Raw genomic sequence first — 57,671 nt, 5'->3', positions numbered from 1 at the left:
TTGTTGCAACATTGTGGATTCTTGTTGCAACATTGTGGATTCTTGTTGCAACATTGTGGATTCTTGTTGCAACATTGTGGATTCTTGTTGCAACATTGTGGATTCTTGTTGCAACATTGTGGATTCTTGTTGCAACATACTGTTGCAACAGCTGTTTAGATAAGTTGAATAAAAATATAAAGCTATTCTAGCTTTTTTCAAAAAAGAACCACACAACAGTCTATAAATTATTGTATGATTTAGGTTAGAAAAATAGTAGCATATGTTCTTAGTTAGTGAATAAACTGTTTATTTTATGCCTGAGTTCTTCTTAAGTTAGCAATTTAATAAAAGGGTTAAATTTAAGACATATAAATCAGAAAGAATAAAAGAGAGAATTAAGGTTAATTTATACGGTGAAGCATTAGAAGACTTCGACAACATTGGTAATTGGCTCTCTTTTCTACTAAAATCACGTTCAGTTCTGTGAGACCTAGATCTCGATTTCAAGTTGTTGTGAGTCAAGTAGTTTATTCTTTCATAAATCAGTTCTTATGAATAAATATAAGGAAATTTTTGGAGTTGACATTAGCAAAGACGTATTTGATGTTCATGGAAGTAAAAGTGGCCATGATCAATTTAAAAACAATGCATCTGGTTTTAAGTCCTTTCTAAAAAGGCTTCCTAAAGAATCATTAGTTGTAATGGAAGCAACAGGGTATTATCATTATCGATTAGCTCAGTTTTTATACAAACAAAACATTATTGTTTCAGTAGTAAATCCTTTATCGGTAAAGCGATTTATTCAAATGAAATTAGCGAAAATAAAAACAGATAAAAGTGATGCTAAAGCCATTTGTGAATATGGACAAATAAATGAAGTGCCTTTATATACAGCACTCACAAATGTTCAAAGTGAATGTTTGCAATTGTTTAGATTGATGGATAGTTGTATCAAGAAACGTACAGCTACAAAGAATAAAATCCATGGTGAGGAAGTTTTAGGTATTCCATCTAAATATGTATATCGTAGTTTAAAACGAATAAAAAAGTATTTAAATAAAGAGATTTTAGGGATAGAAAAAAAGCTATTATCATTAGTAAAACAAGAACAGCAAGTACAATTAACTTTATTGACAAGTATTCCAGGAATAGGACTTAAAACAGCCTTATTTATGATTGTAATAACCGATGGCTTTACCAAGTTTGAAAACTCAAAACAACGCTGTAGTTATGTTGGTATAACTCCAACAATACGAGAGTCAGGAAGTAGTGTAAGAGGACGAAGTAGGATAAGTAAAGTAGGTAATCGAAAATTACGGAATCTCTTGTTTTTATGTTCCTTTAATGCATGTAAGCATAATAAAGCATGTAGAGATATTTATGAGCGTATTGTAAACAAAGGAAAGAGTAAAAAGCTAGCTTTAATAGCCGTTTCAAATAAGTTAATCAAACAAAGTTTTGCTATTGCAAAATCTGGTTTGCCTTATGATGAAAAGTATGTTTCCGTTTTGTCAAAATAAAGTAGTGTTTATCTAAAAAAGAAAAGCTCAAAATACCAAGTAATAGTATTTTGAGCCTAGAATAATATTGTATAAATTTAATGAAGAAAAGATTTGTTTTCTACCTCAGTTCTTTGTTATAGGCTGTTTTTATATATAGTATTAATTGAAGTATTGAAAATGTTTATCTTTTTGTCATTTGTATCATTAAGCTCTTCAATTAATATTCTGTAATGGTCTTTAAATAAACGCAATTTACCAATAGATAAAGCATAAAGAAATTCAATTATAGCTTCTCCTTGATATTCATTTCTATGCTTTATGAATGTTTTTAAAAGTGTAAGCATGTTTTCAGAGCTTTTATAGCTTATAGAGTAATTTAGTTCTTCATTTTTGGAAGCTCTTAGAATAGATGCTTGTATAATTCCATCATTGAAACGGTTAAATATAAGTGGGTCAAGTAAGTTTTTTACAAAATTTGTTTGAAATAATCCATCTATTTTATTATTTCTCATGTTAGTTAATACACAAGATATAGTGAAGTAGACATCAGATTGTGTAACATTTTCAAAATAATTATTATCATTAAAGAAAGCAGAGTTTTTTCTTATTTTAAGTTCATTTTCATTTATGTCTCCATAGAAAATTTCTGTAGTTCCTCCTTTATTTTTGATATTTGAAAACTCATTTATTATAATGATTCTTTTTTCAATAAACGTGGAAGACTTGTCTAAGCTTGATTGAATATCTTTTAAATGTTCTAGCTCATTTTCCCAAGGAGTAGAAATATTTAAATTGTCACAAAATATATTTTCGATTTCTATAAACGAGCTATTTTCAGCACCATATAAGCCATATTTTATGTTACTCTTAAGTTCTCTTTGCTTTGTCGAATCACTAATTCTATTTATTCCAATAAAATAAATCAATCTTATATTATCATGGTTTCTAAAGAACCTACTTAAATAAAGTAAGTTCTTACCATTGGTAATACAAGAACCTACAATTAATACAGAACCTGGAGTGTCTTTAGTAATTGAATTCTCGTTTAAATCAGATTGATTAATTATTTGAATAGAATTATTTGAATATTTTTTTATTCTTTCATGAATATATTCAGATAACAATAAAGAACCTTTGTCGTTAAGGTAAATTATATATTTTAATGATGCTGGAACGAACTGGTCAACATATGCATCTATTTTTTCTCTATGTGTTTTATACTGTTCTTCTGAAATATTTTCAATGATATTTTCATAGTCAATATAAAGATTGTATTTTTTCCTAATAGTAGATTCTTCACTATAGGAAACTTTAAGTGATGTTCCTGTCTTATTATTGAATTTGAAAGTTTCAACAAAGTCTTTTATTGGTTTAGTAATGTATTTTTTTGCAATAATATTCCTTGTATTAATTATTGGTTCATCTAAACTAAAAGAGTCTCCAATAATCTTGATAGGACTAGAATTGTTCTCACAAAAAACACATTTTTGATTTACCTTAAATTGGGCGTAAATTTCTATTCCGTATTTTAGCTTATCATGTAATAATAGATTACAAATAACACTTTCTAAAGCTAAATGTGAATTTTTATCGATAGGTAAATAGTAAAGAATGCAAATGTTTTTAGAATCTATTTCTGGATGTTTATCTTTTAAATAATAGATTATTCCTCCTGAGGTTGATGCCGAAATAAGAAAAATTGAATCTTCATAGAAAATTGAATTTTCGTTATATATACCGTTATAGGATTTAAAAGATTCTATATTTATAGATTTTGAATTTCCAAACCTATCTAAGTAATGAGTGATGGAATAGGCTATGACGTTAATTGATAATGTGTCACAATAAATGTTATTAAAATCTATTCCTTTAAACTGGTGTAACGTATTTAATGCTATAAAATCTATTTCACTTTTATTTGTTAAAACATTAGCAGTCCTTAAAAACTTAGAAGAATGTTTTCCTGATGGAAAAACATAATGATGAGAGATACCATTGCTTTCAACAAGACCTCCGTTTTTGATGAAAATATTAGCTAATCCTTGGTTAATAATTTCTTTAAAATGTCTTTTTATAAATTTGTCTTTAGATGAAAATTGATAAGAATCTTTATAATAGGAAACATGAAAAATATTCTCCGAAAGAGATATTTCTTCAGCTTTTGGAATACTTTTGAATATTTTATTAAAATTGGCTGCTATTAGTAAATCGACTTTATTTATAGTACTACAATGAAGAAATATTATAGCGCTAGTTTGGTGATGATTACTGAAATAATCAGAAAGCTCATTTTGTAATGCATTGAAATCAAATGTTATATTTGGATTGAATATAACGGTAGCATTCTTGTAATCTCGATTATCAATATTTGAATTGTAGATGTAAAACTTTCCCATTATGATATGCTTTTAAAAGGGTAAAGAATGCTAATATGCGAACCGGTCGCATTAATCATGTTTGTTGTTTTGAAATCATTTTTATTCCAATCTTCTAAAACTAAAGAGTCCAAGTCTTGTATATTTGTAGGTTTGTGATTATCTTTTATCAAATTTCTGAAAACAGAATATTTATTAGTTGTTATCCTAACAAAACCTTTTTGATTTAGAATATTTAATATTCTATCTAATCCTAAACCTTTTTTTGATTTTAGGTTAGTAATTGATGATGTTTGATTTTTTATAAGACATTTTTTTATTATCTCTAAATCAGTCAAGGAATCTTTTTGATGAAATTTATCTATAAATCCTACTCCAGAATCAAAAACTAAAATTTCCAGAAAATAAACTTGATTTAGTTCATTAGTACATTCATTTAAAATATATTTTTGTTTAAAATACGAGTCTAATGGTGTGTCTTTAAATTCTTGACTTATTTTTTCCTTGTTGTTTTTATGAAATCTAAAGTAAACACCTCTAATACTTGAAGATATCTCAATGTTTTGGGAGTCAGTTCTTCCCCATTCATAAGTGTTTTTTGCTAATTCATATATTATAGCTCCTATATCATCAACAATACTGTCTATTTCAATTAGATTATTCTTATTAAATGTTAAAACATAGTCATTTAATATTTTTTTTACACTTTTAGTGATTTGTTCTTCATTATCATTAAAACCATTCGAATTTTCAAATAACTTTACTAATCCATTGTTTTTTGAGAGATGGTCTGTATTAGTTAATATATATTTATTGCCCTTAAACCTTGATAAACCATTCATTTTTATGAAATAGTCATTTTGTAATTTTCTGAGTTTAGGTTTGATTTCATTTCCGTTTCTATCAACAAAACTTGATGTATTCCATAATAATGAAACTATAGGGTAAGAATATTCTTGGTCATAAAAATTTTCTAAATTTTCATGGTCAATATCAATTTTTAATATTTTGATATTTGACTTTTTATTTAATGTTATAACTAGTTTTAGTAGATTAGCTAATAAGCCAAAAGTGTATTTGTTAATAGAATCGGGTATTGATAATGTGATATTGCTTAAGTTTTTTCTTATTAAATAATCTTCAAAGAGTTTATTTAATTTTTTTGGAGTTATATTTTTAGGTATTTTTATTTCAGTCATGTAAATACTATATATCTTTAGTTGTTTTTAAATTGCCTATAACGGTCTTGTGTATGAAACGTAGCGTGTAAATAAATGCTAACTTTTCGGATTTAGCACGAGCCGAATTTTTATTTTTCTAATATAACCAAATTAAAAATTTGGCGTACTTTGTAAATATATAAAAACCTCTCGAAAAGCCTGTAATATCTGTGTTTTATACACGTTGTTAGCCACTGGTTTTATTCCGAAAACTTGCTAGCGTTGACGTGAAAGCTCTTTTAAATTTGTGAGGCACGAGCAAACTTTAAATGTGCTTGAACTTGCGTTGGCTTATACATCATCAAATTCTTCAATTATGTTATTCGCAGTTACAGGATTACCAAACCCAATAATACTTTCTATGATTGTCGACAAACTTAATCGGTCTTTTGTTTTGTACGCTAACAAATAGAGTAGTGCTTCTGATGATAAAAGAATAAATCGTTTAACGTCTGTATTCCACGTAACATCATTTATAAAACTATCGAAATTTGATTTAAATGAATTACTCACAATTATAAAACCGATTTTTTTGTATCCTTCTTTCTGAAGCTTTGGCGAATAGTGATTTATATATTCTTTAATTGCTCTATCATCAACACCTAAGCTGTAACCATTACTGTATGCTTTTGCGTCAACAAGAAAAGCTGTACTTTCTTCTCGTAATCGTATTATTGCATCTGGATTTCTTCCAGTTCCTTGTCCTAACACTTCAACTTCAAAGTCTAGTTGTTTAAAAATCTCAGCTACTAATTTTTCGTATTCACTTCCTTTTAAAGCAGATGATTTTTCAGTTTCGTTCCCTAAGTCGATTAATTTAGCAACTTTAGGAATTAAATAGTCAGAAAGCTCAAAACTAGAATTAATAACAATACTAGTTTCTAGCTCTGTTTTTATTTCTTTAGTTTCTGTTTTCTTTTTTACTAATTCTTTATTCGGGTTTCCTTTAAAATTCCAAAAAGCGTGTTCCGCATCCCAATTTGAAATACTTTTTTTTGAATGAGATTCTAAAACTTGTTTTATTTCTTGATTTAGATTGTAAAAAAAACTATAAGTTTCCTTTTGTGAAGGCTTATCCTCCCATAAATTAAGTTCTTTATAAGAATTAATCTGAGAAGTATATAAAATTGGCCATTGAGAATTATCGTGAATTTGCCAAAAGTAGGAAAGGTAATAACCTACAGAACCAGGATTCGGAGCCTTTCGCCTGTCTTTCGCCTTATTGAAAATTGGTAAGCAATATTTTTCTAGTTTTTCAATTTTAATAAGAGCATCTTTCAAATCTTTTGGTTTTGAAATTACATCTTTCAATAGAACACTTAGAGCATCAATTTTTGTTTCGCTGTATTTAACCAATTGGTTGAAAAACATTTGACCTTTTGTTGCTGTAAAACCCCAAAAATTGTTACGTTTATTAAAACTATCTATGTTTGTTTTAAACTCATAAATATTAGATTCACTAATGTTGAATTGCTCAATAAGTTCTTTTAATTGAACAATAGCTTCATATCTAGTTTTATCAATATTAGAAATTTCTTGTCCTTTAGTGTCTAAAACTTGCTTGTTTGATTTAATATAATTGTCCCAAATAAGCTGAATTTTTTTTATTTGTTGGCTATTCATTCGTTTCTCTTTTTATAAATTCCAATGCGTTTTCTTCATTCACCTCAATATCAATTTCAACTACTTTTTTATGTTGGCTATTCCGTTTGTATAGCTTTTTCAATTATTGCACTTATTTCGGCTTGTTTTTTCGTTATTTGTTTGTCAATTTCTTTTTGTGCGTCTATTTGTGTTTTTATTTTATCAACTAATTCTGTTTGTTTTGTTTCTTCCCAATCTGGAATTGGAAATTCTTGAACTTGGCTTGGAAAAATATTTGTATTGTTTCCTAAACCTTTCTTGTGTGTGTAAACTAAATATTGAAATAAATCAGAACGCATATAATAATACGCCAATCTTGCATTGTAGTTTGTAAGCCTAATTCTTTGCGTAAAATCTGCGTGAATTGCATCTATTTCTTCATCTTCTATTAATGCAACTTTTCCGATTGTTCCTTCTCCTGAACGAGCTAAAATAATATCGTCTTTTTGTACTGATTTATTTTTATTAGCTTTAGAATATGTATTACTAACAGTTTTACAGCCTTCTGGATCAAAAGCCCAAGTTTTTATACTAGACATTGCTATGTAATAATAATCTCCATCATTATCGTAATCTTTTGGAGAAACACTTTTACCTAAAACAATTGGTTCTGATATAAAATCCTTAATTCTTTTATTGGTTTTTGAAAATAAAAAATCCCAAACAAACTGACCTGCTTTATTATGAAACTTAAAGCTAAATCTACAATCTATATTATTACTAAATTCTTTAAGATTTGATCCAAATTTATTTTCAGTTTTTAATTTTTCAAATTTGTCTATGTCTAAATTAAGTTCTTCACCAAGAACTCTATTTATAATATTTACATCTTCATCTTGTCTAGTTTTTAATTTCTTAATAGACTTTTCAATAGGTTTTATTTGATTTACAATTTCTTTTTGTAAATCAATATCAGATGGTAAAATAATAGGAAGTCTATGGATATAAGTTTTAGATAAGTTTTTTAATGTTTTACCTGTTTCAGTACATCTGAAATATTCTTGAATTAATTTTGAATTTAAATAATGTACAAGTAAGTTTTTGTTTATTTTATTTTCGTCAACTCTAATTCTAGCAATGTAATGAGATAGTGTTAGATTGATATCATAATTTTGGTCTATAATACAACTTGAACCTACGTTTGAAGAAATAGCAATTAAAATATCATCTTTTTTAAGACGAAAAGGAGCCAAATCTTCTCCTTTGTCTTCATTTAAATAAACTAAATTTGATAGTTTTAGCTCTCCATTTTTTATATTCCTTACAACAATATGAGCATATTCAGAAGGAGCATTATTATAATCTTCTTTAGTAATAGATTTACCTGTTTCTATAAATGTTATAAAATCATTTAAATACTTTTTTTGTTTTAAATTGAAAAATGATTTATATAAGTCTAAATAATCCACATCAAATCTTGCATATGGATCATTTTTGAATTCCGAGAGTTTAGATTTAAATATTTTTATGCCCATACTACATCTTTTCTAATTGAATCTAAAATTTTGTGGGTTTCTGTTTTTCTTAATAAAATATCATTACTCTTGTATTTTACTAAAAGTCCTTTATCAAAATGTTCTATTAAAGTTTTTTCTGTTCTTTCGTAGAATTCAGATTTTAAAATATCTTTCTTGTAATAAGTTTCTAGAATTTCTTTAACAGTTTCTTTTTCTGTTTCTAGGTTTTCTATTTTGATCTTTATAATTTCAATTTCTGAATCCAGCTTTTCAATTGATTTCTTTGATTTTGCTGTTTCGTCTTTTGCTTTTAAAGCTTTTACTTTTGTTTCTGCATCTTTTTGTTCAACTTGTGAATTTTTAATATTTTCATCATAATCTGAAATGATTTTAGTACAATCTAAAGTATTAGGTGCGTATTCAATATCAAATAAATCGTTTGGTCTTGGGTTTTCACTTCTTTTTGTTCGTTTGTATCCAACATTTTCTGCTTCTGCCATAAAAATATCATAATCAATATCCATTTCTTGAGCAACTTCTCCAAAAACCCACCAAGCGTTATAGAAACCAAAAACTTCAGTTTCTTTTTCATATTTTGATAAAGCTATTATTTCAGCATTGTATTTAGTTAAAATGTCATTAACTTTTAAAGATTTATCTTCTTCTGTTAAGTAATCTTTCAAAAATCTGTGAATATTTTTGATTATGTTTTTATTATTCTTTTTTTCAATATCAGAAACGACATCTTTTGCCCATTTTTTATTTAGTTTTTTCTTGTCAATAAAAAATTGAACGTAACTGTTCATTCTTGTTTTTAACAAACTCCATTCATTCCCAAATTTATCCCATTGAGTATTCCATTTTTCAATTTCTGCAACTTTCTTTTTTTGAGCAAAAAGAATACTTGTTTTTGTTGAAGTAAAAGGCTCAAAAGTTATTTGAGGTAAACTTACAACAGCTTTAATTTTGAAATATTTATATAAAAACAAACGAATGTATTTGTTTTCTGTAGTATCAAAAACACTTTCAGGTAAAACAACACCAAGTCTTCCGCCTTCTTTTAAAAGTTGGTAATAACGCTCTAAAAACAAGTTTTCAGAATTCTTTTTCTTTCCAAATAAGAAATATTTATCTACTTCTTCTTTAGAGTCGTTTATGTTTACACTAAATGGAGGATTTGAAATTATTACATCAAATTGTTCATTAACCCCAATGTTGCCTTTTGCTTTGTTGTAAACCTTATGTCCAGTTTCGTAATTCGCTAATTTAGAATTAGTGTATTTAGAATAAGTTTGTAAACTTTTTAAGCCATCATCTTTAAACGTATTACTACTACCGTCTCCGTGTAAAATCATATTTACTTTAGTAGAAACGGTTAAACTGTAAGAATTATCTATTCCATAAATATATTCTTCTGCCCAATCGTTAGGTTTTTCGTCTGGAAATAGTTTTTTAAGCTTTGCTTTTTTAGTGTTTGTTAATTTAAAATTGTGCTTAGAAAATTCTTTGGTAATAATTTTCATTGCTTCAATTAAAAACGTCCCACTTCCTGTACTAGGATCAATTATGTATGGTAAAGAGTAATTTTCTTCAAAACGCTCAATTGCTAACTCATCAACTTTCATTGCATAAACTAGAAAATCAACAACGTTTGTTGTTGTAAAAAATTGACCTTTCGATTGTTTAAATTTTTCTCTGTTTGTTTCTTCAAAAAAGTGTCCTAAAATATCTTTTTTCTGTGTTCTAATACTTTTAGAAAAAGAATAGTTTTGAAGTTCTTTTACTAGAAAGTACAGACTTTGTAAAGATATTTTTTCTGTAGTTAAAATGTTACCTACATTTTTTAAATCTTCTTCTGAATAATTTAGTTTGTTTTGTAATGCATCTTTATAACATTGGTTTATACGATCAAAGAATTTATTTTGATCATCATAATCTTTATCGTAAATCTGACATCTGTATTTTTCGCCCTCAATAGTTTCGTCTTCATCATAGATTTTAGTCAATAAAAACTGAACTAAAAAGATATAAGCTTCATTATCCTCAACACCAGAACTCCAAAGTGTATTGTGAATATTTCTTCTAATTTCAGACATTTTTAATTCTGAAATAGAAAGTAAATCTGTGTCCTTTTCGTCTTTTACACGTTCTTTAAGTTTTGGCTTTCCATAATTGAAAGGAATCTCTAATCCAAAAGTTTTGTCTTTTTCTTCTAGCCAATCATCATATTCTTTGTATTCATCTTTTTCAATTAAATACATTCTATCTGCGAGTTCTTCACTTGTATCTAAAGAATAATAAATTAGATATTTTACTTTCGTTTTATTCTGTTTTTCTTCTAAATCAGAAAGTTCAAAAAGTTGACCTTTTATATCTTTTTCTCCATTGTCAAACATTTCAGGAGCCTTGACTTCAATATATAAAAAGGGATTGCCGTGTTGATCTTTAACAATTACATCAACTCTAGCAGAATCATCTTTGTTTTTTTGTTTCTCTCGACCAATACTTCCTCTTACATAATATTTTTCGAGTTCAATATTTTTTTCCGAGTACCCAAGTTCATTTACAAGTTTGTCAACTAAAAAAGCTCTTACAACTTCTTCTGGTCCAAGTTTTTCAATTTTGGGTTTTGTAATACCCTTTGAATATTCAACCGTTTCTTTTTCAAGGTCGATTTTTGCAACCTTATTCTTGCTTTTTGCAAGTTTTTCTTTTGTTAATTTTTTCCAGTCGCTCATTATATTTTGTTTCTTTTTTCTAGTAATTCGGCTACTTCTATGTTTAAGATTCCTGCAATTTTATACAAGTCTTCTAAACTCGGTTGTCTCTTGTTTTGAGCATATGAGTGAACCATATTGTAACTCTTTCCAAGTTGTTCAGACAACCAGATTTGTTTTATTCCTTTTTTTTCTAAAACCTCTTTTATTCGGTTCATTTTTGAATTTTTTTAATTCAGTCTACTAATGTAAAGAACATTTTCAATATACTCACTAAATGAGTATTAAAATTATCATTCCGTAAGAGTGAGAAGTGTGAAAGGCAAGCTCTTTTTATTTTTTGAGCCACGAAAAAAATAAAATGTGCTTGACTGCGAGTTGGCTTTTCAGAGCTTGTGACTAACTTTAAATATATGGCAAGTTGGGCAGATGATAAGCGATTAATTTCGGTTTTGTACTAAGTTAAACTTTTCTCTTTTGATTTATCTTTTTTGTTTAAAGCCAAATCAAAATATTTGGCGACCTCGTAAAAAAACAACACCTTTTCGAGCTAGCTATATATATATATAGTGTTAGAAAGTTGGTTTTTATCGTTTTTTATGTTTCTCTTTTTCAATTATACAACCACAATCAATTTCCGAAATCGGTTTTATTGAGTTCTTTTTTATTTTCCATTCCGTTAAAATTAAATCGGGATATATTGGCATTCCGATTCCTATAAAAGTAGAGTCAGATTTAATCAGAGAATCTCTTTCAGATTTTAAATATTTATCGGTAAATTCAATGTCGTTTTTAAATTTAATTTTCTTGTTTTCAACAGAGTAAATTCCAGTTACTTCCACTTGACAGGCACTCAATCCATATTTATATTTAAAAATACCGTTTTCTCGTAATTCCATAATTGACCATTTTTCCAATCCTTTTATTCGCCCCAAATTTGGTAAACACTCATCTCCATTCCATTTTCGCTTAAAAGTATAAATCCGTTTTCGGTTGTTGAATCATCAGTTCCAGAGTCAAATATCAATCGGTTTGTTTTAAATCGGTAAAGTTTAGAATCTGTATTTATCCAACGAGGAAGTGGTTGACTTTTGTAATCCGCATTTTTTGCATTCGGCTCGAAATTTTTAAGCGGAACACGGATAATCGATTTATTCAGTTCCGACATATTTTTCAATTCATTTTCATTCAGTGATTTGCTGTCAATCAGTTTCCAGTCATTTTCTTCCGCAATCTTTTTCAGTTCCGATATTTTAAAACTTGCGTTCGGTTTTGCTTTCCAGTTTATTGCTAAAGTTCCGCCCCAAGGTCCTTGGTCATTTTTTTGTTCGGTTATTTGGTCAGATTTGTATCGTAACCAAAATCCTGAATGTGTCAATCGGCTACACGAAATAAAATTTAGTCCAATCAACAAAATCAAAAGTTTTTTCATTTAGCGCAAATTTTTTCTCGTATTGGTGGCAACGTTCAGTATAAGAAATCGTAGGGCAGGTGATAAGCACTATCGTTTCGGTTTATTACTTAGCTAAATATAAATATTTTGCTTTTATCTTTTCTACTATAAATGCCAAATTTTATATTTAGCGGACTTTGTTAATATTCACAGACTTTTCGATTTAGCACAAACGCCCTATGTTTTTCATACATTGTTATGGGCTTTTTATATTGGGATAACAACTTCTTCTTCAATGAATAATAAGTCAATAGCATTAAAAATCTTTTCAAATTCGGAAAAATGAACAGAATCTAAACCATTTATTAATTCTGAGAAGTCATTCTTTTTGTCTTTTATTCTTGAAACTTCCGTATTCATAACATAACTTTTAATCATATTATTTTGTTCTAGAATTTCATTCGAAAAAAAATGTTCAATTACAAGAAACCTATCTTGCATTTCAGTATTTGAAACAAAAAGTTCTCTTCCATCGGGAATAGGAAGAAGTAATCCATGAATGTCTTTTTCTAGATGTTTACGACTATTATTTTCAAAAGAATAATTATCAAAAACATTTTTTTTGAGTCCTTTAAATTTGTTGTTCCCTTCTTGGTCATTATCAAATAAGCCTACAATTTTCAACGAATCAATTAGATTTGAGACAAACTCTAGAGTTTGTTGGACAGAATCAGCACTTCCAGTTCGTTTTTCTACATCAATCTCTCTACCTGTAGGAATTATTAAATAAGGGATTTCAGTATCAGGATTCAGTTTTTCCCAAGCAGATTCTAGTATTTTTTTATCAGATTTGCCTTCTGTTAAAACTATTATTTTATCAGAATTAGATTTTTCAAGAGAATACAAGTCTTTAGCTAAATCAACTCCGACGCTTGAATAAGAATCAATAGGTAAACTTCTTACAACACCTTGTTCTATAGATTTTTGATTAAAATAAAACAACTGTCCATCTTCTGCTTTATTAATTAGTCGGTCATTGTGTGAAATTAGGAATATTTGATATTCCGTATTTTTTCTTAACTCGTCAATTAAGCTTGTTTGAAGATTTGTATGGATATGTGAATCTGGTTCATCTATCAGTAATATGTTTACACAATGCTCGTGTTTCTTTATGAAATCAAGTGTTGAGAAGATTTCAAGCACTTGTAAAATTCCACTTCCCATTAATGAAATTTCTACTTCTGACTTACCTTCTTCCTGAATTGTTAGTCTTACATGTTCATCATCCTGTTTATTTTTGTTTTTAGAACGAATAGTAAAATTTGTTTTAAAAACATTTTTTAATTTTTCTTCAAGTTCTTGAAATTTAATATCTGCCTTTTCCGATTTTAGAATTTTATTCCTAATCACTTCATATGATTTACCAAGGGATATCTTTTTAATTAATTGAGCATTATTATAAAATGGCTCATTTTTAATTGAATTGAATAATGGTCGAGTTTGGTATATGAATATTGTGTTTCTTAGATTTAGACCTAAATCAATTATTTTATCTCTAAAGTTATTGAACGATATGGAGTCATATTTTATTCTAAAATACGAATTTGGAATATTTGGTTTTTCTATAGTTATTTTTAAAGGGTAGTCAACTTCTTCATGAGAGAATGTTAACGTCACTGAAAGCTTTTTTTTTGATGATTTCTTAAAAATATCTTTATCAGATGTAATGCGTAAGAAAAATAAAGATTCAAAGGTTAAATAACAAGGTGTAGAACTTCCATAAAAACTTTTACCATTGTTTTGGATGAGTCTGTCATATGCACATTTCCATAGTTGGACAGCTTCTAGTACAGTAGATTTTCTAATATTATTTTCTCCAACAACAAAATTAAATTCATCATTACATTGAAACTTTAACTTATCATAAGTTTTAAAATTATCTATATAAATTTCTTTTATTCTCATAATAATTTAGGTGCTGTTTTTTAATTGCCCATAACTTATATATATATATATGAACACTAAAGGTGTCGTTATGCCACTAAATTGTCATATAATCGATACTTTTAGGTGTTTTTATACAACTCAATTATTCAATTAATAGTTGAGTATTCGAATATAATTTAAAATAAAAACTTAGCTATATAAAATGGCTTATTAAAAGCAAGGATGTAAAACATTAATTGGTAAAACTATAGATTAAAGAATAGGGGAGAGCTAAAAATTTAAAGTATAATCATCTGAATAATCTTTAGGTAAAGACGCTCCTATGTCCCTAAGATAATTTTCTAAACCACTAATAGATTTATGTCTAGTAATAGTCATTAATCTATGTTTATTTTCTAAATCGGTTAAACCTTGGTTTTTAAAAGAATTAAATAAATCCAAAGCGGTTGTGTGTCGCCCTGAATAAATATTATGATTTTTATTTAGATTATTTTTTTTCCCAATAGCTTTTCTCATTTTTTCAAATCGCCTACTAAAAAAATTAACTTTTGATCTTTCCTTTTCAACTACCCAAGTACCAGGAGTTTTATTTTTAGTAAATAAAAAGTCAGTTGGACTGTATTTATCAAGCTCCATCTTAAGTAAAACCTTTTTTAATTTAGGTATTATTAAAATAGTTGCAGAATCTTCAGTTTTTGTCTTAACTTTAATAATGTTGTTATCTAAATCGATATCTTTAACTTGTAGCCTGCAAATTTCAACATTACGCATTAAGGCATACATAACAAATTTCATAAATGTATATAAATACAAATCATTTTCAATTAAATACTCTTTTATTGCGTTTAGTTGCTTTAGTGTAAAAGGCTGGTTTTTTTGAGCAACTGATTTTAGTTTAGGTATAGCCAACACAAAATTAAAGTCTAGAATATCGTCATGTACCATTTGAGATACTAAAGAAGATATTAGGCGTCTATAATTATTTCGGGTGGTATTACTATTGGCTCTACCATTTTGATCTGTTAATTCATTTAAAAATATTACAATATGCCTTTTTGTAAGCTCTTTAATACTTATTGTGAATAGATTATTAGATTTTAACCACTTTATAAATACATTGTATTGAGTATTATTAACATCTTTAGAAGTTTGTCCCCATACTTTACATTTTTCTTTAAAAGCAATATCAAATGCTTCAGAAACAGAAAATGTTTCTTTATTAATTAAATCTTCTTTAAATTTCTTTATTTCCCAAGGGTTTCCTCCATCTTGTAAAAATCGAAGTGTGGCTTTTCTTAAGTTATTACCAGCTTCAGTGCGTTGAGAAATAGTTTTTAAACGGTTTATACCTTGTTTTTCTCTGTATTTTTCTAATAAATTTGAAGTAGGATTACGGAACCAGTAATAAACATACCAATATTCATTAATATCAGGCCTACTAGTTCCTTTGATTTTAGGTATGTAAAGTTTAGGGTTTGTGAACAATTTTTGTAAGTATTTTACAGGCACTTTTACAGGCACTTTTACTCTTTTGTCATAAAATAAAGCTTTCATTTTAATTAGTGTTTTTAGACAACTAGTTAAAAAAGAAAGATTTATGCTTTGTACACATAGCGGGAGTCGAACCCGCACGTTCTTACGAACACAAGCCCCTCAAGCCTGCACGTCTACCAATTCCGCCATATGTGCTTAAATTAAAAAAGTTAAGCAAACGAATGCTTAACTTTTTTGTGACCGGGCTGGGGCTCGAACCCAGGACCCTCTCCTTAAAAGGGAGATGCTCTACCAACTGAGCTACCAGGTCATTTGCTTCTTTATTAAAGCGGTTGCAAATATACAACTATTCTTTAATTCAAAAAAACTTTTTTGTAATATTTTTTACTCATATTTGTAACCACTTAATTATTAGATTATGAAAATTGTTTTAATAGGATATATGGCTAGTGGAAAATCTACAATTGGTAGATTATTATCACAAAAAATGAACTTTTCTTTTATTGATTTAGATAATTATATTGAAGAAAAGGAAAAAATGACGGTATCTGAAATCTTTGAGAAGAAAGGTGAAATATATTTTAGAAAAGCAGAACACTTATATTTAAAAGAATTAATGGTCTTAAATAAGGATATTGTCTTATCATTAGGAGGAGGTACTCCTTGCTATGCTGGTAACATGGATATAATTACTGAATCTAAAAATACGAATGCTATATATTTAAAAACAAGTATTGATACAATTGTTAAAAGATTGACCAATGAAAAAAATCAAAGACCTTTAGTAGCTCGATTAAAAGAAGATGAATTAGCGGAGTTTGTGGCTAAACATTTATTTGAACGAAGCTACTTTTATAACAAGTCGAAATATAAATTACCTGTAGATAATAAAAATACACAGGAAATTGTAGAAGAGGTATACCAATTATTAAGTTAGATAAACAAGGGTTTCGTTATTTTTAAACTCTACTACTACATGTTCCTTTGTTGATGTAGATAAAGAAATTCCTTTAAAATCAGCTTTAACAGGGTATTTCTTATGATTTCTATTAACTAAAACAGCTGTTTTAAATCTTTTTAAAGGTACATCAAGAAAATGCTTTACAGCATATATTAATGTTGTACCCGAATTTAAAACATCATCAACTAATACCAAAGATTTGTTTTGGTATTGATTGCTATCTATAGAAGTTGTAATAGGCGTAATAGGATTTTTTTTATCTATTATAACCTTACATAATTCAATTTTTAAGGGTGATATTTCAGCTAATACAGCCTGAATCTTCTCAGCAAATAAATAACCATTATTAGCGATACCAGCAATTATAATATCAGTTTCATTGCTGTTACTTTCATATATTTGAAAGGCTATTCTTCTAATTTTTTGCGCGACTTGGCTATCCGTTAAAATAATATTGTCAGCTATAATCATATTTGTTAATTTATTATTGAATAAAAGATATTACAAATTAATATCATTTTCTTCAGAATCATCGTAATAATCGTCAATATCTCGTCTATCTTTTTTTGTAGGCCTTCCAGCACCTTTTTTTCGATAGTAATCTTTTGAATATTTTAATAGCGCTGTTTTTTCAAACTCCTCCTTTGGTGTTATATCTTTTCTGTATAAATCTACCAATTTAGCTCCAACTCGGCTATCTGGTATGTCTATTACTTTTATTTTATAGTTAATTTGATTCTTTCGAATGATTATTTCTTCATTACCGAATATATCTTTAGAAGGTTTTAAATTTACTCCATCAATTTTAATATGCCCTTTTTTACACGCTTCAGTAGCGATACTGCGTGTTTTAAATAAGCGAATGCACCATAAATATTTGTCAATTCTCATATGAAAAGTTAAAATTTATCTTTTAGTTTTTTACAAAGGTATAAAAATGGTAAATTGCGCGTTAAAATTTCAATATTAAATGATAAAATTTAAACATCTTTTTTGCACTGTGTTTTTAAGTGCTTTGTTATATTCTTGTGGAAGTGATAGTAACACTATTGTAAAATTTGATCATGAAGCGCAAGCTTTAAAAGACAAAGATTCTATAGCTAATTTTTTAGATAACTATTATTTTGATGATACTATAGACTCTATAAAACCTTTAGTTTCTGGAAAAACACCTTTATCAGGAGATGCTAGATTGATTAAAAAGACTCATATTGAAAATGATATATCATATGATTTGTATCATATTATTACTAAAGAAGGTGAGTCTACAAAGCAAGGTAAATCTAGTAGTAAAATTACTACATCTATAGGGAGGCCTACATCTTTAGATTCTGTTTTTACTAAATACCAAGTTTGGTATACATCTAAGACGAGTGAGTTTGTCTTAAATCAGACAGGAAGTACGCCTATATGGTGGAATTTGACTGCAAGTAATAGTCCTATTGCTGCCCGTAACCCTATTAGAGGATGGTCTTTAGGGATACCTAATTTTAGAGCAGGATTGAACAATACAAGTGATGGTCCTATATCTTATGAGAAATTTGGAAAGGGGATACTTATTATTCCTTCAGGTTTAGCTTATGCTGAGTTACCTAGTGGAAATATACCAGCTAACTCACAACTTGTATTTTATATAGATTTGTTAGATTTTGTTGAAAATACGGATCATGATCAAGATGGAGTTTTCTCAATTTTAGAAGACGCAGATGAAGATGGTAATTCAAGAAATGATGATACTGATAAAGATAGAATAGTAAATTACCTTGATGTAGATGATGATGGAGATGGTATACTAACAAAAAATGAAGATCCAAATGGTGATGGTGATCCTAGTAATGATTTTAGTGATCCAAATAAACCTACTGTTCCTGATTATTTAAATAGAGATATTAGAAAATAAGACATAAAAAAAACCGAACTTAATGTTCGGTTTTTTTTATGTCTTATTTTTAGTAAAATTAAAATCGATATGATAAACCAACAATTATTTGGTTTACTCGAGTATCAAAATCAATATCAGGATCTGTATTATTACTTATTAATTTTGATTCAGTATCAGAAAAACCTCTTTCCCAACGTATATCTAACCCTATTTTACCTAATTCCACACCAGCACCTAGTTGAAGCCCAACAGTGAATCCACTAGCATCTGTTTTTAAGTCAGAGATACTTTTTAAATCAAAGTCACCGTCAATTATATATTGAAAAGAGGGACCAGCAAATATATGTGCAATTTTAAAAATTTTCTTACCCAACAATACTGGTATATCAATTTTTTGAAAATCATACGAGGCTAATTCGTTAGAATTTTTAAAAGATAATTCACTTTTTAAGGAAGTGTAGACTAATTCAGGACGAATATATAAGCCAATAACAGGGATTTTAATTCGGGTCCATATACCAGCATGGAAACCTGTTTTACTTTTAGCTCCACTAAGAACATCAGTTTTTACTTCTAGAAAAGAATCCGAATTATAATTTACCCCTCCTTTAATACCAAATTGTATTTGACTTTGACTTAATTGGGTTCCTCCTATGAAAAGGAGTGCTAATAAAAATATTTTTTTCATCGTTTATTATTTTAGTATACTATTAAAACTTATTTTATCTTAATTTATTGAGTGTTGAAAAAAAAAGCATCATTTTTTAATTTAAAAAATGATGCTTTTTTTTAGTATTAAGTAAAACTACTTTCTTGAGATTACTTTTTCTACGGCTTTAACTATAGCTTCATCATTTAAGCCATATTTTTCCATTAATTGAGCTGGAGTAGCAGATTCTCCAAAACTATCATTAACAGCTACGAATTCTTGTGGAGTAGGAGTGTTCGTTGCTAAACAACGAGCAACGCTTTCACCTAATCCTCCAAATTTATTATGCTCTTCAGCAGTAACAATACAACCTGTTTTTGCAATAGACTTTAATATAATATCTTCATCTAAAGGTTTAATAGTGTGTATATTTATTACTTCTGCAGAAATTCCTTTTTCTTCTAATTGTTCAGCAGCCTGTAAAGCTTCCCAAACTAAGTGTCCTGTTGCTACAATTGTAACATCATTTCCTTCTGTAAGTTTTATTCCTTTACCAATTTCAAAAGGTTGTTCTGTCATAAAAACAGGTACTTTTGGTCTACCAAAACGTAAATACACAGGTCCCTCATATGCTGCAATAGCAATTGTTGCTGCTTTAGTTTGGCTATAATCACAAGTATTAATAACTGTCATACCTGGTAACATTTTCATTAACCCGATATCTTCTAGTATTTGATGTGTAGCCCCGTCTTCACCAAGTGTTAAACCTGCATGTGAAGCACATATTTTTACATTTTTATCTGAATAAGCTACAGATTGACGAATTTGATCGTATACACGACCTGTAGAGAAGTTTGCAAAAGTTCCTGTAAATGGAATTTTTCCTCCAATAGTTAAACCAGCAGCAATACCAATCATATTTGCTTCAGCAATTCCTATTTGAAAGAAACGTTCTGGATGATTGTTTTTAAAGTCCCCCATTTTTAAAGAGCCTGTTAAATCTGCACATAATGCTACTACATTAGGATTTGTTTTTCCTAATTCGGTTAAACCATCTCCAAACCCAGATCGGGTATCTTTTTTTTCGGTGTAAGTATATTTTTTCATTAGTTGTGTTGTGTAAATACGTGTCAAAAATAATCTTTTATAAAAATGTAGAACTACAAATTTATTAATTCTTTATAAAGTTTATGAACAGGAAAGCCCATAACATTAAAATAACTACCTTTTATTTCAGTTATTCCTATCTTTCCAATCCATTCTTGAATACCATAAGCACCTGCTTTGTCATAAGGTTTATAATTTTTTATATAATATTCAATTTCAATATCAGTAAGCTTTTTAAAAGTAACAGTAGTAGTATCATTAATTATATGCTTAAAGTTTTTATTTAAAATACAGATTGATGTAATTACTTGGTGTGTATTATTAGATAACTCTTTTAGCATTTTAAAAGCTTCATTGTAATCTTTAGGCTTGCCTAGTGCTTTGTTGTTAGACCAAACAATAGTATCTGAAGTAATTAAGATATCTTTTTCATTTAATTCATCACTAAAAGGTTTTGATTTTAGATCAGAAAGATAATCTGTTATTTCAGAAGCGACTAAATGTTCAGGATAAATCTCTTCAACTTCTTTTGTTTTTATAGTGAAATCTATATCTAAGTCTTTTAAAAGTTGTTGCCTCCTTGGTGATTTAGAAGCAAGAATTATAGTGTAATTTAATAATTTAGTTGATAGCATGTTTAATGTAATAAGATATTATAGGAATACTTAAAACAGCTAAAAAGTAACCAATGTTTGATAGTTTGTATAAAAAAATATAATCATTAGAACTTGAAGCTGTCATTAATTTATAGATTATGAATAATTGAGGAATTGTACCTAATAATATGATTGTGGTAAATAAGTATGTGTTTTCAACGTATATAATGGCAATAAAAAAAACAAATAAACAGACTAAAATACAAATAGCTAATGCAATTTTAGTTGCTCTATTTCTACCTAATAAAATAGGTAATGTTTTGTGTTTGAAATTATTGTCGGAGTTTATATTGTTAATATCAATTATTATTTCTCTAATAATATTACTTAAAAAAGAAATAACTACATATATTAATATTATAATCTGTAATTTAAAAAAGAGATCCCATTGAGATGATGATAAATTAGAAGGGAGGTCAAACCAACAAACAATTAGAATAGTAAAGGATTTAATAAAAGATAAAAGGAGATTACTAAAAAATGTTTTTTTTCTAACTTTTTTAGCGTAAAAAAAAGTATAAATTACTCCAAAAATAAAAAGAAAACTGTAATTAGGTTTATGAATTTTAAAAGCTAATAGAAAGCCTAGTACTAAGCTCAAAAAAGCAAAAATAATAGCATACTCTTTTGCTTTTTTTACTGGGAATTTAACATTCCTTTTTTGTTTTCTATAAAAATAATTAAATAAATAACCTGATGCAATTATTAAAACACCAGAACTTACTAAAATACCTAAATCAAAAAAAGAAAGAGTTGTTTCGAACCCAAAACCATTTATAAGGCAGTATTTTAATAAAAATAGAATAAAATAAAAGTATAAGAGTCTTTTCCAGTGAATAATATGAAAAAAAATAGAAAGCATTAATTAAAATCTTTTTTAATTCTTGCTAAATCTTTTTTATTATCTCTGTCTTTCATTGTTTGACGCTTATCATGCGTTTTTTTACCTTTAGCTAAAGCAATATCAAGTTTTGCCCAACCATTTTCATTAATAAATAGTTTAAGAGGCACAACAGTATTTCCTTTAGCTTCAACTTCTCTCTCTAATTTTTTAAGTTCCTTTTTATTTAATAGTAAACGGCGCTCACTTGTTGTTTTGTGATTAAAATGGTTACCAAAGGCATACTCTTCAATATACATATTAATAACAAAAAGTTCTCCTTGATCATTAAACTCACAAAAACTTTCTGTTATTCGAGCTTTACTTAATCGAATTGATTTTATTTCTGTACCAGTAAGTTGAATTCCGGCAGTATATTTATCTAATATCTCGTATTCGAAACGAGCTTTTTTATTTTGTATGTTAATTTTTTTTTGCATAGTAATTGCAAATATAACTAATAATTTAAGTGTCTAAAGAAAATTATTAAACTATGATTTTAATCATTATTTAGAGCTCTTTCTGAAACTATTTTTGTTATAGAAATTAAAGTTTATAATTATGAAAAAAGTTTTTTTAAGTATCGTTTTTGGGGTTTTATTTTTTACAAATATTAATGCTCAAGAAAATTCTAAAAATGAGAAGAAATGGCAAGCTCGTTTTAGATGGGTAAGTGTATTAGCTAATGAATCTGCAACTATAAGAACTATTGGTGGTGATGTTGAAATTAGTAATAATTTTATTCCTGAATTAGATTTTACATATTTCTTTACAGAAAATATTGCTGCAGAACTAGTTTTAGGAACAACTAAGCATAACGTTAATGCTGTAAACACAGCTTTAGGTAATGTAGATTTAGGGCATGTTTGGTTATTGCCTCCAACATTAATGGCGCAGTATCATTTTAATTTAAGTGATTTTAGGCCTTATGTAGGTGCAGGTGTAAACTACACGTTTTTCTACAATTCAGATCCAGGAGCAGTAGTTGATGTTGATTATGATAACTCTTTTGGTTATGCGCTTCAACTTGGATTTGATTATGATTTAGATGATACATGGTTTTTAAATATTGATGCTAAATATATTGATTTAAGTACTGACGTTACTGTAGATGCTGGAATAGCAGTGTTGCCAGCTGCAGTTAAAATAAACCCTCTTTTAATAGGTTTTGGTGTTGGTATGAGATTTTAGAAGTACAACAAATATTAACGAAAAGAGCTGCTAATTTTTAGTAGCTTTTTTTTATTAACATAAATTTATAATTTTGATATTGTTAAACCTGTAATTTTGAGTTTTAAATGAGACCAAAGTAAACAAAGTTTTATGCGATATATTTTTTTAGTAGTTATTATTTTAACAATAGCTTGTAAGCCAAAGTTTACAGCCCAAGAAATTGTAGATAAATCAGTAAGTAATTCGAACTTAGAAAAAATTTCTAATTCAGAAATTTCTTTTAAGTTTAGGAGTAATCATTATATAGCTAAGAGAAATAAAGGTGATTATGAATTATTTAGGTTTATTACTAAAGATTTAGTCAACTATAAAGATGTCTTATCTAACAATGGTTTTAAACGATATGTTAGTGATAGTTTAGTTTCTTTATCTAAAAAAGATCAAGATGCATATGGTAATTCTGTAAATTCAGTACACTACTTTTCTATTTTACCATATGGATTAAATGATCCTGCAGCAAAAAAGAAGGTATTAGAAAATGTATTTATTAAAGGTAAAGAGTATTATAAAATTCAAGTAACTTTTAATGAAGATGGAGGAGGGGATGATTTTGATGATATATTTATTTACTGGTTTTCAAAAGAAAGCTTCAAGTTAGATTATTTAGCATATAAATACCATACAAATGGTGGAGGTATTCGTTTTAGAGATGTTAAAAAAGAAAATATTGTAAACGGAATTCGTTTTGCTGATTATAATAATTACAAGCCCATAGATAAGAGTATAGACTTTTATGCTATTGATAAATTATATGAGGAAGGAAAATTAAAAAAACTATCTGAGATTGTTTTAGATAATATTGAAATTAAGTACTAAAATTAATTATTAACTTTTAAATGAATACTTGTAGCTCCGTTTTTTGTAACAGTAATAATGTATAAATTACTGTTACTATCAAGAGCACTCTCATTTATTTGTTTGAATAAATCTTTACCCAGTATTTTATTAGCAAAAGAAGGTGTTGTATTGCTATGACCAACAATTAAAACATTTTTACCTTTTGTTTTTAATTTAAAATCATCATCATACAATTTACTAGGATTATATAGTAGTACACTTAATTTGTTTTTTAAAGCTGTAGGTGTTGCTGTTTCTTTAGTTCTATTATATTTTGTACTATAAACCATACTTATGTTTGCAGAAGATAAAACTTCTGACCAAAAAGCAGCACGTTTAACACCTTTATTAGTTAAATGTGGATTTCTATCCGTTTTATCTGTTTTGTTTTTTTCTGCATGACGAATTAGATAATAAGTTGTAATATCATCTTGAGAAAAAATAGATAATGAGCTTAAAATAAAAGTAATAAGGAAGAAATATTTTTTCATAAGTGTTTATTTATTAAGCAATATAGTTAAAATAAAAAAAGTGATGCTTTTTTAAGCATCACTTTTAATCAGCTATATAAACTAACTTCTAGTTTTCTGTTAAATCAGATTGATTTCTGAAAACTAGTTTATTATCAAAAGCATCTAATAATATGATACTATCTGTACTTATTTTTCCTGCTAAAATTTCTTTAGATAATTGATTTAACACTTCTTTTTGAATTACCCGTTTAACCGGGCGAGCTCCAAATTCAGGTTGATAGCCTTTAACAGCTAAATAATCAATAGCTTCATCTGTAGCGTCAAATGTTATGTTCTGTTCAGCAATCATCTTTTTAACATTATTCAACTGTATTTTTACAATTTTTTTAATATCATCTGTAGATAACGGAGTAAACAATGTAATATCATCAATTCTATTAATAAATTCTGGTCTAACAGTTTGTTTTAGTAAACCTAAAACTTCAACTTTAGCTAGTTCCATTGTTGTATGAATATCACCTTTCATATTCTCAAATTTTTCTTGAATAATATGACTTCCCATATTAGATGTCATAATAATAATGGTGTTTTTAAAATCAGCAACACGACCTTTATTATCTGTTAATCTACCTTCATCTAATACTTGTAATAATACATTAAACGTATCTGGATGTGCTTTTTCAATTTCATCTAATAATATAACAGAATAAGGTTTTCGACGAACAGCTTCTGTTAATTGTCCCCCTTCATCATAACCAACATAACCAGGAGGTGCACCAACTAAACGACTTACAGAATGACGTTCTTGATATTCACTCATGTCAATTCTAGTCATTGCATTTTCATCATCAAATAAATAACCTGCTAACGCTTTTGCTAACTCTGTTTTACCAACACCTGTTGTACCTAGAAATAAGAAAGAACCAATAGGTTTGTTAGGGTTTTGCAGTCCTGCTCTAGATCGTCGAACAGCATCAGAAACAGCTTCAATAGCTTCTTCTTGACCTACAACACGTTTGTGTAATTCATTTTCTAATTGTAATAATTTTTCACGTTCAGATTGTATCATCTTTGTCACAGGAACTCCTGTCCATTTAGCAACAACCTCTGCAATATCATCGTAGGTAACCTCTTCTTTTATTAATGCATTTTCGCTTTGGTTAGCTAAGATTTCTTGTTGTTTTTCAAGTGCCTCTTGAGCTTCTTTTATCTTACCATAGCGCAACTCTGCAACTTTACCGTAATCTCCATTACGTTCAGCTTTATCAGCTTCAATTTTGTAATTTTCAATATCCGTTTTTAATTGCTGAACAGCATCTACAATAGCTTTTTCAGATAACCATTTGGCGCTAATTTCATTACGCTCTTCTTTAAGGTTAGCTACATCTGCATTTAAAGACTTTAGTTTTGTTTCATCATTTTCGCGTTTAATAGCTTCAATTTCAATTTCTAATTGCATTATTTTACGATCTAAAACATCTAATTCTTCTGGTTTAGAATTAATTTCCATTCGTAATTTAGCAGCTGCTTCATCCATTAAGTCAATCGCTTTGTCTGGTAAAAAGCGATTGGTAATATAACGTTGTGATAACTCAACAGCACCAATAATAGCTTCATCTTTAATACGTACTTTATGATGTGTTTCGTATTTATCTTTAATTCCGCGAAGAATAGAAATAGCACTTTCGGTATCAGGTTCATCAACAATAACTTTCTGAAAACGACGCTCTAAAGCTTTGTCTTTTTCAAAATATTTTTGATATTCATCTAAAGTTGTAGCACCAATTGCACGTAATTCTCCACGAGCTAATGCGGGTTTTAAAATATTTGCAGCATCCATTGCTCCTTGACCGCCACCTGCACCAACTAAGGTGTGAATTTCATCAATAAATAAAACAACATCTCCTTCAGATGTTGTTACTTCTTTAACAACCGATTTTAAACGCTCTTCAAACTCCCCCTTAAATTTAGCTCCTGCAATTAAGGCTCCCATATCTAAAGAAAAAATAATTTTATCTTTTAAGTTTTCAGGAACATCTCCTCTAATAATTCTATGCGCTAAACCTTCAGCAATAGCAGTTTTACCAGTACCAGGTTCACCAACTAAAATAGGGTTATTTTTAGTTCTACGTGATAAAATTTGTAATAAACGACGAATTTCTTCATCACGTCCAATTACAGGATCTAGTTTTCCGTCTTGCGCTAATTTATTTAAGTTATTCGCATATTTATTTAAAGAATTATACGTTTCTTCAGCATTTTGAGAAGTAACTCTTTCGCCTTTTCGTAATTCTTCAATAGTAGCTTTTAAGCTTTTTTCAGTAACTCCTTGATCTTTTAATACCTGTGCTATTTGACTTTTCGATTTAAAAATAGCAATGATTAAATGTTCTATAGAAACATATTCATCATTCATTTTTTTAGCAATAATAGCAGCTTCAGTTAATGTTTTATTTGCTTCACGAGAAAGCATTAACTCTGCACCAGAAACTTTAGGAAATCCTTCTAGTTGTTTATCTAAAATTTGTTGGACAACATTAATATTAATGTTGAGTTTTTTTAATGTAAAAGGCAACACATTTTCATCAATAATTAATAATGCTTTAAATATGTGCTCATTTTCTATTTGTTGATTACCATAACTTTGCGCTAACTGTTGTGCTTGTTGTATGGTTTCTTGTGATTTTGTTGTATAATTGTTGAAATTCATAATTTTATTATTTGTCTTCTTCGATGAATTAAGGTCAAAAGTAATACCAATGAATAACTTTATTAAAATTAAGACAAAATGTCTTCAATCGTGTTGTTTTTACTGACTTTTTGACTTACTGAAAGGTTTTGTATTTAACATCGACAGATTAAAAAAATATATAAATGGGAATACTTAATTCAATCTTTGGAAAAAAACAAGAAAAACAAGAAAAACAGGAATCTTTTATTAATTGGATTCCGTTAACATCATTAGAACAGCTCAAACAAATTAAAAATTTATCAAAAAAAGAACCTGTCGCAATTTTTAAACATTCTACAAGATGTGGTATCAGTAGTATGGTAATTAAACGCTTTGTAAGTAATTTTGATGAAACTTTAAAAGATTTTAAGGTGTATTATCTTGATTTACTTTCATACAGAGAGTTATCTAATGAAATAGGATACGAGTTTCAAATACTACATCAATCTCCTCAGTTATTGGTAATTAAAAAAGGGGAAGTTGTTGCGCACGCATCTCATTATAATATTGCTCAAATTGATTTAAGAAAATTCTAAAAAATTTTACGTTTTCAATGAAACTTATTTAAATACATCGTATTTTTGTGTATTACAAAAAAGTATAAAATTGAGTAACGAAACCACGACTTCACAAGAAACTAAAGGAAAAAATTTATACGGTTATCAGAAAGATGCATTGTTTAAAATTTTTAAAAGTTTTGAAAATGCCCCTGAAAATTATCATTTACTATATCAATTACCAACAGGAGGAGGTAAAACTGTAATTTTCTCTGAAATTACCCGTCAATTTATAAAGCATTATCAAAAAAAGGTATTGATAATGACCCACCGAATTGAATTATGTAAGCAAACTGCAAAGATGCTTGGTGAATTTGGTGTAGATAATAAAATTATTGATAGTAAGGCTACTTTAGATGATCAAGATAAATATGATTGTTTTGTAGCCATGGTTGAAACACTAAACAATCGTTTAAACGACGGTATGTTAGATATCTCTGATGTAGGTTTAGTTATTGTTGATGAGGCACATTATAATTCGTTTACCAAATTATTTAAGTTTTTTGATAAGTCGTTTGTTCTTGGGGTAACAGCAACTCCTTTAAGTTCGAATATTAAATTACCAATGAAAGACAATTATGACGACTTAATTGCAGGTGAAAGTATTGGAACTTTAATTGAAAGCGAATATTTAGCAAAAGCAAACGTGTTTTCTTATAATGTAGGTTTAACTTCCTTAGAGATTGGAGCAAACGGAGATTATACTGTTAAATCTTCGGAAGATTTATACACGAACACTGATATGTTATCTAAGCTTTTACAAGCTTATGAAGAACGCGCTAAAGGAACAAAAACCCTGATTTTTAATAACGGTATTAATACATCACTTCATGTATATGATACTTTTAAGAAAGCTGGATATCCTATTGCTCATTTAGATAACACAAATACAAAAAAAGAGCGTGATTTTATTTTAAAATGGTTTCATACAACGCCTAACGCTATTATTACATCAGTAAGTATACTAACAACTGGTTTTGATGAGCCTTCGGTAAAATCAATCATTTTAAATAGAGCTACAAAATCTCTAACGTTGTATTACCAGATGATTGGTAGAGGGTCGCGTATATTTAAGGGGAAAAATGAATTTAATGTAATTGATTTAGGAAATAATTTTCATCGTTTTGGACCATGGGGTGCTGATTTAGATTGGCATAAAATGTTTAGAGCACCTAACTTTTACTTAGATAATTTATTATCTGATGAAGAAATCGAAAATGATTTTAGATATGAGTTACCAGCTGATGTTAAAGAAGAATTTGCAAATTCTTCTGATTTATATTTCGACGTAAAAAAGATATATATAGAGGTTATTCAAGCAGGGTTATCATCAAAAAAAGTATTAGAAAAATCAATAGATCATCACGCTAAGATTTGTATAGAAAATAGTGAAGATGTTTTTGATGCCTTAATTTTAGCAAAGAAATTAGGCGGAGAAATTGATGATAGAATTCATAGGTACTCAAAATGTATTTGTAAGAGTACTCACAATTTTATTGATTGGTTACAAGATGACTACCGTAAGAAATTAAATTCTCATTTGCGTAACAATTTTGATGAGATATATGAAGATATATTTGGGCACCCACCACCTGAAGAAGAGGAGGAGGAAGATTAAAAAAAATAAAAAATCCAGTTCATTTTGAACTGGATTTTTTTTAGTTATAAACCTTTGTTACGATATGCTAGCTAAATTATTCTTTAGCGGGTAATATTTTACCGGTACATTCTCCAAAACCGATACGTACTTCATCGTTTTGAGAATATCCACGCATAATAACAGTATCGTGATCGTTGATAAATTTACGTTCAGACCCATCATTCATTTTTAATGGATTTTGACCTTTCCATGTTAATTCTAACATAGACCCGAAACTATCTTTTGTAGGACCAGAAATTGTTCCAGATCCCATCATATCTCCTGCGTTTATAGGGCAACCGTTTACAGTATGATGCGCTAATTGCTGTGCCATTGTCCAGTACATGTACTTGAAATTAGAATTACAAACAACCGTTTCTTCTTTATTTTCTGGCTGAATTGCCATTTGCAAATTAATATCAAAACTATCTTTTCCTTCTCTCTGTAAATAAGGTAAAGGCTCATACATTTGTTTAGGGTTGTCAACTCTAAAAGGCTCTAAAGCATCTAAAGTAACAATCCAAGGAGAAATTGTTGAAGCAAAGTTTTTTCCTAAGAAAGGACCTAATGGTACATATTCCCATGCTTGAATATCTCTAGCTGACCAGTCATTAAATAAAACCAATCCAAAGATATATTCATCAGCGTCTTTAATAGGGATTCTATCTCCTAAATCATTGGCAACAGTAGTTATAAAAGCCATTTCTAGTTCAAAATCTAATAATTTTGAAGGGCCAAAATTAGGAGTTGTTTCTCCTTCGCTAGGACGTTGTTGACCAATAGGGCGACGAATAGGAGTACCTGAAGGCACAATAGAAGAGCTTCTTCCATGGTAACCTATTGGTATACGTAACCAGTTTGGAAATAATGCATTTTCTGGATCACGAAATAATGAACCTACATTAGTAGCATGTTCTTTACTTGCGTAAAAATCAGTGTAATCTCCAACAGAAACAGGTAGCTGCATTTCAACATCTTCCATTCTAAAAATCACACTATCTTTATGTGCTATATTATCTCTAAGTTCTCCGTTAGTTACATCAAAAATATCAGCAATTCGATTACGTACTAAACGCCATGTTTTGCGTCCGTCAGCAATAAAATCATTTAATGTGTCTTGTAAAAATATATCATCTGTTAAAGGGATTTCTTTAAAGTAGCCTAGTTGATGTAAAGCACCTAAATCGATAGCAAAATCACCAATTCTAGTACCAATTGTTATGATATCATCTTTTGTTATAAATACTCCAAAAGGAATATTTTGAATAGGAAAATCAGAGTCTTTATTAACGTTTAACCAAGATTTTCTATTAGGATTATTTGCCGTTATTTTCATTGAAATAGTTATGTTTATTTTACCTCAAACCTACATATTTTTTAAATTAAATGCAAGTGTTTAGTGTGAAAAAAAGGTAAAATAGTATAAAAAATAGCCTGTTTATTCTTATGTGAAAAGGTTAATTCCATATAGGTTAACTGGTACAATAACTTTTAAAGCTAGTAGAAAATAGAATATAGGTATATCGGATTAAAATTAGATAAAAATTGCATAAAGTTTCAATAATAAAATTATTACATTTGGCTACATATTTAACAACACATAAGATGCAAAAAGATCATCAAATATTTGATTTAATTCAAGAAGAAAAAGAACGTCAGCTAAATGGTTTAGAACTGATTGCTTCAGAAAACTTTGTAAGCGAGCAAGTAATGCAAGCACAGGGTTCTATTTTAACTAATAAATATGCAGAAGGATATCCAGGTAAGCGCTATTATGGTGGATGTGAAGTAGTAGATATTGTAGAGCAGATTGCTATTGATAGAGCTAAAGAATTGTTTGGAGCAGAATATGTAAATGTTCAGCCACATTCTGGTTCACAAGCAAACACAGCTGTTTTTGCAGCTTGTTTAAACCCAGGAGATACAATTTTAGGTTTTGATTTATCACATGGTGGGCACTTAACTCACGGATCTCCAGTAAACTTTTCAGGTAAATTATACAATCCTGTTTTTTATGGAGTAGATAAAGCTACAGGTAAAATTGATTATAATCATTTAGAGCAACAAGCTAAAGAGCATAAACCAAAATTAATTATTGCAGGAGCTTCGGCATATTCTCGTGATATGGATTTTGAAAAATTTAGAGAGATTGCAGACAGCGTTGGAGCAATTTTAATGGCAGATATTTCGCATCCAGCAGGTTTAATAGCAAAAGGTATTTTATCTGATCCATTACCTCATTGTCATATTGTAACTACAACTACGCATAAAACGTTACGTGGTCCTCGTGGAGGAATTATTATGATAGGTAAAGATTTTGAAAACCCTTTTGGTTTAAAATTAAAATCAGGAAAATTAAAGAAAATGTCAACATTGATTAATTCTGCAGTTTTTCCAGGAAATCAAGGTGGACCATTAGAGCATGTTATTGCGGCAAAAGCAGTTGCTTTTGGTGAAGCTTTAACAGATGAGTTTTTGGAATACCAATTACAAGTAAAAGAAAATGCACAAGCAATGGCAAAAGCTTTTGTTGCTAAAGGATATAATATTATCTCTGGAGGAACAGACAACCATTGTATGTTAATTGATTTACGTAATAAAGATATTACAGGTAAAGATGCTGAAATAGCATTAGGAAAAGCAGATATTACTGTAAACAAAAATATGGTTCCTTTCGATACTCAAAGTCCGTTTGTAACTTCAGGTATTCGTATAGGTACACCCGCAATAACCACTCGTGGTTTGAATGAAGACGATATGCAACAAGTTGTTGATTTTATTGATGAAGCAATCCTTAATCATGATAATGATGAAGCATTATCAGAAATTGGAGATAGCGTAGAAGAAATGATGAGCGCAAGAAGATTATTCGTAATGTAAACGTTACACTAAATTTATAGAATAAAAAAAGCACCGTTCGGTGCTTTTTTTATTTAAAGTAGTGTGATTTGTATAATGTAGTTATTTTGTATTTGCTTTATAATATGCATTCATAGTTGTTAAAGAAACATTAGGGTTGCGATGATGTTGTACAATTCTTTTAATTTTCAATTTTTCTTTACGAACAAATTCTATAAATTGTTTTTCTACATTAGATAAATGTGTAGCAATAGAGTTGTCAGCTGGAATTTCTAAAAAGTCACCTTCGTAAATTATTTGTGCGCCTTTAAAGTAGACAAAACTCTGTTTAAAACTATGCTTATTTTTTAAAACGTAAAATCGAACTCCATTAATATTTATTTTATTTGTAAGTGTTTTAAATTTAAAGGTATTAATTGATTTACTGAATGCAGGGAAATTTTTAATTGCATCAATAGTATAGTCATCTGCAAGTACTGTTATTCCTTTTTTAGCGTACGCATTTAAGCCACCTATATGATCGCTATGAGGATGAGAAACAAATACAGATTGAATTGTTTTCATTGGGAACTTTTTTTCAATTAAGGTCATAATTTTTTCAGAGGACTTATCAGATCTAGGAGCTCCAAAAACCATAATATTATTCTCTATTACTTTTAAAAGAATGAACCTACTATTATTAAAAGCATTAATAATATAAAGGTTATTTGCTATTTTAGTGATTTTACTTTCTGAAACGACATTTTTCTTTGGTAAAACATATTCTTTTGGAATCATAAATTTTGAAGTAGCAATTCCTGTTATGACTTTAAGGTTCTTAACCACAATTAAAGCACTTAATTTATTTTTTTTATAAACATCTAGTTTTTCAGCATATTCAATAGTATCTTTTGAAGTATAATCTTTATATTTAACTATTGAATTATCTTCTGTACTTTCTAATATCTTAAGTCTCAATGAAGGTATTTCAAAAGTGTATTTATTTGTAATTTCTTTATGATTTGTATGCGTAATTACTACAGTTTTATCACTTATTGCAATTCTTAGTGGTTTTCCTATATTATGGTTTGATAATAAAATGGATACTTGCTCAAAGCTTAAAACATTTCCAGCTCTTACACTTTGTTTTTCATAAGCATTATTTTTTAATTCCCTAAGTGTCTTTCCTCTAATTACACCATTAACATCGTATGATATAGCTTTTTCTTTATGTTTAAAATGTTTGAATTCAAAAACGAAATTCCCAGGGAATTGATTTTTATCATGAGTAAAGTATTCTTTTTTATCTTTATCTACTTCTATTGTATAAATACCAAATCGATTTATTTTATCTTCAGGGTGTTTATAGTCATGACTTTGATAAGGGTTAAATCCGGTATATTTATATGTAACAGCAAATTTTTTAAGATTAGTAGTAAATTTGTATTTCTTTTTTAGCTTATTTATAATGTTTTTAGAAGTAATTTTCTGACCAGATAATGATAAAGAAGTTAAAATTAATAGTGTAAGAATATTTACACGCACTCGATTGTTTACTCTCATTTTTCTTTTATTTATTTTAGTAATATGTTAACTACCAATACAAATATAGAGTGAGGATTTATATATAGTTTTGTTTAAAACTATATAATCACTCAAATAAGGAGTTATTGTAGTGAAATACGTGTTAAGAAAATGCAAAAAGAAATTCAATATTCAATTTTAAGAAATCCTCTATACGTTTTGGGATGTTATGCTATTTTATTGCTTCCAAAATTTATTAACTCTTGTAGTAATAAAACAGTAGTTTCTTCTTTTTGGAATAATATTCCATCATGTAGCAAAGAATTTGTTTTTGTTAAATTTTTAGGAAATTCTATTTGGTCTATAGTATTATTAATAGTTGTTTTCGAATCATTTAAAATAGCTAGTAAATATTTAAAAATTAGTTTTTTTCCTGTAAAAGTAAAAGAATGGTTACAGTTCGAATCAAAATTAATAGCTTCGTCTTTCGTTGCTTTTTTTTGTTATTTATTTTTAGCGTATTCATTTTCTATATTTAATAAATCTATAGAAGATATAGATGTTTTAAATATCTTTTACAAAGCAATGCTTGTTGCTTTTGTAGGTGTTCATGGAGTTTTATTGATAAGTTATTTAAAGTATAAAAAAAATCCTTTAAATCAGAAAATAGCAGTAAAAAGTTCAATAGGAAATATTCCTATTTTAGTGAATAAAATTATTTGGTTTGAAAAAATTGACAGAAATTATTTTGTAAATTCTAAAAATGCTGTATTTAAAATTGATTATAACTTAGCTGAATTGGATAAAATGTTAAGTAAAAAATATTTTTTTAGAATCAATAGAGCAGTTATAGTTAATATACCTACGGTTAAAAATATTACTCACTGGGAAAATGAAAAGTACATCGTAGAGTTAACAAATAAAAAAGATTTTGTTGTTACGCGTAAGCGGGTAGTTGAACTAAGGATTCTAATTGAAAACTTACAAAAAAATAAGTGATCTTTTTACATATATTGTAACTATGATTGTCATTGATAAAGCAATTCAGAATCAAAAGAACAGCACAATGAAGTATTATCAGAAATTGGAGATAGCGTAGAAGGAATGATGAGCGTAAGAAGATTATTCGTAATGTAATTAATTATTCTTTAAATAAAAAAAGCAGCCAATCGGCTGCTTTTTTCGTTTTTTTAATGAAGAACGAGGTATGGTTTTATATCTTTCAACTTTCTAAAGAATAATAACTATGGATGCTTATTTAATTGCTACAATACTAATCTTATTATCTGGCCTATTCGGGTATATCAATGTTCGGTTTTTAAAGCTTCCCAACACCATTGGTTTAATGATTTTAACCATTTTATTTACGTTAGGTATTCTTTTACTAAGTAATTATGATCCTACATTATTAAATTTAGAAAAATCAATCATATCAAAAATAGATTTCAAAAAGCTATTATTAGATGAAATGTTAAGCTTCTTGTTATTTGCAGGTGCTTTACACACAAATTTCGATCAACTTAAAATACAACGTTGGCCAATACTTTTATTTTCAACTTTAGGCGTATTAACATCTACGTTTTTAGTAGGTATCGCAATGTTTTTTGTATTACAATTAATAAACTTAGAGGTAAGTTTTATACATTGTTTATTATTCGGAGCACTTATTTCTCCTACAGACCCAATAGCCGTTTTAGGAATTTTAAAAAAGGCAGGTGTTCCTAAAAAATTAGAAACAAAAATTGTTGGAGAATCATTGTTTAATGATGGCGTAGGTGTAGTAATTTTCTTAACTATTTTTAAAATTGCGGAATCTGGAACAGCAAATGTAAGTGTAACAGATGTTTTAACACTTTTTGGTCAAGAAGTAATTGGAGGTATTGGTATTGGAGTTGTTTTAGGTTGGATTACCTATCGATTATTAAAATCTATAGATGATTTTGATATTGAAGTTATCATCACCTTAGCAACTGTAATGGGAGGTACAGTACTTTGCCATAAATTTCATTTATCAGCACCTTTAGCAATGGTAACAGCTGGTTTAATTGTAGGGAATGATACTGTTAGAGAACATGCAATGTCTACAACTACAGAGAAATATGTAGATAAGTTTTGGGAATTAATAGATATACTTTTAAACGCCATTTTATTTGTGTTAATCGGTATGGAAATGTTAGTATTAGTAATTGAAGGAAAGTTTGTTTTAGCAGGTTTATTAGCAATACCTATTTGTTTAATATGTCGTTATGCTTCTTTGTTTTTACCTGTCAAGATTTTTGAAAAGAAATTAGATTTTGTTAAAAACACCAATGTAATTATGACTTGGGGTGGTTTACGAGGCGGAATATCTATTGCTTTAGCTTTAGGATTATCAACAAGTATGGAAAGAGATTTGTTTTTAGTTATTACTTATATAGTCGTTGTTTTTTCTATAATAGCACAAGGATTAACGGTAGATAAATTAGTAAAGAGACTAAAAGAATAAGCTTTTATACCAATTGGGACATAATATAATCGGTAAAATACATTTACTTTTCTACTATTTCTTCGTTATAAAATTAGCGAAAATTAAAGTGTATTTATTTACAATCATTTTATATCCGAATTGGTATTAGTCGTTATCTTGTGCTCTTTCTATAATGTTTTGAGGCAATGCTTTTTTAGCTTTAGCCCCCATTTTTTTTAATTTTTCAACACTGGTTATAAGATTACCTCGTCCATCAACTAATTTATTCATAGCACTATTATAATCAGCTTTAGAAGCATCTATCTTTTTACCTATTCCTATTAAATCTTGTAATAAACCATCAAATTTATCATATAAAGCACCTGCTTGTCTTGCTATTTCTAAAGCATTTCGTTGTTGTTTTTCGTTATTCCACATTGTATCAATAGTACGTAGTGTTGCTAATAGGGTAGTAGGTGTAACAATAACAATGTTTTTTTCAAAAGCTTTGTTGTATAAAGAGTTATCTTGATTTAAAGCAACTGCAAACGCGGGTTCGATAGGTACAAAAAGTAGTACAAAATCGGGTGATGATATTTTATAAATATCTTCATACTTCTTTTCAGATAATTGTGCTATATGACGCTTTAACGAATTAAGGTGCGCTGTTAAAAAACGTTCTCTATCTAAATCATCATCTGTATTTACAAATTGCTCGTAAGCAGTTAAAGAAACTTTAGAATCGACAATCATCTTCTTATTGTCTGGTAAATGAATAACAACATCAGGTAAAATTCGTTTACCTTCATCATTGGTAAATGATTGTTGTACAAAATATTCTCTATCTTTTTCTAAACCAGATTTTTCTAAAACACGCTCCAATACCAACTCTCCCCAGTTCCCTTGAGTTTTACTATCACCTTTTAATGCTTTTGTTAAATTGATAGTCTCTTTACTCATTTGCTGATTCATTTCTTTTAAACCAAGAATCTGTTGGCGTAATGCAGAATGATAATCAATACTTTCTTTATGAGTTTTATCAACTTTATCTTCAAATATTTTTATTTTTTCTTGAAGAGGATTTAAAATGTTCTGAATGTTCTCTTTATTTTGAAGTGTAAATTTATTTGATTTTTCATCTAATATTTTATTTGCTAAATTCTCAAATTCTTTGGTGAACTTTTCTTGTAATTTTTCTACCTCTTCTTTATTCTCATTTAATTTTAACTGCAAATTTTTAAACTCTTCATTCTTTCTAGCTAATTCAATATTTAAAAACTCTTTTTCTCTACGAATTTCTTCTGTTTCTTTTGTTTGATTTTTTATTCGTAATAATAAATCTTCTTTTTGTTGCGTAACTATTTTCTCTTTTTCATTTTTTTGAACCTCTAAATTTGCAATAGTTGCATTAAGCGTATTGTTTTCTTTTTCTAAAACATCCGTTGCTTTTTTAAGGTTTAACTTACCTAGTAAATACCCAATAAAACCTCCTAAAATTAATCCAGAAATAGTAGTTGTAATTAATAATAAAGTTGTGCTCATTTAGATAAAATAAAATTTATTGAATACACAAATATAGCGCAACCTACTATAATAATTATATGTTTTGGTATTTGAAAATATATTAAAATTAACTTATTATAATAAAGTTTAGACTTTTATATAAAAAACATTTTTTATATAAAAATAAGTATATACATTTACAACTCAAATTTGACAATTTGTGATTTTATAATTGCTATGTAAAATAAACTGTCGTACTTGTATCTATATAGGCATATCTAGCCTGTATTGTACTATATCAGTATATCTATTTTGGGAGTTCTCCCAGTCTAAATACGTTTGTTTTTTTTAGTTGATTATATAATTATCTATTGTTATAGAGAGTTCGTTTTATGTTAGCAATACTAGTTACGCTATTCATAAAACAAAAGAAAATTTAAAAATTATTAACAAAAAAAAAACAAAACTATGGGATCATTTAGAGCATCGCTAGAATTAGGAGGGAAAGAATTTGACGTATTAGCTACGGAATACGAATTTAGTAGAGATACTGATAAAAAAGGTAAAATTGCATCTAATGTTTACGGAGGAAGAATCAATATTACAATAGAGTCTACCGCTGATTCATCTGTAATTGAAGCAATGTTAAATAGCCAATTTAAAGCTATTGAAGGAAAAATTGTATTTAAGAAATCTGAAGAAGATTCAAAAATGAAAGAAGTTGAATTTAAAAATGCGTACATCGTATACTATAAAGAAAACTTACATGTAAACGGAGACGTACCAATGACCATTAACTTTACTGTTTCGGCAGAACAAATGACCATTGGTAACGCAGCTATCGATAACCGTTGGCCAGTAGCATAAGTACAAATTACTAAAAGAGCAAATCTTAGGGTTTGCTCTTTTAGTATTTATACAATACTTAGATCTGTATTGGATTCTAAGTATTTAGTTATTATAAAAAAACTATGAAAACTACTGTAAAAGATAATTTACGAATAGACTATACGAAGTACCAGGCAGATGAACTAGCTGAAACAATTTCAGATGCGTTGTTTTTCCCACTATATGTTGGGGAAATAGTAGTAAAAAACCTACTAATTTTCCTTGTAGGAATAAGTATATGTACTTATTTTGGTACCTATCATTGGTCTACTGCAATACTATTTTTTATACTTTCTTTAGCCGTAACCATACCAAGTATTATTATTTTTTCGGCAATACGACTTTTAACAACAATAAAAGAAGATTTAACAAAAGTATATACCATTACTATAGATACAGCTAAACATGTATATGCAGATTCTAATAGGTTAGTGGCACAACGAAAAAATGATATTTCCTTGGTAATATCATCAAGTGATGTATTTAAAGGTGTTGCAATCTATGCAATACAACCTATAGTAAAACGAGTATTAGCAAAACGTATAAAATTTTTTGCACCACCTTTTATTTGGATTGTCAATTTGCTATTTAAAGCAATATTTTTACGTAAATCACCCGAATTAATTGTTGAGAAAGAAATTGAAAACCCAAACACGGCCAATAATAACCTTGAAGATAAAATAACCTCTTTAGGCAGTAAAACAGTCAATGGTGTTTTTATAGCTTTTAAATTCCCATTTAGACTCGTATTAATTATTTACGGAATAGTTAATACACTTTTAATATTGTTGTTTATTTCAATTCTATAAAAAATATTTTTATTATTAAGTTTAACTAGAAATTTAAATATTAGATTACTTATATTTTAATGAAATACTTAGGTAATGACTAGTTGAGCGCAGTTAAACCCCATCTTTAAAATGTTTATAGTTCTCGAAACTTCGTTTGCTACTTTCAATCAAGTTATCATTTGATTTCAATAATACTCGAACAGATTACAAAAACTACATTAACCTACTTAAAATCAAGCACCTATTAATGGGGGTTAAACTATTAATTTTAGCTAAAGATATTAGAATAATTTTCAATATTTTTTTCTAAAAAATAAAGATGTATTTTTGGCGTTCATATTATAATAGATGATATCTAAATTTATATTTACTACAATTTTAGGATGGAAATTTAAAGGAGAATTTCCGAAAGAGTTAAAAAAATATGTGTTAATTGGCGCACCTCATACAAGTTGGAAAGACTTTTTGGTAGGATTGTTTTCAAAAAACATAACAGGTACAAAACTTAATTTTGTAGGAAAAAAATCATTATTTAAACCACCATTTGGTTTTATATTTAAAGCATTAGGAGGCGCTCCTATTGATAGAAGCAAAAGCATGAATGTAGTAGATGCTATTATCAATGTATTTAACTCTAAAGAAGAATTTCGTTTAGCAATTTCACCAGAAGGAACCCGACAATTTGTAGAAAAATGGAAAACAGGGTTTTATTATATTGCAACAGGAGCAAATGTGCCAATTGTAATGCTAGGTTTCGATTTTGAGAACAAACAAGTACAATTATCAAAGCCTTTTTATCCGACTGGTGATATAAATATTGATTTTGCTCATTTTTATGAGTTTTATAAAAATATGAAAGGTGATAAACCTCATTTATTTAATAACAAGAATCTGCTATAAATGCAGATTTTTTACTTCAATATAAAATTATAACTAGCTTTTATTAGCTCTTTTTAATTAAATTAATAAGAAACCTAATTGATAGTATTTCCTATAAAGTGTGATTATCTTTGCAAAAAATATTTTTTATGCCAAAGCAATTTTCAGATTTAGGAATTAATAAACAATTACAACAAAGTTTAGTTGATTTACATATTTCTGTACCAACAGATGTACAAGAAAAAGCCATTCCTGTTATTCTAAATCAAAAAGAAGATGTAGTTGTTTTAGCAAAAACAGGTACAGGTAAAACAGCAGCATTCGGATTACCCTTATTGCAATTGATTGATGTTGAAAATACTAATGTACAAGCCTTAATATTAGCACCGACAAGAGAATTAGGACAACAGATTTATAAAAATTTAGTTTCTTTTGCTACGAATACTCCTGAGGTAATCATAGCTTCACTATGTGGTGGTACACCAATTAAGCCTCAAATAGAAAGTTTAAAAGAAACAAACCATATTATAGTAGCAACACCAGGGCGTTTATTAGATTTAGTAAAAAGAGGTGCAATAAGTATTAAAGAATTAAAATACTTTGTATTAGATGAAGCTGATGAAATGGTAAGTTCTTTAAAAGAAGAAGTAGATACTATTATAAAAGCGATACCAAAAACAAGAAGAACATTATTGTATACGGCGACAATGCCTGGAGCAATAAAGCAGTTAATTCAAAATTACATGTCTAAACATGTAATTCAGATAGAAGCTGATATGACAACGGTTGGTCATCAAGGTATCGATCATCAATATGTGGTTGTTAAACCTATCGAAAAATTAGAAGTATTACTTCATTTCTTAAACTCTAAAGAAGGCGAACGAGGTATTATATTTTGTAAAACGAAAGCAGCTGTAAACAAGTTAGCAAAAAACTTAGCTATCAATAAGTTTTCATCAGGTGCTATTCACGGTAGTTTAACCCAAGGAATTCGAGATCGAATTATGGGACAGTTTAGAGAAGGACATATAAATATTTTAGTAGCTACCGATTTAGCAGCTCGTGGTATTGATGTAAAAGATGTTTCTTACGTAGTAAATTATCATTTACCAGACACTTATGACACTTATGTTCATAGAAGTGGACGAACGGCTAGGGCAGGAGCAAACGGACTTTCTTTAACTGTTTTGCAAGAAGAAGAAGTAGAAGAAATTGCAAGTTTTGAAAAAGAATTAGGTATTGTTTTTAAACCTCTTAAAAAGGCAGATACTAAAAGTATAGAAGAGAACAATGGTTTATTATGGGCTAAAAAAATATTTAAAACCAAGCCTAATCGTAATGTTTCTGAAGATTTTAGAGCAAAAGTAAAAACCATATTTCATCACTTAACAAAAGAAGAATTAGTTGATAAATTAATGGCAAATTATTTAGCTGAAACAGGTGCTTTAAAACCAAAATTAGAGAAAAATAAAAAATAATTTTATAAATGTAGTTTATGTGAAAATATCGTTACATCTTTGCATACAATTAGTATTATAAATTTAATTACATTACAATGAGTAAAGGAACAGTAAAGTTTTTCAATGAAACTAAAGGATTTGGTTTCATCACTGAAGAAGGAGTAGAAAAAGATCATTTTGTACACGTTTCAGGATTAATCGATGAAATTCGTGAAGGAGACGAAGTTGAATTTGATTTAAAAGAAGGAAATAAAGGACCAAATGCGGTTAACGTAAAAGTTATCTAAAAATATACTTTAAGTTTTAAAAGTCCATCGTAATTGATGGACTTTTTTCTTTCAAAATAAAGAAGTAAAACGTTTTTTAAGCTAAAAATCCAAAAATTAGTAAAAAAAACGTAAAAAATTAAAATAAATTACGTAATTTATAATATATTGGGGCGATTAACATAAATTCCTTTAAAAAGGTACTTATGTACTCATTCAAAATTAAAATTATAATTATATATTAACTAATCTTATGGCAAAATCTCAGCAATCATTTAACAAGAATGAAAAAGAGAAAAAGCGTTTAAAAAAACGTGACGATAAAAAAAAGAAAATGGATGCTCGAAAGGCTGACATAAAAGAAAATGGTCCAACAGGAATCGAATTTGCATATACTGATGCTTATGGGAATTTAAGTGATACTCCTCCGGATCCTGCTCTAAAATTAGAAATAAACTTAGAAGACATTCAAGTAAGTGTTCCTAAAACTTTAGAAGGAGACAGAGAAGCGTTTGATCCTGTTAGAAAAGGAACAGTTTCATTTTTTGATTCATCTAAAGGATTTGGTTTCATTATCGATTCTGCAGATCAAGAAAAATACTTTACACACGTAAGTGGTATTATTGATGAAATTTCAGAGAATGATAAAGTAAGTTTCGAACTTGAAAAAGGAATGAAAGGTATGAATGCTGTAAAAGTAACATTAGTTAAATAACTAATATATAATTTTACGTATTCTATAACTTTTAAATTATACCACACATACGATAAGTATATGGGGGTTTAACAACAAAAAAGAGATTAACCCAAAGGTTAATCTCTTTTTTGTTGAATAATAACAGAGTTCAGTAGATAGATACGTGTCTCTAAAGTAAATTTTAGACTAACTATGTCAGGTCGAGCGCAGTCGAGACCTATTCACCATAGTCTAAAAGTTCTCGTAAACTTCGTTTGCTACTTTCAATAAAGTTGTCATCTTATTTCAGTAATGCTCGAACAGACAAGTAATTTACTTATTATATACTAGAGATTAACACATCAGGCATATTATACAATACGTAATTACCTACTGACCTCTAAATAATAATAAGATTTTTTAAAACAGATTAGGGTTCGTTTTTAATAATACAGCCTTTGTATTTATAAAATGATCATTCAATTTATAGTGATTTTATTATTATCGAATACTCAAAATAAATTGATTAAAAATAGCTAGTTTTGTGCCCTTGTAAATAATGTAATTATAGAGGGAAAAACTTTATAATAAGAAACATGTTGAAACAATTAAAATTAAATAAGTAGTTTAAAATGAGTGAAAATAAATTGAATTTAGACATTGAATCTTGTATCACTACACTACAAAAATTATTAGAGGATACCGATCAACTTTTTGAACTCCCAGAAGCACAAAGAATAGCATTATACAAAGTTGCTGGTGAATTAACAAGACCTAATCGTGCTGAATTTGAGCGTAGAAGAAAAGACGCTAAAAAAGCAGCAAAACGTAAAATGATTGCTAAAGATACGCATGCAAGAAAGTCTACAGGAATTAGATCTGCTAGAGAAGCAGCGTTATTTGTTGCTCCAAAATTATTAGCAGCAGCTGCAATACCAGAAGATACACCAGAACTAGAATCAGCAAGAAACTGTTACGTTTGTAAAACAGTTTTTACCAAACTACATCACTTTTATGATACCATGTGTACAGAATGTGGTGATTTAAATTACGCAAAACGTTTTCAAACGACTGACTTAAAAGATCAAGTAGCTGTTATTACAGGTTCTAGATTAAAAATAGGGTATCATATAACTTTAATGTTATTACGTTCTGGAGCTACTGTAGTTGCGACAACACGTTTTCCCGCAGATTCAGCCATTCGTTTTGCTAAAGAAGAAGATTATAAAGATTGGAGTGATCGTTTACATATTCATGGTTTAGATTTAAGACATATACCAAGTGTAGAGATTTTTTGTAATTATATTGAGCAAAAATATGATCGTTTAGATATTCTAATAAACAATGCAGCGCAAACGGTAAGAAGACCATCAGGCTTTTATTTTCATTTAATGGAAAATGAAAAATTACCTGTTGATAAACTTCCAAAGCTAGCACAAACGTTGTTAAAAGATCACACCGCTTGTTTAGAAGAACTATCAAGCTTAAGTGTTTCTACTTCTAAAACAAGTAAAAATAATGTATTACCAGTAACTTGGCATGGCCCTGAACCTGGTATTGGATTGCGTAATTCAGCAGAATTATCTCAAATCCCGTACAGTTTTGATAATTCGTTACAAACAGCCGAAGTTTTTCCTGAAGGAGAATTAGATGCAGATTTACAACAAGTAGATTTAAGAAAAACAAATAGTTGGCGTTTACGATTAGGAGAAATAGAAACTACAGAAATGGTAGAGGTACAGCTGGTAAATGCTGTAGCTCCTTTTGTTTTGTGTAACCGTTTGTCTAATTTAATGATGAAGGAAAATACAGGCAAAAAACATATTATTAATGTAACAGCTATGGAAGGAAAATTTCATAGATTTAAAAAAGTAGATAGGCACCCACATACAAACATGGCAAAAGCTGCTTTAAATATGTTAACACATACCTCTGCGTCAACTTTTGCTAAATCTGGAATTTATATGAATGCTGTTGATACAGGTTGGGTAACAGATGAAGATCCTGCTGAGTTATCAAAGAAGAAAGTTGAAGTTCACGATTTTCAACCGCCACTTGATATTGTAGATGGTGCAGCTAGAGTTATGGATCCTTTAATTGATGGAATTAATACAGGAAAACATTGGTGTGGTAAGTTTTTAAAAGATTATTTTCCTATTGATTGGTAAAATATATTTTTTATGGCATCATCTTTGCATTCTAGTAAGTAATTATTAAAATAAAATATAGTATCATTATGAGTAAAGGAACAGTAAAATTTTTCAACGAGACAAAAGGATTTGGATTTATTACAGAAGAAGGAGTTGAAAAAGACCACTTTGTGCACATTTCAGGGTTAATTGACGAGATTCGTGAAGGCGATGAAGTTGAATTTGACTTACAAGAAGGTAACAAAGGATTAAATGCAGTAAACGTAAAAGTTATCTAATACATATACTTCAAGTTATTACAAAAGCCCATCATTATTGATGGGCTTTTTATTTATAGATGAATATCTTATCTAAGATAAAGTTAAAAAAGATGGTTATTATAAGTTAATATGCCATTTTTACAATTTCTTCAACCTTTTCAGGAGATAAATTTTGATGTTCCCCTAAACCTAACCAACCACGATCGGTAAAACGTTTTGAAATTAACTCAGCAGTTCCTTCATAATCTTTAGTATAGTCAGACAATTTAGTATCAATACCTAATTCATGGAAAAAAGCAACTGTTTTTTCAATAGCAGCATTGGCTTTATCATCAATAGTGCCCTCTGTAATATTCCAAACACGCTCACCGTATTGTGCTAATTTCTCTTTTTTACTTTCAAAATTAAAAGTATAATGACTTGGTGCAATAACAGCTAATGTACGAGCATGATCGATACCAAATAAAGCAGTTAACTCATGCCCAATTGCGTGAACAGCCCAATCTGTAGGTACTCCTTTTTGAATTAATCCGTTTAACGCCATTGTACAACTCCACATAAAGTTAGAAGCAGCTTTATAATCAGTGGGATTATTTATTATTTTAGGAGCAACTTCAATTAAAGTTTGTAAAATACTTTCAGCAAATCTATCTTGTAATAAAGCACCGGTTGGGTAGGTCATATACTGTTCTAAAACGTGTGTAAAAGCATCAGCTAAACCGTTTGCTAATTGACGTTTTGGAATCGAAGTAATAACTAAAGGATCTAATATTGAAAACTCAGGAAATAAACCTGGCCCTCCCATTGCTAGTTTTTCTTTAGTTTCTCTTCGTGTAATTACAGCACCAGAATTCATTTCAGAACCTGTTGCAGGTAATGTTAGTACAGTACCAAAAGGCATTCCTTTTTCGGTTCTAATGTTTTGAGTTAAAATATCCCAAGGAGTTTCACCATTAAAAACAGCAGCAGCAGATAAAAACTTAGTTCCGTCAATTACAGAACCACCACCAACAGCTAATAAGTAGGTAATTTTTTCTTCTTTAATTACTTTTAAAGCATCCATTAAAACTGCATATTCTGGGTTTGCAGGTATACCTCCAAATTCAATAACATTTACTTTAGATAAAGCAGTTTTTACTTGATTGTAAATTCCGTTTTTCTTAATACTTCCTCCTCCAAAAAGCAATAGTACTTTTGCGTCTTTAGGAATTTCATTTTCTATTTTTTCTATGGAGTCCTTACCAAAAATAATTTTGGTAGGATTTTTAAAATCAAAATTGTTCATTTTTAACTTCTTTAGATATTTTTATTGGTTATAATTACTCAATAACAGTAACTAATTCTTCTATTGGTTTTCTAACTTTTACCAAATTAACTAACCAGTCAGCATCTTCTTTTCTGTAGCCTATTGGTAATAACACAGCACTACGTAATCCTTTTTCTCGTAATCCTAAAATTTTATCAACAGCATCAGGTTCAAAACCTTCAATAGGTGTTGCATCTACACCTTCATATGCAGCGGCAATAATTGCGTGAGAAAAGGCAATGTATGCTTGTTTTGCAGCATGGTTAAAGTTTTCTTCAGCATCTTTTTGAGGATACATACCTAATAACATTTTACGATAGTTTTCCCATCCTTCATTTTCAAAACCACGAATTTTGTTTGTTAAATCAAACATATAGTTAATTCTATCTTCAGTATAAGTATCCCAAGCAGCAAAAACAAGTAGGTGCGAACAATCTGTAATAACAGATTGATTCCAAGCTACAGGTTTAATTTGTTCTTTAATATCTTTATTTTTTACCACAAAAACTTCAAAAGGTTGTAATCCGCTAGAGGTAGGAGCTAATCGAGCAGCTTCTAAAATACGTTCTATTTTATCTTCAGCTACTTTTTTACCATTCATGGCTTTTGCTGCGTATCTCCAATTTAATTTATCTAATAATTCCATTTTATATATTTTATTTATAATATTCTAATTTATTTACAGGTTTTAATACTACTCCATGCAGACTGATATGCTTCTTCTAAATGTGTTTCATCTAATTGAAAGGAACCACGTTTTTGTGTAATCATTAAAAAAGATAATGGATTTATAGAATATGCATACAGTAAGTAATCTGATAAAGGTTTAATAACCCCTTCTTTTTTACCACGTGCCCAAAGATCGAGTAGGGGCTGTAGGTGTTTAATACCTTCATTTCTGCATTCTTCATCTATCACAGGTGTATTGTCACATTGTGCTAAGAACATTGCTTTTTCACATTCTTTAAGTTTAAAATCTGCAATGCGTTTCCATATAAGTTCAAAACCATCTTTAACGGTAGTATTTTCATTGTAAGTTTTAAAAGCATAGGTTGTATACTCTTCTTTAACCTCTATGTAGGTTTTATTTACCAAATCTTGCTTGTTTTCAAAATATAAGTAAATAGTAGCAGGTGAAACGTTTGCCATTTTTGCTATTTTACTCATTGGTGTTGCATGAAAACCATTGTTATTAACAAGTTTTATTGTAGCTTTAATCAAAGCATTACGTTTATCTATACTTTTTTGAAGTTTCACCATTTTGTATATTTATAATGCAAAGATATAAACAAAAATGAACGTTCATTCTTTTTTAACATAACTTTAAAATTCTAAAATAAACTTAGATGAAATAGGTAAGAATAGGGCTTTTTTTGTAATTAATTTGAATATAAAATTAAAAATACGCCAATCATGATGCCGATTAAGGGTATTAATTTTTTGCGTTTATTTTTTTCTTTAAATACCAAGCCACCAATAACAACAGCAATTAATATTTGACTTCTTTTTATTGCGGAAAGCAACATAATTAAGGCCTCAGGATCTTGCAAAGCTTTAAAATAAAAATAATCGGCTGCTTGTAGTAAAATTCCTACAGCAATAATAGACCAACGAAATTTAAAAGCTTTTCGTTTTTTAGCATACGGAAACCAAGTAATCGTTAAAATAACTAGTAAAATGAGCATTGTATATAAACAGAACCAAAACTGTAAAGTTTGTGGATTTAATTGTAAATTCTGAATTAAAAACTTATCATATAATCCGCTTGAAGCACCTAAAAAAGTAGCTCCTATGATGGCGAAAATCCATTTGTTACGTTTAAAGTTAATTCCTTCTTTTTTTCCAATTTGTGAATACAAAAGCACTGAAAAAATGATTAAGAAAAAACCAATCCATTGGTATAAATTAGGACTTTCTTTATAAATAACAATAGCACCTATAAAAGTAAAAAATGGGCCTGCAGAACGTATTGGTGTAACAATGGTTATGGGCAAATGTTTTAGCGCTTGATATGCTAAAATCCAAGAACTTGCCATAATTGCCGATTTTATAAAAATAAAACCATGTGTTTGCCAAGAAATATTCTGAAAATTGTATCCCTTTTCAAGCGCATAGTCAGGATAAAAAACAGCAAAAACATAAAATGCAGCTATAAATAAAAAACCACTAGAAATGGTTCCTAAAAGTACCGGAAATACTTCATTACCTTGTACTGCATGTTTTTTACATAAATTATGTAATCCTAAAAAAAGCGCTGCTAATAAACCTAAATACATCCACATAGCGCGAATATAAGTTTTTAAAGGATTTTTTAATTTTAATGTTCTATTACTTTTATTAGATGAACCAATATTGGGTTACTCTAACTTTCTTCTTAATCTATAAGTATACTATAATGTACTTCATAACAGAAAATTAAACGCTTATAACATTTGCGAGTTCTTATAAAGGTTAATTTTTTAATTTTAATATGTAAAAATTAATTTTTTCTAAATAAACTCAATAAAATCATGGATAACATAAAATTAAACTTTATTAATAGATCAAATGATATTAACAACAGTGAAATTGTAATCTTTCAAAAAAATGTAGCTCAAAATTTCGATGAAATGGTGGTTGCGTGGAAAGTAATTAAAAACTGTGGTAGAAATGATAATCACCCGTTTACATATACAATGGAAATTCAAGTATCAGCAAGTGATTCATACGGAAATTATAGTCCTAAGTTAACTGCTTATAATGGCAATGCTTTTGAGATGATTAAAGACACATCGGGAGATGTACTTAGGCTTTCTTCAACTTCAGCTACAAATGCAAATGAAGTTGAAATTATAAATAAATTAACTGTTGGCGCTATTAATGCTAACTGTTATAGAGATGGAAGTTTAGTAGCTATAAAAACAAATTTAGCTCCAGAACAAAAAGCTTTCTTTGAATTTCAACCAACAATTTTTATAGGAGTTGTTTCTCAAGTTGATGAAGGAGAAGTTTTAAACTCAGCTATAGTCTCAGAAATTAATACAAAATTTAATTTACTTGGTATTACAAGTGCTGATATTGTAATGACAGGAGGAGGTGTAGGTAAAAGCGCTACACCGTTTTATTTTACTTTAGAGAATATAAATAAATAGAGGCAATTATTTTTTATAAAGATTTACTCTAATTTGCTTCCACAAGACTTTCTAATGCGTAATACAATCTGTTTTGCGCATTTTCTTGTGAACCAAAAATAGCACGAAACAATTCCCCTTTTTCAGAAATCAGTAACCATTGCGGTGTTCCTTCTGCCTTAAACTGGTCGTACACTTTGTGATGTTCATCTATATAAATAGGAAATGGGTTTTCACCACTCGTAAAAATGCTTTTAATTGAAGCTTTTGTACCCTCTCTATTTACAAAATCAGCATGAATTCCAATAACTTTAATTGATGGGTATTTCTGTTGAAACTCATAAGCTAAAGGAATTGCACGTCCTGTACAGCCTAAACAATCATTGTTATATATAATAAGCAATAACACTTCATTTTTATAAGAAGTCATTAAATCTATTTCAGCTCCATTTAAATCTTTAACAAGTATCGTTTGTATTTTGCTATTCATTTAATTTTTCTCTTATTATAATACGCCTTACAAATTTAGGTGTTTTATACTTTAAGGTTTCTATAATTATATTAAAAACCCTGAAAACCGTGAAGTTATTGTTTTTTATATAGTTTAATATTGTTACTCAATAAAATAGTTTTGTTATATTTTTGCATTAAATGAATCAATTTACCAATTACATATCTAAAATTTTTATAGTGTTTCTTTTTATTTTAGCACCAATACTTTGTGCTCAGAATAAAGATAACTTTGTAATGTTTGGTCATACACCAAGAGTCGTTAATCGACAGTTATATAAATCTTTGTATAATGCTAAAGAAACAAAGGAAAAACTTGTTCTTTTAGATAGTATTGCTACACTATTTTTACGATCAAATAATGCGGATTCTCTTTTTTATTACGGAACAGTAATAAAAAACGAACTTTTTAACTTAAAAAAAACAGATAATCTTAAAGACAAATACGAATTAAAAGGACTTCTTTACAAAGGTTTAGGATCTCAAAATATGGGGTTTCTAGAAGAGTCTATAGGTTATTTTATAAAGGGAATTACGTTAGCTAAAAAAGATGGTTTAGTATTTCAACGGTTTCAGTTAGCCTTAGCTGATACTTATATTTTAAAAAGAGATATCTTAAAACTAAAAAATATTTTAGACGAGTTAAAGCCTATTTGTAATACTGAACCGTTATTAGTTTATTATAAAATAGCAGAGTCTAATTATAACATATTAAATAAACAGCCTGATAAGGCAAAAAAAATAATTAAAGCGGCATTAAAAACTGCCAACAAAAAGAAATACACTAAAATATATTTAAGATTAAAAACTGCTTTAGGTATGTTAATTTCTTATGAAGGTAAGTTTAAAGAAGCGCTGTCAATTTTTCATGAAATAAAAAAAGAAACATTAACTAATGGTTATTATGATATTTATATTTCTATAACTTTAAATCAAGGTGAAATTTATCAGCGTACTAAAAACTATGAAATTGCTGAAATGGTACTTTCTTCAGCGTATGTTAACTCTGTACAATGGAATCAATTAAATTTACAAAAAAAAATAATTAGAGCTTTAGTGCAACTTTACGTATCAACAGAAGATTTTAAAAATGCCTATAATTTAAAGACTCAATTAGAAAGTGTAAATCGTAAAATTATAAAGAATCAAAATTTACGGTACATTAGAAATTTAGAATTTAAATATGAAACATTAAAAAAAGAGAAAAAAATAAGTAAACTACAAGAAGATCAAGTAAAAAAAGAAACAGAAATTGAATATCAAAAAACAATAAAATATGCTATTCTTATAGGCTTTTTTATAATTCTTATTCCTATAATTTTATTTTTAATAGTTTATTATCAAAAACTTCAAGCTCAAAGTTTACTTAATAAACAACAAGAAGTATTACGTCAAAAAGAAATGACATCGATATTACAAGCACAAGAATTAGAATTGGTAAAGAATACTATTATTGTTCAAAATAAAGAAAGAGATCGTATTGCTAGAGAGTTACATGATAGCATAGGAGGAAATATTGCTGGTATAAAATTACAAATGAATAATTTAATAGATAGTAATCCTGAGGTAAGTTCATTACTAGAGCAATTAGAAAAAACGTACCAACATGTTAGAGATATTTCACACAGTTTAATTCCTGATGAATTTAAAGAAAATAACTTTACTGTTTTAGTTAAAAATTATATAGCAACATTAAACCAAAATAATACCGTACTTATTAATTTTGAGGCGTACCCAGAAAAAACTGTCAATGCTTTAAATTACACCGTACAATCTAATTTATTAAATATTATAAAAGAGCTTATTACGAATGCTTTTAAACATGCAAATGCAGTTGAAATAGATTTACAAATAAGTATACTTAAGAATGAAAATAGTATTGAACTTTTATATGAAGATGATGGTGTTGGTTTTGATTTGAAAAAGACTAGTAAAGGAATTGGTATACAAAATATAGAACATCGAGTGAAAATTTTTAAAGGTGTTTTTTCAATAGACTCGGCATTAAATAGGGGTACAGTAATAACTATTAGCATTCCGCAACAAGATAAATTATGACAACAGAATATTCTATAATAATAGCAGATGACCACACGATGTTTTTAGATGGTTTACGTAGTATTCTTTCTGAAGAAAAAAACATTACTATTATATTAGCTGCAACAAAAGGAACCCAGGTTCTTAAATATTTACAAGTTAACCCTGTACCAACAATTGATTTAGTTATTACTGATATTAATATGCCAGAGATGGATGGTATCGAGTTAAATAAAGCTATTAAAGAGCAGTTTCCTAAAGTAAAAACTTTAGTTGTTAGCATGCTAGAAGAACCAGTGAAAATTCAAAATTTAATTGATACAGATGCGAATGGCTACTTATCTAAAAATGCTGAAAAATCTGAGCTTTTAAAAGCTATTAAAACTATTTTAAAAGGAGAAAATTATTTTTCATCAAGAATAAAAAATATATTGATGGAAGCTATGTTTGCATCCAAATCAAAACCTCAAATATCTTTAACTAAAAGAGAAAGAGAAGTTTTAAAGCTCATTGCAAAAGAGTTTACTACGAAAGAAATTGCCTCTCAATTATTTTTAAGTACTCATACTATAGAGAGTTATCGAAAAAATTTAATATCAAAATTAAGTGTACGTAATATCGCTGGATTAACCCGTTATGCTATAGAACAAGGTATTCTAGATTAGTTGACTCCCTGAAAGTAGGGTATTCAATTTCACTACATTTGGTCTAAAATAGGGCTGTAAAATCACGCAACTTTGCAGTGTAACTAATTAATCAATAAAAATAAAAAATATGTTTTACGGAATTCAATTAATCCTATTAAGTATCATCGCAGTACCATCATTAATTTTAGCTAAGAAACCAAATGCAAAAGAGTTATTAGACAAAATTGAGCCTTACCAAGGTTGGATTGGTTTAATTTTTTGTTTAGGTGGTGTTTGGGGTGTTATCTCATCAATATTAAATATGGGATGGATAACTTCATATCCAATTTGGTGGATTACTCTTTTAGCAGGAAGTCTTGTTCAAGCTGTTTTAGGTTTTATGTTAGGATTTGGTATGATAAATAAATTAATATTAAGTAAAAACGAAGCTGCACAACAAAAAGCAGAAGCGTTAAGAGAAAAATTAGCTCCAAAATTAGGTAAATTAGGAGTATTCGGACTTATTGTAGGAGCTTGGATGATCGTAGCATCATTACTTTTCTTTATGTAAGCAAAACATTTTTTTGAAAAAGAAGGAAATCTAAAATATATGTTTTAGATTATATAAAACCTGTATAGTTTATAATTATACAGGTTTGTTATTTTTAAAAATTGCTATGAATTTAAATTACTACACCTGTTATACCATATAGGTTCGTACATATTGCTATGAATATAATTAAATTTACATACTTTATAATCATAATACTAAGTATCCTTTCTTGTACAACTACATACAAGAAATATAGCTCAAATAAAGTTAAAGACGCTTTTATAGTTAATTCTTCCCCTACATTTAAAGGATACTATTATCAAGGATCTGATAATGATTTTCATTACTTTATAAGTAAATGGAAATGGTGTAATAATAAATACTTTAAGCTAGCAAAAGAAGAGCTTAAAGTAATTGATAATTATGAATTTAACCTAAAAGAGTTAAAGGTTGATTTAATAAAAACTGACAATAAATTTGGAAGTAATAAGTTTTATAGACTTTACGTTGCTAAGTAACTAAAAACATTGCATTTACACGAATTATCACACTCATATATACGTTAAACTAATAAAAAATTAATAAAATGAAAGAATATACAAATGCTATAATTTTTGGAGTTGCAATAGTTGCATCTTCAATATTCTTAGGAAAAGCATATACAGATAGAAATAAAGTTGAAGGAGAAATTCAGGTAACAGGTTTAGGAAAAACTGACTTTTCTTCTGATTTGATAGTTTGGGAAGGAAGTTTTGGGGCGGAAGATGTAGATGTAAAACAAGCATATTTAACTTTAGAGAAAAATAAAGCTACGGTAAATGCATATCTAGCTAAAAAAGGAATTAAAACAGCGCAACTTATTTATAGTGCTGTAAAAACAAATGAAAAAAGTAAACAACTATATTCTTCAGATGGAAATTTTATGGGGAATGAGTTTGTTGGATATGAATTAACTCAAACTGTTCAGATAGAATCTAAAGAAGTTGATAAAATTGAAAAGATATCCAGAGAAATTACAGAATTGTTAAATCAAGGGGTCCAGTTTTATTCAGAATCACCAAGGTACTATTATACTAAACTTGCTGATCTTAAAATTAAAATGATTTCTAAGGCAACTGAAGATGCCAGATTACGAGCAGAAAATATCTCTAAATTCTCTGGTGGAAAATTAGGTGAATTAGAATCAGCTAAAATGGGAATATTTCAAATTACTGGGCAAAATTCAAAAGAAAATTATTCTTGGGGTGGTACTTTTAATACAAGTTCTAGAGAAAAAACAGCCTCAATTACAATGAAATTGATATATAAAGTGGACTAATTATGCAAATAGTTAAACAATCATTATATCTATTATTTTTTTGTTACCTAATTATTTCTTGTACTACTATTATTACGAATAGTAATGAGAATGATGAATACGAAAAAATTAGAAATTTAATAAACGAAGTTTACAAAACTCCTTATCCTTATAGAAATAGCAAATTAAAGAATGATGTGTTTTCAGAAAATTTGTTATCCTTAATTTCAGAGGCTAGGGTAGTTGAAAAAAAATCGAGTGAACGTATCCCAGAAAGTGAACGCAAAAATATTAAACCTATTTTTTTAATAGAAAGTGAAATTTTTGCAAGTTTATATGAAGGGTATGTGTCTTATTCAATAACCAAAATAACCATTGATAAAAATAAACATCTGATTGAGATAAAATTTATTAATGATTTAAATGCGACTAAAGAAGTATGGATAGATAAACTTATCGTTATTAAAGAGAATGGTTTGAAATTAGATAATGTTATTTATAACAAAGACAAAACTGGCGTAAAAGATTTAAAGAGTTTTTTATCAAGTTTTAATGAAGAATATTATAAAAGCATTAAATAAAGTAACTGCAAACTAAATTTTTATTTAAAAAAAAGGTATAGTTCAATACTTCTATATAATTAAGTATTCAACTATTTGTCCTATTTTTTTATTCATTTTTTTGATAGTTTTAAGAACAAAAAATATAGTAAAGAATTATTAACTATATTCACCCATGCTTTAAAAAAGACAATACTGGTAAAATATAATTACCAATTACATTGTAAATAGTAGTTGCGCTATGAATCAAAATATAATAACTAAAGAAAAATTTACTTTAATAGTTGTTTTTTGAACCTTTTTTTAAGCATGAATTTTCTTAAATAAACTAAAAAAAAAATTATGAAACAAAAAACATCAAGCGCATTTGTAGCTGCTTCTTGGGTTGCATTGGGAACAGGAGCATTAGGGTATTTAATTGGTCTTTGGAGGTCTGATATGTTATTAAACGAAAAAGGGTATTATTTTACTGTTTTAATGTTTGGCCTTTTTTCAGTGGTATCACTACAAAAAAGTGTTAGAGATAGGCTAGAAGACCTTCCGGTAACAGATATTTATTATAGTATATGTTGGTTTGCTACAATTTTATCAATTCTTTTGTTAATTATAGGTCTTTGGAATGCAACTTTATTACCTAGTGAAAAAGGTTTTTATGCATTTGCTTTTTTGTTAGCCCTTTTTGGAGCTATTACCGTACAAAAAAACACTAGAGATAATTTATTAGCTAGCTAGTAACGCTGTTGTCTAAACAGAAGCGTACAACTATCTAAAAAAATAAAGCACATATAAGATGCTAAGAACTCTTTCTTAATTAATAGGAAAGAGTTTTTTTTGGATATAAAGCTTTGTTATGGCCTCTTTATAATGCCAAATAATTATGTATTTGATTCGCTTTATAAAATGTTTCTATTCCAATATATTCAAACTCTTTGTTTTTCTATAGAATTTTAGCTACTTAATTTTCAAAGAGTTTTAAAAATAAGAATATAACTAAACAAACATTCTTAACTGTTTTAATCATTATAATTAGTTCATCATTTGGTGGAGTATTATGACGTTTTCATGATATACAATCATGAGTGTTTTCCTGAAAGTTGGTTTTTAAAGATACTAACCTAAAGATGAACCCCTGAAAGTAGGGTATTCAATTTCACTATATATGGTCTAAAATAGGGCTGTAAAATCACGCAACTTTGCAGTGTAACTAATTAATCAATAAAAATAAAAAATATGTTTTACGGAATTCAATTAATCCTATTAAGTATCATCGCAGTACCATCATTAATTTTAGCTAAGAAACCAAATGCAAAAGAGTTATTAGACAAAATTGAGCCTTACCAAGGTTGGATTGGTTTAATTTTTTGTTTAGGTGGTGTTTGGGGTGTTATCTCATCAATATTAAATATGGGATGGATAACTTCATATCCAATTTGGTGGATTACTCTTTTAGCAGGAAGTCTTGTTCAAGCTGTTTTAGGTTTTATGTTAGGATTTGGTATGATAAATAAATTAATATTAAGTAAAAACGAAGCTGCACAACAAAAAGCAGAAGCGTTAAGAGAAAAATTAGCTCCAAAATTAGGTAAATTAGGAGTATTCGGACTTATTGTAGGAGCTTGGATGATCGTAGCATCATTACTTTTCTTCATGTAAGTTAAACAGTTTTTGAAAAAGAAGGGAGTCTAAAATAAGTATGTTTTAGGTTATTTAAAACCTGTGTAGTTTATAGCTATGCAGGTTTTTTTGTGGATATTATTATAAATAATATTCCGTTTTATCTATTATATCTTTTAAAACAAAATAACTTTCAAGAATTCCGATATTATCTATTTTAGAGAGTTTTAAACGAATAAAATCATGATAATCTTCAATGCTTTGTAAGTTAATTTGTAAGAAAAAATCTACTTTTCCTGCCATATGATAGCATTTTTGCACATCTTTTAATTCTTTTATTTGCGCTTCAAATTTATCAATAAAACCCTCGTCATGATAACGTAGTGTAACCATACATATAGCAGTAACAGGTATGTTTATACGTTTTTTATCTAAAATAGCTACATACTTTTTAATTACATTTAATTTCTCTAAACGTCTAATTCTTTCATAAATAGGAGATATGGTTAAGTTTAGGGTTTCAGAAATTTCTTTCGCCGTTTTTTTACAATCAGCCTGTAAAATTCTTAATATTTTTAAATCAGTTTCGTCTAGTTTCATCATGTGTTTACAGTAAAAATTACTTTTTGTAATAAGTAACTACCTCTTAAAAAGTGATAATTATTTAATATTATAATTAAAAAGATAAAATTACTTATTTTAAGTAAGATTAAAGTTATTATTACTTGTAAATAACAGATTTGTATACTTTTGTATGGAATTAAATTAATTAGAACATGAAGATATTAGTTACAGGAGCAGGAGGGCAGTTAGGTACCGTTTTAACCACATCATTAAAAGAAAAATATGGTAAAAATGCCGTAATAGCTTCAGATATAGTTAAAATTGATGGTTATGAAGGTATTTTTGAATTGTTAGACGCTACAGATGAAGCTAGTTTAACTAAAATAGTAGCAGCACATAATGTTACTGAAATATACCATTTAGCAGCAATTTTATCTGCTAATGGTGAGAAAAACCCAATACAAACATGGGATGTTA

General features: G+C 28.3%; 57 protein-coding genes and 2 tRNA genes (2 of these 59 cut by a window edge). 28 read left to right on the top strand and 31 right to left on the bottom strand.

What is annotated here, in order from left to right:
• Positions 1-138 carry the start of a hypothetical protein gene (locus CXF68_RS20635; RefSeq protein WP_157821946.1) on the bottom strand. It extends 168 nt beyond the left edge of the window, so the window shows 138 of its 306 coding nt (coding positions 1-138); the start codon lies at positions 136-138; the stop codon falls past the left edge of the window.
• Positions 139-533: 395 nt separating this feature from the next.
• Between CXF68_RS20635 and CXF68_RS14850 the strand changes: the two genes are divergently transcribed.
• Positions 534-1,502, top strand: coding sequence for an IS110 family transposase (locus CXF68_RS14850; protein WP_101045909.1), 969 nt, complete (start codon positions 534-536; stop codon positions 1,500-1,502).
• 116 nt (positions 1,503-1,618) lie between these two features.
• Here CXF68_RS14850 and CXF68_RS14845 read toward each other — a convergent pair whose 3' ends face one another.
• The 12 genes from CXF68_RS14845 to CXF68_RS14790 all read right to left on the bottom strand — a co-directional run bounded on the left by CXF68_RS14845 (position 1,619) and on the right by CXF68_RS14790 (position 16,041).
• Positions 1,619-3,880, bottom strand: coding sequence for a hypothetical protein (locus CXF68_RS14845; protein ID WP_101045908.1), 2,262 nt, complete (start codon positions 3,878-3,880; stop codon positions 1,619-1,621).
• Complete coding sequence (locus CXF68_RS14840) at positions 3,880-5,058, bottom strand: hypothetical protein (RefSeq protein ID WP_101045907.1); 1,179 nt, start codon at positions 5,056-5,058, stop codon at positions 3,880-3,882. Before CXF68_RS14840 ends, CXF68_RS14845 begins: the two co-directional genes overlap by 1 nt.
• A gap of 312 nt (positions 5,059-5,370) precedes the next feature.
• Entirely contained in the window at positions 5,371-6,702 is a 1,332-nt protein-coding gene (locus CXF68_RS20885) for a restriction endonuclease FokI C-terminal domain-containing protein (RefSeq protein ID WP_198553830.1), read from the bottom strand.
• A 77-nt stretch (positions 6,703-6,779) separates the two neighbouring features.
• Complete coding sequence (locus CXF68_RS14830) at positions 6,780-8,198, bottom strand: hypothetical protein (RefSeq protein WP_101045906.1); 1,419 nt, start codon at positions 8,196-8,198, stop codon at positions 6,780-6,782.
• A complete protein-coding gene (locus CXF68_RS14825) occupies positions 8,189-10,918 on the bottom strand; it encodes an N-6 DNA methylase (RefSeq protein ID WP_101045905.1) in 2,730 nt (909 codons plus the stop codon). Before CXF68_RS14825 ends, CXF68_RS14830 begins: the two co-directional genes overlap by 10 nt.
• On the bottom strand, positions 10,918-11,115 hold the full coding sequence (locus CXF68_RS14820; RefSeq protein ID WP_101045904.1) for a helix-turn-helix domain-containing protein: 198 nt from the start codon (positions 11,113-11,115) through the stop codon (positions 10,918-10,920). Before CXF68_RS14820 ends, CXF68_RS14825 begins: the two co-directional genes overlap by 1 nt.
• A gap of 369 nt (positions 11,116-11,484) precedes the next feature.
• Positions 11,485-11,796, bottom strand: coding sequence for a hypothetical protein (locus CXF68_RS14815; RefSeq protein ID WP_101045903.1), 312 nt, complete (start codon positions 11,794-11,796; stop codon positions 11,485-11,487).
• A gap of 23 nt (positions 11,797-11,819) precedes the next feature.
• On the bottom strand, positions 11,820-12,311 hold the full coding sequence (locus CXF68_RS14810; protein ID WP_198553829.1) for a hypothetical protein: 492 nt from the start codon (positions 12,309-12,311) through the stop codon (positions 11,820-11,822).
• Between the two features lie 246 nt (positions 12,312-12,557).
• Entirely contained in the window at positions 12,558-14,255 is a 1,698-nt protein-coding gene (locus CXF68_RS14805; RefSeq protein ID WP_101045901.1) for an ATP-dependent endonuclease, read from the bottom strand.
• 252 nt (positions 14,256-14,507) lie between these two features.
• On the bottom strand, positions 14,508-15,791 hold the full coding sequence (locus CXF68_RS14800) for a site-specific integrase (RefSeq protein WP_101045900.1): 1,284 nt from the start codon (positions 15,789-15,791) through the stop codon (positions 14,508-14,510).
• 51 nt (positions 15,792-15,842) lie between these two features.
• A tRNA-Leu gene (locus CXF68_RS14795) sits at positions 15,843-15,926 on the bottom strand.
• A gap of 42 nt (positions 15,927-15,968) precedes the next feature.
• Positions 15,969-16,041, bottom strand: a tRNA-Lys gene (locus CXF68_RS14790).
• A gap of 108 nt (positions 16,042-16,149) precedes the next feature.
• Here CXF68_RS14790 and CXF68_RS14785 point away from each other — a divergent pair.
• Positions 16,150-16,668 (top strand): shikimate kinase, encoded by a 519-nt coding sequence (locus tag CXF68_RS14785; RefSeq protein WP_101045899.1) that lies wholly within the window; start codon positions 16,150-16,152, stop codon positions 16,666-16,668.
• Here CXF68_RS14785 and CXF68_RS14780 read toward each other — a convergent pair.
• Positions 16,660-17,163, bottom strand: coding sequence for a phosphoribosyltransferase family protein (locus tag CXF68_RS14780; protein WP_101045898.1), 504 nt, complete (start codon positions 17,161-17,163; stop codon positions 16,660-16,662). The genes CXF68_RS14785 and CXF68_RS14780 overlap by 9 nt on opposite strands.
• Before the next feature lie 30 nt (positions 17,164-17,193).
• Positions 17,194-17,583, bottom strand: a complete 390-nt coding sequence (locus CXF68_RS14775) for an RNA-binding S4 domain-containing protein (protein ID WP_101045897.1) — start codon at positions 17,581-17,583, stop codon at positions 17,194-17,196.
• Positions 17,584-17,662: 79 nt separating this feature from the next.
• Here CXF68_RS14775 and CXF68_RS14770 point away from each other — a divergent pair, with 79 nt between their 5' ends.
• A complete protein-coding gene (locus CXF68_RS14770) occupies positions 17,663-18,592 on the top strand; it encodes an FKBP-type peptidyl-prolyl cis-trans isomerase (RefSeq protein WP_101045896.1) in 930 nt (309 codons plus the stop codon).
• Positions 18,593-18,650: 58 nt separating this feature from the next.
• On the opposite strand, the gene CXF68_RS14765 is transcribed toward CXF68_RS14770, so the two are convergent.
• From CXF68_RS14765 to smpB, 5 genes are all read right to left on the bottom strand, one after another.
• On the bottom strand, positions 18,651-19,262 hold the full coding sequence (locus tag CXF68_RS14765; RefSeq protein ID WP_101045895.1) for a porin family protein: 612 nt from the start codon (positions 19,260-19,262) through the stop codon (positions 18,651-18,653).
• Positions 19,263-19,379: 117 nt separating this feature from the next.
• Positions 19,380-20,330, bottom strand: a complete 951-nt coding sequence (locus tag CXF68_RS14760; protein WP_101047553.1) for a transketolase family protein — start codon at positions 20,328-20,330, stop codon at positions 19,380-19,382.
• A 53-nt stretch (positions 20,331-20,383) separates the two neighbouring features.
• Positions 20,384-20,965, bottom strand: a complete 582-nt coding sequence (locus CXF68_RS14755; protein ID WP_101045894.1) for a Maf family nucleotide pyrophosphatase — start codon at positions 20,963-20,965, stop codon at positions 20,384-20,386.
• The gene (locus CXF68_RS14750) at positions 20,952-21,848 is read right to left on the bottom strand and encodes a UbiA family prenyltransferase (RefSeq protein ID WP_101045893.1); all 897 of its coding nucleotides are present in this window, start codon (positions 21,846-21,848) and stop codon (positions 20,952-20,954) included. The genes CXF68_RS14755 and CXF68_RS14750 overlap by 14 nt, the downstream gene beginning before the upstream one ends.
• A complete protein-coding gene (smpB, locus tag CXF68_RS14745) occupies positions 21,848-22,306 on the bottom strand; it encodes an SsrA-binding protein SmpB (RefSeq protein WP_101045892.1) in 459 nt (152 codons plus the stop codon). The genes CXF68_RS14750 and smpB overlap by 1 nt, the downstream gene beginning before the upstream one ends.
• A gap of 121 nt (positions 22,307-22,427) precedes the next feature.
• Between smpB and CXF68_RS14740 the strand changes: the two genes are divergently transcribed.
• Positions 22,428-23,057 carry an OmpW family protein gene (locus tag CXF68_RS14740; RefSeq protein WP_101045891.1) on the top strand — a complete coding sequence of 210 codons (630 nt, stop codon included), beginning with the start codon at positions 22,428-22,430 and terminating at the stop codon, positions 23,055-23,057.
• Between the two features lie 132 nt (positions 23,058-23,189).
• Positions 23,190-23,915 (top strand): DUF6503 family protein, encoded by a 726-nt coding sequence (locus CXF68_RS14735; RefSeq protein WP_101045890.1) that lies wholly within the window; start codon positions 23,190-23,192, stop codon positions 23,913-23,915.
• Between the two features lie 2 nt (positions 23,916-23,917).
• Here the strand turns inward: CXF68_RS14735 and CXF68_RS14730 are convergent, their stop codons facing one another.
• Both CXF68_RS14730 and clpB read right to left on the bottom strand, forming a co-directional pair.
• The gene (locus CXF68_RS14730; RefSeq protein WP_101045889.1) at positions 23,918-24,427 is read right to left on the bottom strand and encodes a histidine phosphatase family protein; all 510 of its coding nucleotides are present in this window, start codon (positions 24,425-24,427) and stop codon (positions 23,918-23,920) included.
• Positions 24,428-24,515: 88 nt separating this feature from the next.
• Entirely contained in the window at positions 24,516-27,119 is a 2,604-nt protein-coding gene (gene clpB, locus CXF68_RS14725) for an ATP-dependent chaperone ClpB (RefSeq protein ID WP_101045888.1), read from the bottom strand.
• 164 nt (positions 27,120-27,283) lie between these two features.
• Here clpB and ytxJ point away from each other — a divergent pair, with 164 nt between their 5' ends.
• Positions 27,284-27,676, top strand: a complete 393-nt coding sequence (gene ytxJ / locus CXF68_RS14720) for a bacillithiol system redox-active protein YtxJ (RefSeq protein WP_101045887.1) — start codon at positions 27,284-27,286, stop codon at positions 27,674-27,676.
• Positions 27,677-27,746: 70 nt separating this feature from the next.
• Positions 27,747-29,315 carry a DEAD/DEAH box helicase gene (locus CXF68_RS14715; protein ID WP_101045886.1) on the top strand — a complete coding sequence of 523 codons (1,569 nt, stop codon included), beginning with the start codon at positions 27,747-27,749 and terminating at the stop codon, positions 29,313-29,315.
• A gap of 76 nt (positions 29,316-29,391) precedes the next feature.
• Here CXF68_RS14715 and fahA read toward each other — a convergent pair whose 3' ends face one another.
• Entirely contained in the window at positions 29,392-30,672 is a 1,281-nt protein-coding gene (gene fahA / locus CXF68_RS14710; protein ID WP_101045885.1) for a fumarylacetoacetase, read from the bottom strand.
• Positions 30,673-30,941: 269 nt separating this feature from the next.
• Here fahA and glyA point away from each other — a divergent pair, with 269 nt between their 5' ends.
• Positions 30,942-32,216: a serine hydroxymethyltransferase gene (gene glyA / locus CXF68_RS14705; RefSeq protein ID WP_101047551.1), complete on the top strand. Its 1,275-nt coding sequence runs from the start codon at positions 30,942-30,944 to the stop codon at positions 32,214-32,216.
• Between the two features lie 81 nt (positions 32,217-32,297).
• On the opposite strand, the gene CXF68_RS14700 is transcribed toward glyA, so the two are convergent.
• Positions 32,298-33,737, bottom strand: coding sequence for an MBL fold metallo-hydrolase (locus tag CXF68_RS14700; RefSeq protein WP_101045884.1), 1,440 nt, complete (start codon positions 33,735-33,737; stop codon positions 32,298-32,300).
• A 132-nt stretch (positions 33,738-33,869) separates the two neighbouring features.
• Between CXF68_RS14700 and CXF68_RS14695 the strand changes: the two genes are divergently transcribed.
• Together CXF68_RS14695 and CXF68_RS14690 are read left to right on the top strand one after the other, a co-directional pair.
• On the top strand, positions 33,870-34,697 hold the full coding sequence (locus CXF68_RS14695; protein ID WP_101045883.1) for a LytTR family DNA-binding domain-containing protein: 828 nt from the start codon (positions 33,870-33,872) through the stop codon (positions 34,695-34,697).
• Between the two features lie 247 nt (positions 34,698-34,944).
• Positions 34,945-36,183 (top strand): sodium:proton antiporter, encoded by a 1,239-nt coding sequence (locus tag CXF68_RS14690; RefSeq protein WP_101045882.1) that lies wholly within the window; start codon positions 34,945-34,947, stop codon positions 36,181-36,183.
• A 126-nt stretch (positions 36,184-36,309) separates the two neighbouring features.
• On the opposite strand, the gene rmuC is transcribed toward CXF68_RS14690, so the two are convergent.
• The gene (gene rmuC, locus CXF68_RS14685) at positions 36,310-37,686 is read right to left on the bottom strand and encodes a DNA recombination protein RmuC (RefSeq protein WP_101045881.1); all 1,377 of its coding nucleotides are present in this window, start codon (positions 37,684-37,686) and stop codon (positions 36,310-36,312) included.
• A gap of 429 nt (positions 37,687-38,115) precedes the next feature.
• Between rmuC and tssD the strand changes: the two genes are divergently transcribed.
• The 8 genes from tssD (at position 38,116) to CXF68_RS14645 (ending at position 45,035) form a co-directional block, all read left to right on the top strand.
• The gene (tssD, locus tag CXF68_RS14680; RefSeq protein ID WP_101045880.1) at positions 38,116-38,514 is read left to right on the top strand and encodes a type VI secretion system tube protein TssD; all 399 of its coding nucleotides are present in this window, start codon (positions 38,116-38,118) and stop codon (positions 38,512-38,514) included.
• A gap of 104 nt (positions 38,515-38,618) precedes the next feature.
• Positions 38,619-39,344 (top strand): hypothetical protein, encoded by a 726-nt coding sequence (locus tag CXF68_RS14675; protein ID WP_101045879.1) that lies wholly within the window; start codon positions 38,619-38,621, stop codon positions 39,342-39,344.
• Between the two features lie 330 nt (positions 39,345-39,674).
• Positions 39,675-40,226, top strand: coding sequence for a 1-acyl-sn-glycerol-3-phosphate acyltransferase (locus tag CXF68_RS14670; RefSeq protein ID WP_101045878.1), 552 nt, complete (start codon positions 39,675-39,677; stop codon positions 40,224-40,226).
• Positions 40,227-40,354: 128 nt separating this feature from the next.
• On the top strand, positions 40,355-41,683 hold the full coding sequence (locus CXF68_RS14665) for a DEAD/DEAH box helicase (RefSeq protein ID WP_101045877.1): 1,329 nt from the start codon (positions 40,355-40,357) through the stop codon (positions 41,681-41,683).
• A 77-nt stretch (positions 41,684-41,760) separates the two neighbouring features.
• On the top strand, positions 41,761-41,952 hold the full coding sequence (locus tag CXF68_RS14660) for a cold-shock protein (protein ID WP_028889015.1): 192 nt from the start codon (positions 41,761-41,763) through the stop codon (positions 41,950-41,952).
• A 232-nt stretch (positions 41,953-42,184) separates the two neighbouring features.
• Positions 42,185-42,646 (top strand): cold-shock protein, encoded by a 462-nt coding sequence (locus tag CXF68_RS14655; RefSeq protein WP_101045876.1) that lies wholly within the window; start codon positions 42,185-42,187, stop codon positions 42,644-42,646.
• A 593-nt stretch (positions 42,647-43,239) separates the two neighbouring features.
• Entirely contained in the window at positions 43,240-44,775 is a 1,536-nt protein-coding gene (locus CXF68_RS14650; protein ID WP_101045875.1) for an SDR family NAD(P)-dependent oxidoreductase, read from the top strand.
• Positions 44,776-44,843: 68 nt separating this feature from the next.
• Positions 44,844-45,035 (top strand): cold-shock protein, encoded by a 192-nt coding sequence (locus CXF68_RS14645; protein ID WP_101045874.1) that lies wholly within the window; start codon positions 44,844-44,846, stop codon positions 45,033-45,035.
• 106 nt (positions 45,036-45,141) lie between these two features.
• Here CXF68_RS14645 and CXF68_RS14640 read toward each other — a convergent pair whose 3' ends face one another.
• The 4 genes from CXF68_RS14640 to CXF68_RS14625 form a co-directional block, all read right to left on the bottom strand.
• Positions 45,142-46,302 (bottom strand): iron-containing alcohol dehydrogenase, encoded by a 1,161-nt coding sequence (locus CXF68_RS14640; RefSeq protein ID WP_101045873.1) that lies wholly within the window; start codon positions 46,300-46,302, stop codon positions 45,142-45,144.
• 34 nt (positions 46,303-46,336) lie between these two features.
• Positions 46,337-46,969, bottom strand: a complete 633-nt coding sequence (locus CXF68_RS14635) for an NAD(P)H-dependent oxidoreductase (protein WP_101045872.1) — start codon at positions 46,967-46,969, stop codon at positions 46,337-46,339.
• A gap of 29 nt (positions 46,970-46,998) precedes the next feature.
• The gene (locus CXF68_RS14630; RefSeq protein ID WP_101045871.1) at positions 46,999-47,583 is read right to left on the bottom strand and encodes a TetR/AcrR family transcriptional regulator; all 585 of its coding nucleotides are present in this window, start codon (positions 47,581-47,583) and stop codon (positions 46,999-47,001) included.
• A gap of 119 nt (positions 47,584-47,702) precedes the next feature.
• Entirely contained in the window at positions 47,703-48,605 is a 903-nt protein-coding gene (locus tag CXF68_RS14625; protein ID WP_101045870.1) for an EamA family transporter, read from the bottom strand.
• A 228-nt stretch (positions 48,606-48,833) separates the two neighbouring features.
• Between CXF68_RS14625 and CXF68_RS14620 the strand changes: the two genes are divergently transcribed.
• A complete protein-coding gene (locus CXF68_RS14620) occupies positions 48,834-49,454 on the top strand; it encodes a hypothetical protein (protein WP_101045869.1) in 621 nt (206 codons plus the stop codon).
• A 28-nt stretch (positions 49,455-49,482) separates the two neighbouring features.
• On the opposite strand, the gene CXF68_RS14615 is transcribed toward CXF68_RS14620, so the two are convergent.
• Complete coding sequence (locus CXF68_RS14615; protein WP_101045868.1) at positions 49,483-49,923, bottom strand: redoxin domain-containing protein; 441 nt, start codon at positions 49,921-49,923, stop codon at positions 49,483-49,485.
• A gap of 161 nt (positions 49,924-50,084) precedes the next feature.
• On the opposite strand from CXF68_RS14615, the gene CXF68_RS14610 reads away from it, so the two are divergent.
• The 8 genes from CXF68_RS14610 (at position 50,085) to CXF68_RS14575 (ending at position 56,669) form a co-directional block, all read left to right on the top strand.
• Positions 50,085-52,001: a histidine kinase gene (locus CXF68_RS14610; RefSeq protein WP_101045867.1), complete on the top strand. Its 1,917-nt coding sequence runs from the start codon at positions 50,085-50,087 to the stop codon at positions 51,999-52,001.
• Complete coding sequence (locus tag CXF68_RS14605; protein WP_101045866.1) at positions 51,998-52,645, top strand: response regulator transcription factor; 648 nt, start codon at positions 51,998-52,000, stop codon at positions 52,643-52,645. Before CXF68_RS14610 ends, CXF68_RS14605 begins: the two co-directional genes overlap by 4 nt.
• A 109-nt stretch (positions 52,646-52,754) precedes the next feature.
• A complete protein-coding gene (locus CXF68_RS14600; protein WP_101045861.1) occupies positions 52,755-53,177 on the top strand; it encodes a hypothetical protein in 423 nt (140 codons plus the stop codon).
• Positions 53,178-53,335: 158 nt separating this feature from the next.
• Positions 53,336-53,677 (top strand): hypothetical protein, encoded by a 342-nt coding sequence (locus CXF68_RS14595; RefSeq protein WP_101045865.1) that lies wholly within the window; start codon positions 53,336-53,338, stop codon positions 53,675-53,677.
• A 68-nt stretch (positions 53,678-53,745) separates the two neighbouring features.
• Positions 53,746-54,477 carry an SIMPL domain-containing protein gene (locus tag CXF68_RS14590; protein ID WP_101045864.1) on the top strand — a complete coding sequence of 244 codons (732 nt, stop codon included), beginning with the start codon at positions 53,746-53,748 and terminating at the stop codon, positions 54,475-54,477.
• Positions 54,478-54,479: 2 nt separating this feature from the next.
• Positions 54,480-55,037 (top strand): hypothetical protein, encoded by a 558-nt coding sequence (locus CXF68_RS14585; RefSeq protein WP_101045863.1) that lies wholly within the window; start codon positions 54,480-54,482, stop codon positions 55,035-55,037.
• A gap of 321 nt (positions 55,038-55,358) precedes the next feature.
• The gene (gene yiaA, locus CXF68_RS14580) at positions 55,359-55,748 is read left to right on the top strand and encodes an inner membrane protein YiaA (RefSeq protein WP_101045862.1); all 390 of its coding nucleotides are present in this window, start codon (positions 55,359-55,361) and stop codon (positions 55,746-55,748) included.
• 498 nt (positions 55,749-56,246) lie between these two features.
• Positions 56,247-56,669 (top strand): hypothetical protein, encoded by a 423-nt coding sequence (locus CXF68_RS14575; protein WP_101045861.1) that lies wholly within the window; start codon positions 56,247-56,249, stop codon positions 56,667-56,669.
• Between the two features lie 102 nt (positions 56,670-56,771).
• Here the strand turns inward: CXF68_RS14575 and CXF68_RS14570 are convergent, their stop codons facing one another.
• Positions 56,772-57,233 carry an Lrp/AsnC family transcriptional regulator gene (locus CXF68_RS14570; RefSeq protein WP_101045860.1) on the bottom strand — a complete coding sequence of 154 codons (462 nt, stop codon included), beginning with the start codon at positions 57,231-57,233 and terminating at the stop codon, positions 56,772-56,774.
• Positions 57,234-57,406: 173 nt separating this feature from the next.
• On the opposite strand from CXF68_RS14570, the gene CXF68_RS14565 reads away from it, so the two are divergent.
• Positions 57,407-57,671: the beginning of an NAD-dependent epimerase/dehydratase family protein gene (locus CXF68_RS14565; protein WP_101045859.1), read on the top strand. It continues 668 nt past the right edge of the window; only the first 265 of its 933 coding nucleotides appear in the window; its start codon is at positions 57,407-57,409; its stop codon lies beyond the right edge, outside the window.

The sequence above is a fragment of the Tenacibaculum sp. Bg11-29 genome, from assembly GCF_002836595.1.
In the GTDB taxonomy this organism is placed as follows: domain Bacteria; phylum Bacteroidota; class Bacteroidia; order Flavobacteriales; family Flavobacteriaceae; genus Polaribacter.
The sequence above is the reverse complement of the archived record's forward strand: the minus strand, read 5'-3'. Positions and strand labels throughout refer to the sequence as shown.

Excerpts from the sequence above, each read along its gene's own strand:
- CXF68_RS14850 (WP_101045909.1), top strand. The coding sequence starts at position 534 with ATGAATAAATATAAGGAAATTTTTGGAGTTGACATTAGCAAAGACGTA.
- CXF68_RS14845 (WP_101045908.1), bottom strand. The coding sequence starts at position 3,880 with ATGGGAAAGTTTTACATCTACAATTCAAATATTGATAATCGAGATTAC.
- CXF68_RS14840 (WP_101045907.1), bottom strand. The coding sequence starts at position 5,058 with ATGACTGAAATAAAAATACCTAAAAATATAACTCCAAAAAAATTAAAT.
- CXF68_RS20885 (WP_198553830.1), bottom strand. The coding sequence starts at position 6,702 with ATGAATAGCCAACAAATAAAAAAAATTCAGCTTATTTGGGACAATTAT.
- CXF68_RS14830 (WP_101045906.1), bottom strand. The coding sequence starts at position 8,198 with ATGGGCATAAAAATATTTAAATCTAAACTCTCGGAATTCAAAAATGAT.
- CXF68_RS14825 (WP_101045905.1), bottom strand. The coding sequence starts at position 10,918 with ATGAGCGACTGGAAAAAATTAACAAAAGAAAAACTTGCAAAAAGCAAG.
- CXF68_RS14820 (WP_101045904.1), bottom strand. The coding sequence starts at position 11,115 with ATGAACCGAATAAAAGAGGTTTTAGAAAAAAAAGGAATAAAACAAATC.
- CXF68_RS14815 (WP_101045903.1), bottom strand. The coding sequence starts at position 11,796 with ATGGAATTACGAGAAAACGGTATTTTTAAATATAAATATGGATTGAGT.
- CXF68_RS14805 (WP_101045901.1), bottom strand. The coding sequence starts at position 14,255 with ATGAGAATAAAAGAAATTTATATAGATAATTTTAAAACTTATGATAAG.
- CXF68_RS14800 (WP_101045900.1), bottom strand. The coding sequence starts at position 15,791 with ATGAAAGCTTTATTTTATGACAAAAGAGTAAAAGTGCCTGTAAAAGTG.
- CXF68_RS14785 (WP_101045899.1), top strand. The coding sequence starts at position 16,150 with ATGAAAATTGTTTTAATAGGATATATGGCTAGTGGAAAATCTACAATT.
- CXF68_RS14780 (WP_101045898.1), bottom strand. The coding sequence starts at position 17,163 with ATGATTATAGCTGACAATATTATTTTAACGGATAGCCAAGTCGCGCAA.
- CXF68_RS14775 (WP_101045897.1), bottom strand. The coding sequence starts at position 17,583 with ATGAGAATTGACAAATATTTATGGTGCATTCGCTTATTTAAAACACGC.
- CXF68_RS14770 (WP_101045896.1), top strand. The coding sequence starts at position 17,663 with ATGATAAAATTTAAACATCTTTTTTGCACTGTGTTTTTAAGTGCTTTG.
- CXF68_RS14765 (WP_101045895.1), bottom strand. The coding sequence starts at position 19,262 with ATGAAAAAAATATTTTTATTAGCACTCCTTTTCATAGGAGGAACCCAA.
- CXF68_RS14760 (WP_101047553.1), bottom strand. The coding sequence starts at position 20,330 with ATGAAAAAATATACTTACACCGAAAAAAAAGATACCCGATCTGGGTTT.
- CXF68_RS14755 (WP_101045894.1), bottom strand. The coding sequence starts at position 20,965 with ATGCTATCAACTAAATTATTAAATTACACTATAATTCTTGCTTCTAAA.
- CXF68_RS14750 (WP_101045893.1), bottom strand. The coding sequence starts at position 21,848 with ATGCTTTCTATTTTTTTTCATATTATTCACTGGAAAAGACTCTTATAC.
- smpB (WP_101045892.1), bottom strand. The coding sequence starts at position 22,306 with ATGCAAAAAAAAATTAACATACAAAATAAAAAAGCTCGTTTCGAATAC.
- CXF68_RS14740 (WP_101045891.1), top strand. The coding sequence starts at position 22,428 with ATGAAAAAAGTTTTTTTAAGTATCGTTTTTGGGGTTTTATTTTTTACA.
- CXF68_RS14735 (WP_101045890.1), top strand. The coding sequence starts at position 23,190 with ATGCGATATATTTTTTTAGTAGTTATTATTTTAACAATAGCTTGTAAG.
- CXF68_RS14730 (WP_101045889.1), bottom strand. The coding sequence starts at position 24,427 with ATGAAAAAATATTTCTTCCTTATTACTTTTATTTTAAGCTCATTATCT.
- clpB (WP_101045888.1), bottom strand. The coding sequence starts at position 27,119 with ATGAATTTCAACAATTATACAACAAAATCACAAGAAACCATACAACAA.
- ytxJ (WP_101045887.1), top strand. The coding sequence starts at position 27,284 with ATGGGAATACTTAATTCAATCTTTGGAAAAAAACAAGAAAAACAAGAA.
- fahA (WP_101045885.1), bottom strand. The coding sequence starts at position 30,672 with ATGAAAATAACGGCAAATAATCCTAATAGAAAATCTTGGTTAAACGTT.
- glyA (WP_101047551.1), top strand. The coding sequence starts at position 30,942 with ATGCAAAAAGATCATCAAATATTTGATTTAATTCAAGAAGAAAAAGAA.
- CXF68_RS14700 (WP_101045884.1), bottom strand. The coding sequence starts at position 33,737 with ATGAGAGTAAACAATCGAGTGCGTGTAAATATTCTTACACTATTAATT.
- CXF68_RS14695 (WP_101045883.1), top strand. The coding sequence starts at position 33,870 with ATGCAAAAAGAAATTCAATATTCAATTTTAAGAAATCCTCTATACGTT.
- CXF68_RS14690 (WP_101045882.1), top strand. The coding sequence starts at position 34,945 with ATGGATGCTTATTTAATTGCTACAATACTAATCTTATTATCTGGCCTA.
- rmuC (WP_101045881.1), bottom strand. The coding sequence starts at position 37,686 with ATGAGCACAACTTTATTATTAATTACAACTACTATTTCTGGATTAATT.
- tssD (WP_101045880.1), top strand. The coding sequence starts at position 38,116 with ATGGGATCATTTAGAGCATCGCTAGAATTAGGAGGGAAAGAATTTGAC.
- CXF68_RS14675 (WP_101045879.1), top strand. The coding sequence starts at position 38,619 with ATGAAAACTACTGTAAAAGATAATTTACGAATAGACTATACGAAGTAC.
- CXF68_RS14670 (WP_101045878.1), top strand. The coding sequence starts at position 39,675 with ATGATATCTAAATTTATATTTACTACAATTTTAGGATGGAAATTTAAA.
- CXF68_RS14665 (WP_101045877.1), top strand. The coding sequence starts at position 40,355 with ATGCCAAAGCAATTTTCAGATTTAGGAATTAATAAACAATTACAACAA.
- CXF68_RS14660 (WP_028889015.1), top strand. The coding sequence starts at position 41,761 with ATGAGTAAAGGAACAGTAAAGTTTTTCAATGAAACTAAAGGATTTGGT.
- CXF68_RS14655 (WP_101045876.1), top strand. The coding sequence starts at position 42,185 with ATGGCAAAATCTCAGCAATCATTTAACAAGAATGAAAAAGAGAAAAAG.
- CXF68_RS14650 (WP_101045875.1), top strand. The coding sequence starts at position 43,240 with ATGAGTGAAAATAAATTGAATTTAGACATTGAATCTTGTATCACTACA.
- CXF68_RS14645 (WP_101045874.1), top strand. The coding sequence starts at position 44,844 with ATGAGTAAAGGAACAGTAAAATTTTTCAACGAGACAAAAGGATTTGGA.
- CXF68_RS14640 (WP_101045873.1), bottom strand. The coding sequence starts at position 46,302 with ATGAACAATTTTGATTTTAAAAATCCTACCAAAATTATTTTTGGTAAG.
- CXF68_RS14635 (WP_101045872.1), bottom strand. The coding sequence starts at position 46,969 with ATGGAATTATTAGATAAATTAAATTGGAGATACGCAGCAAAAGCCATG.
- CXF68_RS14630 (WP_101045871.1), bottom strand. The coding sequence starts at position 47,583 with ATGGTGAAACTTCAAAAAAGTATAGATAAACGTAATGCTTTGATTAAA.
- CXF68_RS14625 (WP_101045870.1), bottom strand. The coding sequence starts at position 48,605 with ATGTGGATGTATTTAGGTTTATTAGCAGCGCTTTTTTTAGGATTACAT.
- CXF68_RS14620 (WP_101045869.1), top strand. The coding sequence starts at position 48,834 with ATGGATAACATAAAATTAAACTTTATTAATAGATCAAATGATATTAAC.
- CXF68_RS14615 (WP_101045868.1), bottom strand. The coding sequence starts at position 49,923 with ATGAATAGCAAAATACAAACGATACTTGTTAAAGATTTAAATGGAGCT.
- CXF68_RS14610 (WP_101045867.1), top strand. The coding sequence starts at position 50,085 with ATGAATCAATTTACCAATTACATATCTAAAATTTTTATAGTGTTTCTT.
- CXF68_RS14605 (WP_101045866.1), top strand. The coding sequence starts at position 51,998 with ATGACAACAGAATATTCTATAATAATAGCAGATGACCACACGATGTTT.
- CXF68_RS14600 (WP_101045861.1), top strand. The coding sequence starts at position 52,755 with ATGTTTTACGGAATTCAATTAATCCTATTAAGTATCATCGCAGTACCA.
- CXF68_RS14595 (WP_101045865.1), top strand. The coding sequence starts at position 53,336 with ATGAATATAATTAAATTTACATACTTTATAATCATAATACTAAGTATC.
- CXF68_RS14590 (WP_101045864.1), top strand. The coding sequence starts at position 53,746 with ATGAAAGAATATACAAATGCTATAATTTTTGGAGTTGCAATAGTTGCA.
- CXF68_RS14585 (WP_101045863.1), top strand. The coding sequence starts at position 54,480 with ATGCAAATAGTTAAACAATCATTATATCTATTATTTTTTTGTTACCTA.
- yiaA (WP_101045862.1), top strand. The coding sequence starts at position 55,359 with ATGAAACAAAAAACATCAAGCGCATTTGTAGCTGCTTCTTGGGTTGCA.
- CXF68_RS14575 (WP_101045861.1), top strand. The coding sequence starts at position 56,247 with ATGTTTTACGGAATTCAATTAATCCTATTAAGTATCATCGCAGTACCA.
- CXF68_RS14570 (WP_101045860.1), bottom strand. The coding sequence starts at position 57,233 with ATGATGAAACTAGACGAAACTGATTTAAAAATATTAAGAATTTTACAG.